51 protein-coding genes (2 of these 51 cut by a window edge) are annotated in these 57,671 nt (G+C 53.5%); 11 read left to right on the top strand and 40 right to left on the bottom strand.

Features of this window, described 5'->3' with window-relative positions; all coding sequences use genetic code 11:
* Positions 1-114, top strand: the end of a protein-coding gene (bioB, locus tag CRO08_RS04090; protein WP_097035156.1) for a biotin synthase BioB. The gene continues 837 nt to the left of window position 1, outside the view; only the last 114 of its 951 coding nucleotides appear in the window; its start codon lies off the left edge, out of view; it ends in the stop codon at positions 112-114.
* A gap of 64 nt (positions 115-178) precedes the next feature.
* Here bioB and metE read toward each other — a convergent pair whose 3' ends face one another.
* Positions 179-2,446, bottom strand: coding sequence for a 5-methyltetrahydropteroyltriglutamate--homocysteine S-methyltransferase (gene metE, locus CRO08_RS04085; RefSeq protein WP_097035155.1), 2,268 nt, complete (start codon positions 2,444-2,446; stop codon positions 179-181).
* Between the two features lie 157 nt (positions 2,447-2,603).
* On the opposite strand from metE, the gene CRO08_RS04080 reads away from it, so the two are divergent.
* Positions 2,604-3,509: a LysR family transcriptional regulator gene (locus CRO08_RS04080; protein ID WP_073116414.1), complete on the top strand. Its 906-nt coding sequence runs from the start codon at positions 2,604-2,606 to the stop codon at positions 3,507-3,509.
* 50 nt (positions 3,510-3,559) lie between these two features.
* On the opposite strand, the gene CRO08_RS04075 is transcribed toward CRO08_RS04080, so the two are convergent.
* The 18 genes from CRO08_RS04075 to CRO08_RS16640 all read right to left on the bottom strand — a co-directional run bounded on the left by CRO08_RS04075 (position 3,560) and on the right by CRO08_RS16640 (position 20,182).
* Positions 3,560-4,639 carry a hypothetical protein gene (locus CRO08_RS04075; protein ID WP_097035154.1) on the bottom strand — a complete coding sequence of 360 codons (1,080 nt, stop codon included), beginning with the start codon at positions 4,637-4,639 and terminating at the stop codon, positions 3,560-3,562.
* Positions 4,640-4,828: 189 nt separating this feature from the next.
* On the bottom strand, positions 4,829-5,005 hold the full coding sequence (locus CRO08_RS16920) for a hypothetical protein (RefSeq protein WP_176495053.1): 177 nt from the start codon (positions 5,003-5,005) through the stop codon (positions 4,829-4,831).
* Positions 5,006-5,086: 81 nt separating this feature from the next.
* Positions 5,087-5,725, bottom strand: a complete 639-nt coding sequence (locus tag CRO08_RS04065) for a hypothetical protein (protein ID WP_097035152.1) — start codon at positions 5,723-5,725, stop codon at positions 5,087-5,089.
* Between the two features lie 63 nt (positions 5,726-5,788).
* Entirely contained in the window at positions 5,789-6,283 is a 495-nt protein-coding gene (locus CRO08_RS16650) for a hypothetical protein (protein WP_141398228.1), read from the bottom strand.
* Complete coding sequence (locus CRO08_RS16645) at positions 6,268-6,528, bottom strand: hypothetical protein (protein WP_141398227.1); 261 nt, start codon at positions 6,526-6,528, stop codon at positions 6,268-6,270. Before CRO08_RS16645 ends, CRO08_RS16650 begins: the two co-directional genes overlap by 16 nt.
* Before the next feature lie 55 nt (positions 6,529-6,583).
* Positions 6,584-7,432 (bottom strand): IS3 family transposase, encoded by an 849-nt coding sequence (locus tag CRO08_RS04055; RefSeq protein ID WP_176495014.1) that lies wholly within the window; start codon positions 7,430-7,432, stop codon positions 6,584-6,586.
* Positions 7,433-7,449: 17 nt separating this feature from the next.
* Positions 7,450-7,779, bottom strand: coding sequence for a transposase (locus CRO08_RS04050; RefSeq protein WP_097034692.1), 330 nt, complete (start codon positions 7,777-7,779; stop codon positions 7,450-7,452).
* 39 nt (positions 7,780-7,818) lie between these two features.
* On the bottom strand, positions 7,819-8,745 hold the full coding sequence (locus CRO08_RS04045) for a hypothetical protein (protein WP_097035150.1): 927 nt from the start codon (positions 8,743-8,745) through the stop codon (positions 7,819-7,821).
* A gap of 56 nt (positions 8,746-8,801) precedes the next feature.
* Positions 8,802-9,650 carry an IS3 family transposase gene (locus tag CRO08_RS04040; RefSeq protein WP_176495013.1) on the bottom strand — a complete coding sequence of 283 codons (849 nt, stop codon included), beginning with the start codon at positions 9,648-9,650 and terminating at the stop codon, positions 8,802-8,804.
* Between the two features lie 17 nt (positions 9,651-9,667).
* Positions 9,668-9,997: a transposase gene (locus CRO08_RS04035; protein WP_097034692.1), complete on the bottom strand. Its 330-nt coding sequence runs from the start codon at positions 9,995-9,997 to the stop codon at positions 9,668-9,670.
* Positions 9,998-10,052: 55 nt separating this feature from the next.
* Positions 10,053-10,814 (bottom strand): hypothetical protein, encoded by a 762-nt coding sequence (locus CRO08_RS04030; protein WP_097035149.1) that lies wholly within the window; start codon positions 10,812-10,814, stop codon positions 10,053-10,055.
* A 232-nt stretch (positions 10,815-11,046) separates the two neighbouring features.
* Positions 11,047-12,732, bottom strand: coding sequence for a sulfate adenylyltransferase subunit 1 (locus CRO08_RS04025; RefSeq protein ID WP_097035148.1), 1,686 nt, complete (start codon positions 12,730-12,732; stop codon positions 11,047-11,049).
* A complete protein-coding gene (cysD, locus tag CRO08_RS04020; RefSeq protein ID WP_097035147.1) occupies positions 12,732-13,631 on the bottom strand; it encodes a sulfate adenylyltransferase subunit CysD in 900 nt (299 codons plus the stop codon). Before cysD ends, CRO08_RS04025 begins: the two co-directional genes overlap by 1 nt.
* A 58-nt stretch (positions 13,632-13,689) precedes the next feature.
* Positions 13,690-14,016, bottom strand: coding sequence for a ferredoxin family protein (locus CRO08_RS04015; RefSeq protein WP_097035146.1), 327 nt, complete (start codon positions 14,014-14,016; stop codon positions 13,690-13,692).
* Positions 14,000-15,757: an adenylyl-sulfate reductase subunit alpha gene (locus CRO08_RS04010; protein WP_097035718.1), complete on the bottom strand. Its 1,758-nt coding sequence runs from the start codon at positions 15,755-15,757 to the stop codon at positions 14,000-14,002. The genes CRO08_RS04015 and CRO08_RS04010 overlap by 17 nt, the downstream gene beginning before the upstream one ends.
* Positions 15,758-16,021: 264 nt before the next feature.
* Entirely contained in the window at positions 16,022-17,500 is a 1,479-nt protein-coding gene (gene ilvC, locus CRO08_RS04005; RefSeq protein WP_097035145.1) for a ketol-acid reductoisomerase, read from the bottom strand.
* Between the two features lie 390 nt (positions 17,501-17,890).
* The gene (locus CRO08_RS04000; protein WP_097035144.1) at positions 17,891-18,988 is read right to left on the bottom strand and encodes a fibrobacter succinogenes major paralogous domain-containing protein; all 1,098 of its coding nucleotides are present in this window, start codon (positions 18,986-18,988) and stop codon (positions 17,891-17,893) included.
* A 27-nt stretch (positions 18,989-19,015) separates the two neighbouring features.
* Positions 19,016-20,182 carry a fibrobacter succinogenes major paralogous domain-containing protein gene (locus tag CRO08_RS16640; protein WP_176495052.1) on the bottom strand — a complete coding sequence of 389 codons (1,167 nt, stop codon included), beginning with the start codon at positions 20,180-20,182 and terminating at the stop codon, positions 19,016-19,018.
* A gap of 140 nt (positions 20,183-20,322) precedes the next feature.
* On the opposite strand from CRO08_RS16640, the gene CRO08_RS03985 reads away from it, so the two are divergent.
* The gene (locus CRO08_RS03985; RefSeq protein WP_097034567.1) at positions 20,323-21,594 is read left to right on the top strand and encodes an IS256 family transposase; all 1,272 of its coding nucleotides are present in this window, start codon (positions 20,323-20,325) and stop codon (positions 21,592-21,594) included.
* A 278-nt stretch (positions 21,595-21,872) separates the two neighbouring features.
* On the opposite strand, the gene tenpIN is transcribed toward CRO08_RS03985, so the two are convergent.
* The 5 genes from tenpIN to CRO08_RS03955 all read right to left on the bottom strand — a co-directional run bounded on the left by tenpIN (position 21,873) and on the right by CRO08_RS03955 (position 26,721).
* A complete protein-coding gene (tenpIN, locus tag CRO08_RS03980; protein ID WP_141398225.1) occupies positions 21,873-22,328 on the bottom strand; it encodes a type III toxin-antitoxin system TenpIN family toxin in 456 nt (151 codons plus the stop codon).
* A gap of 311 nt (positions 22,329-22,639) precedes the next feature.
* Complete coding sequence (locus CRO08_RS03970) at positions 22,640-23,548, bottom strand: Fic family protein (RefSeq protein ID WP_097035139.1); 909 nt, start codon at positions 23,546-23,548, stop codon at positions 22,640-22,642.
* Positions 23,549-23,603: 55 nt separating this feature from the next.
* A complete protein-coding gene (locus tag CRO08_RS03965; RefSeq protein ID WP_097035138.1) occupies positions 23,604-25,367 on the bottom strand; it encodes a fibrobacter succinogenes major paralogous domain-containing protein in 1,764 nt (587 codons plus the stop codon).
* Between the two features lie 46 nt (positions 25,368-25,413).
* Complete coding sequence (locus tag CRO08_RS03960; RefSeq protein WP_097035137.1) at positions 25,414-26,007, bottom strand: carboxylesterase; 594 nt, start codon at positions 26,005-26,007, stop codon at positions 25,414-25,416.
* Positions 26,008-26,010: 3 nt separating this feature from the next.
* Positions 26,011-26,721 (bottom strand): SDR family NAD(P)-dependent oxidoreductase, encoded by a 711-nt coding sequence (locus CRO08_RS03955; protein WP_097035136.1) that lies wholly within the window; start codon positions 26,719-26,721, stop codon positions 26,011-26,013.
* A gap of 81 nt (positions 26,722-26,802) precedes the next feature.
* Between CRO08_RS03955 and CRO08_RS03950 the strand changes: the two genes are divergently transcribed.
* The gene (locus CRO08_RS03950) at positions 26,803-27,357 is read left to right on the top strand and encodes a GNAT family N-acetyltransferase (protein WP_097035135.1); all 555 of its coding nucleotides are present in this window, start codon (positions 26,803-26,805) and stop codon (positions 27,355-27,357) included.
* A gap of 92 nt (positions 27,358-27,449) precedes the next feature.
* Positions 27,450-28,067: a hypothetical protein gene (locus CRO08_RS03945; RefSeq protein ID WP_141398224.1), complete on the top strand. Its 618-nt coding sequence runs from the start codon at positions 27,450-27,452 to the stop codon at positions 28,065-28,067.
* Here the strand turns inward: CRO08_RS03945 and CRO08_RS03940 are convergent.
* On the bottom strand, positions 28,064-29,053 hold the full coding sequence (locus CRO08_RS03940) for a guanosine polyphosphate pyrophosphohydrolase (protein ID WP_097035133.1): 990 nt from the start codon (positions 29,051-29,053) through the stop codon (positions 28,064-28,066). The genes CRO08_RS03945 and CRO08_RS03940 overlap by 4 nt on opposite strands.
* A gap of 231 nt (positions 29,054-29,284) precedes the next feature.
* Between CRO08_RS03940 and CRO08_RS03935 the strand changes: the two genes are divergently transcribed.
* Together CRO08_RS03935 and ychF are read left to right on the top strand one after the other, a co-directional pair.
* On the top strand, positions 29,285-30,391 hold the full coding sequence (locus CRO08_RS03935; RefSeq protein ID WP_097035132.1) for an iron-containing alcohol dehydrogenase family protein: 1,107 nt from the start codon (positions 29,285-29,287) through the stop codon (positions 30,389-30,391).
* A 130-nt stretch (positions 30,392-30,521) separates the two neighbouring features.
* Positions 30,522-31,619 carry a redox-regulated ATPase YchF gene (gene ychF / locus CRO08_RS03930; protein WP_097035131.1) on the top strand — a complete coding sequence of 366 codons (1,098 nt, stop codon included), beginning with the start codon at positions 30,522-30,524 and terminating at the stop codon, positions 31,617-31,619.
* Between the two features lie 306 nt (positions 31,620-31,925).
* Here ychF and CRO08_RS03925 read toward each other — a convergent pair whose 3' ends face one another.
* The 4 genes from CRO08_RS03925 to mazG form a co-directional block, all read right to left on the bottom strand.
* Entirely contained in the window at positions 31,926-32,528 is a 603-nt protein-coding gene (locus CRO08_RS03925) for a hypothetical protein (protein ID WP_097035130.1), read from the bottom strand.
* Positions 32,528-34,804: an SUMF1/EgtB/PvdO family nonheme iron enzyme gene (locus CRO08_RS03920; RefSeq protein WP_097035129.1), complete on the bottom strand. Its 2,277-nt coding sequence runs from the start codon at positions 34,802-34,804 to the stop codon at positions 32,528-32,530. Before CRO08_RS03920 ends, CRO08_RS03925 begins: the two co-directional genes overlap by 1 nt.
* A 104-nt stretch (positions 34,805-34,908) precedes the next feature.
* Complete coding sequence (uvrA, locus tag CRO08_RS03915; RefSeq protein ID WP_097035128.1) at positions 34,909-40,224, bottom strand: excinuclease ABC subunit UvrA; 5,316 nt, start codon at positions 40,222-40,224, stop codon at positions 34,909-34,911.
* Positions 40,225-40,509: 285 nt separating this feature from the next.
* Positions 40,510-41,307, bottom strand: a complete 798-nt coding sequence (mazG, locus tag CRO08_RS03910; protein WP_097035127.1) for a nucleoside triphosphate pyrophosphohydrolase — start codon at positions 41,305-41,307, stop codon at positions 40,510-40,512.
* Positions 41,308-41,505: 198 nt separating this feature from the next.
* Between mazG and CRO08_RS03905 the strand changes: the two genes are divergently transcribed.
* Positions 41,506-42,420 (top strand): DNA-processing protein DprA, encoded by a 915-nt coding sequence (locus CRO08_RS03905; protein WP_097035126.1) that lies wholly within the window; start codon positions 41,506-41,508, stop codon positions 42,418-42,420.
* Entirely contained in the window at positions 42,420-42,701 is a 282-nt protein-coding gene (locus CRO08_RS03900; RefSeq protein ID WP_072810073.1) for a septum formation initiator family protein, read from the top strand. The genes CRO08_RS03905 and CRO08_RS03900 overlap by 1 nt, the downstream gene beginning before the upstream one ends.
* Positions 42,702-42,727: 26 nt before the next feature.
* Here CRO08_RS03900 and CRO08_RS03895 read toward each other — a convergent pair whose 3' ends face one another.
* From CRO08_RS03895 to CRO08_RS03855, 9 genes are all read right to left on the bottom strand, one after another.
* Positions 42,728-45,787, bottom strand: a complete 3,060-nt coding sequence (locus tag CRO08_RS03895; protein ID WP_097035125.1) for an efflux RND transporter permease subunit — start codon at positions 45,785-45,787, stop codon at positions 42,728-42,730.
* Between the two features lie 6 nt (positions 45,788-45,793).
* A complete protein-coding gene (locus tag CRO08_RS03890; RefSeq protein WP_255252233.1) occupies positions 45,794-46,909 on the bottom strand; it encodes an efflux RND transporter periplasmic adaptor subunit in 1,116 nt (371 codons plus the stop codon).
* 64 nt (positions 46,910-46,973) lie between these two features.
* Positions 46,974-48,116 carry an SGNH/GDSL hydrolase family protein gene (locus CRO08_RS03885; protein WP_141398223.1) on the bottom strand — a complete coding sequence of 381 codons (1,143 nt, stop codon included), beginning with the start codon at positions 48,114-48,116 and terminating at the stop codon, positions 46,974-46,976.
* Between the two features lie 22 nt (positions 48,117-48,138).
* Positions 48,139-48,849: a hypothetical protein gene (locus CRO08_RS03880; protein ID WP_097035122.1), complete on the bottom strand. Its 711-nt coding sequence runs from the start codon at positions 48,847-48,849 to the stop codon at positions 48,139-48,141.
* Positions 48,850-50,301, bottom strand: a complete 1,452-nt coding sequence (locus CRO08_RS03875; RefSeq protein WP_097035121.1) for a DUF5683 domain-containing protein — start codon at positions 50,299-50,301, stop codon at positions 48,850-48,852.
* Positions 50,302-50,371: 70 nt separating this feature from the next.
* Positions 50,372-50,818, bottom strand: a complete 447-nt coding sequence (gene rplI, locus CRO08_RS03870) for a 50S ribosomal protein L9 (RefSeq protein ID WP_097035120.1) — start codon at positions 50,816-50,818, stop codon at positions 50,372-50,374.
* Between the two features lie 14 nt (positions 50,819-50,832).
* A complete protein-coding gene (gene rpsR / locus CRO08_RS03865) occupies positions 50,833-51,084 on the bottom strand; it encodes a 30S ribosomal protein S18 (RefSeq protein WP_072810056.1) in 252 nt (83 codons plus the stop codon).
* On the bottom strand, positions 51,084-51,455 hold the full coding sequence (gene rpsF, locus CRO08_RS03860) for a 30S ribosomal protein S6 (RefSeq protein WP_097035119.1): 372 nt from the start codon (positions 51,453-51,455) through the stop codon (positions 51,084-51,086). The genes rpsR and rpsF overlap by 1 nt, the downstream gene beginning before the upstream one ends.
* 100 nt (positions 51,456-51,555) lie before the next feature.
* Positions 51,556-52,695 carry a hypothetical protein gene (locus tag CRO08_RS03855; protein ID WP_097035118.1) on the bottom strand — a complete coding sequence of 380 codons (1,140 nt, stop codon included), beginning with the start codon at positions 52,693-52,695 and terminating at the stop codon, positions 51,556-51,558.
* Between the two features lie 96 nt (positions 52,696-52,791).
* Between CRO08_RS03855 and CRO08_RS03850 the strand changes: the two genes are divergently transcribed.
* On the top strand, positions 52,792-53,811 hold the full coding sequence (locus CRO08_RS03850; RefSeq protein ID WP_097035117.1) for an MlaD family protein: 1,020 nt from the start codon (positions 52,792-52,794) through the stop codon (positions 53,809-53,811).
* 33 nt (positions 53,812-53,844) lie between these two features.
* A complete protein-coding gene (locus tag CRO08_RS03845; RefSeq protein WP_097035116.1) occupies positions 53,845-55,995 on the top strand; it encodes an ATP-dependent DNA helicase RecG in 2,151 nt (716 codons plus the stop codon).
* 47 nt (positions 55,996-56,042) lie between these two features.
* Here the strand turns inward: CRO08_RS03845 and CRO08_RS03840 are convergent, their stop codons facing one another.
* Together CRO08_RS03840 and CRO08_RS03835 are read right to left on the bottom strand one after the other, a co-directional pair.
* On the bottom strand, positions 56,043-56,372 hold the full coding sequence (locus CRO08_RS03840) for a hypothetical protein (RefSeq protein ID WP_097035115.1): 330 nt from the start codon (positions 56,370-56,372) through the stop codon (positions 56,043-56,045).
* 43 nt (positions 56,373-56,415) lie between these two features.
* Positions 56,416-57,671 carry the 3' portion of a hypothetical protein gene (locus CRO08_RS03835; RefSeq protein ID WP_255252232.1) on the bottom strand. The gene runs 538 nt beyond the window's last position, so 1,256 of the gene's 1,794 nt are visible here — the last part of the coding sequence; its start codon lies beyond the right edge, outside the window; it ends in the stop codon at positions 56,416-56,418.

Below are 57,671 nucleotides of genomic sequence, written 5' to 3'. Positions count from 1 at the left end.
TCCATATTCGCGTCGGGTTACCTCACCGAAGGCGGCCAGAGTCTCGAAGAAACCTTCCGCACCATCGAGGCTGCCGGCTTCTCCTGGCAAGTGGAAAGCGAAGCCTCTCATTAAAAGAACGCCCTTGGCGTTTAATAACGTCGAGGACGTGTTTTGCGAGTCGAGATGCAAAAGCGACTTACTTTTCGTTGCGCAATTTCTTTGCGGCAGCCACAAGATTCTTGAGGCTTGCCGTGGTTTCGGTTTCGCCGCGGGTCTTGAGGCCGCAATCAGGGTTCACCCACACGTTCTGCTGCGGGACCTTCGCGATGATCTTGTGGAGAGCGTCGACGATTTCCTGCTCCGAGGGCACGCGCGGAGAGTGAATATCGTACACGCCCGGCCCCACCTGCGTTTCGAACTTGGCTTCGTTCAGGGCGTCAAGCAGCTTGAGGTCGGAACGGCTTGCCTCGAAAGTGATCACGTCAGCATCCATGTTATCGATATCGCGCACGATGTCGTTGAATTCGCTGTAGCACATGTGCGTGTGAATCTGCGTTTCGGGCTTGACCTTCGCATGCACCAAGCGGAATGCGGGAATTGCCCAGTCGAGGTATTCCTTGTGCCAGTCGCTCTTGCGGAGCGGCAGCTTTTCGCGGAGGGCGGCTTCGTCAATCTGGATAATGCGAATGCCGTTCTTTTCGAGGTCAAGAACTTCGTCGCGGATGGCAAAGCCGATTTCCTGCGCCTGCACCTTCAGCGAAACATCTTCGCGCGGGAACGACCAGTTGAGAATCGTCACCGGGCCCGTGAGCATCCCCTTCACCGGTTTCTTGGTGCAGCTCTGGGCGTATACGGACCATTCGACGGTAATCGGAGCGCTGCGGCTCACGTCGCCCCAAACTACAGGCGGCTTCACGCAACGGGTGCCGTAGCTCTGCACCCAGGCATTCTGCGTAAACACGAATCCGTCAATCTTCGAGCCGAAATATTCCACCATGTCGTTGCGTTCGAATTCGCCGTGCACAATCACGTCGAGGCCGATTTCTTCTTGCAGCTTGATGCATTCGGCAATCTTCTTGCGGTTGAATTCCACGTACTGTTCGCGTGTGATTTCACCCTTGCGGAATGCGGCGCGGTTCGCGCGAACTTCAGCCGTCTGCGGGAAAGACCCGATGGTCGTCGTGGGGAATGCGGGCAGCTTGAATTCGGCCTTCTGCACTTCGCGGCGTTCGAGGCGGCTCGGCTTGCGTTCAAAATCAGCGGCGGTGAGGGCGGCAAGTTCGGCCTGCACCTTGGCGTTGGCTTGCACGCGCGGAGTGGCGAACAGAGCCTTGTTCTGTGCAAGAGCGGCAACGTCGCCACTTGCAATTTCAGAGAGTTCCGCAAGCTTTTCTTCGGCAAAGGCAAAGTGACGGAGTGTCTCGGCGGGGAGTTTCTGTTCGGCGGCAACCGTGTACGGCACATGCAACAGCGAGCATGAAGTTCCAACGACCACATTTTCGGCACCGACTGCCTTCTCGATTTCAGCCAGCAGGGCATTCTTCTTTGCGTAGTCAGCACGCCAGATATTCTTGCCGTTCACGATACCGGCGAGCAGGAGCGTATTCTTCGGGAAACCGGACTTTACAAGTTCCAGCGACTTGAGGCCTTCCACAAAATCGAGACCGATGGCATCGAAACCGAGGGCGACCACATCCTGGTACACATCGCGGATATCACCGAAGTAAGTCTGCAAGGCAACCTTGAGGCCTGCGGCACGCACCTTCTTGATGAGTTCCACATAAATAGACTTGAAAAGTTCCTTTTCTTCGGCGGTCACGTCGAACACCAAGGCGGGTTCGGCGAAGCTGATCCACTCGGCTCCGGCGGCGGCAAGCAGTTCGGCAACCTTTGCGTAAGCAGCGACTGCAGAGGCTACAAAATCCTTGGCCTTCTTTTGACCATTGTAGCGGGCCAAGCGGAGGAACGTGTAGGAGCCAATCAAAGTCGGCACGGTCTGAATTCCAGCAGCCTTCGCTTCGTTATATTCCTGCACCGGCTTGGAATCATTCACCTTGAATTCAGAAGCGTCATCGATTTCCGGAACAATGTAGTGGTAGTTCGTGTTGAACCACTTCTTCATGGGAAGCGCCTTCACGTCGCCCTTTTCGCCCTGATAACCGTGAGCGGCAGCGAAATACTTTTCGAGCGTGCTCAAGTTCAGGTTCTTGTAGCGTTCCGGAACAATGCCGAACAAGAACGCGGTATCGAGAACGTTGTCATAGAACGAAAAGTCGTTCGAAGGAATAAAGTCGATACCAGCGGTTTTCTGCTTCGCCCAACCGTACTGACGGATTTCGGCGGCGACGTTCTGGAGCTCCGCTTCGGAGATTTCGCCCTTGAAGAATTTTTCGCTTGCAAACTTGAGTTCGCGGGCCTTACCAATACGCGGAAAACCGATTACAGATGTTTTTTTATTGCTCATAGTGTTTTACCTACCTTTTTTGTTTGTTTTTCGATTACGCCGCCAAATATATCTCCTTTTTCACCATCGGTAAAATACTATTTTTTTCGCATTCACCATAGCTTAAAACTATGGTGCAAACAAAAGCAAACCAGATAACTAGCTATAAGAAAGGTCTATGACTTTACAACAACTTAAATATGCTATCGCCATCGCCGACACACGCAACATTACCGAAGCATCGAAGCGTGTATTCATATCGCAACCGAGCCTTACGGCAGCCATTCATGAGCTCGAAGAAGAAATGGGCGTTACCATCTTCAACCGCTCCAATAAAGGCGTCACGATCACTAACGAGGGCGACGAATTCCTCTCTTACGCAAGGCAAGTCTTGGAACAGGCAACCCTGATGGAAGACCGCTACAAGGGTGGCAAAGGCGGCAACACCATCTTCTCCGTGAGCTGCCAGCATTACTCTTTTGCCGTCAACGCATTTGTCGATGTCATCCGAAAATTCGGTGGTCCGAGTTACGATTTCACGCTCCGAGAGACACAAACTAACGAAATTATCGACGATATTGCCAAGCTAAAAAGCGAAATTGGCGTACTTTATTTGAGCGACAAGAACGAAAAAGTCATCAAAAAACTCATTCAAAAGAACAATTTGGTCTTTGAACCGCTCTTTGCAACCCCTCTGCATGTGTTTATGTCGTCCAGGAACCCTCTCGCTCGAAAAGAAAAAATCACGCTGGAGGACTTAAAACCATATCCGTACCTAACCTACGAACAGGGCGATTTTAACTCATTCTACTTCGCCGAAGAACCGCTTACGGCCATCGATTTCGACTGTCCGCGCAACATCAAGGTGCGCGACCGTGCCACACTTTTCAACCTGCTCATCGGCCTCAACGGTTACACCATCTGCTCGGGCGTCATCAGCCACAAGCTCAACGGCCGAAACATTATCGCGCGGCACCTTGACGTTCGCGACAAAATGACTATCGGCTACGTAATGCGAAAAGGCGTAACGCCATCACGCTACGCCAAAGCCTACATTACTGCCCTTTTAAGGCATTGCAAATAAAAAAAGACCCCCGGCGCGGGTTACGCCAGGGGAAGGTTTTGGAGATGTAATTACTGGATGCTTGCGGTAAAGCGGGCAGCAATGGCAACATCAGAGAGTTCCTTTTCGCTGTAGGCGCTCAACTGAATCTTGCTGTGCTTGCCGAATTTCTTGATGAGGCTCACCGTCCAGGCGAGTTCATCGGCATCGGCCTGGATTTCATCGCGATCGCCAACATATTCAAGTTCCGCATAGAGGCTATTCAAGATGCCCGCAGTCGGGATTTCCACACCCACGAAGAACGGAACGTAGTCGGTACCCTGGGCGTATTCAGACTTGATGCCGTTCGGAGCCGAGAGGTTTTCGACGTCACCCGTGGTGATGTAGGCAACTTCGCCGTAGAGGCCGAGATTCTTCGCGAAATAGTAGCTTGCTCGGCCTGCAATGCGGTGCGAGACTTCTGCCGTGTGCTGAATCGGGTCGAGAAGGTTTCCACGGTAGGCGGCGCTGATTTTCGCATCGCCGAGTTTCACGGTTTCTTCGGCGCGGAGGTAACCGGTATCAAACTTGTTGTCGTAAGTACCGAGCAACAGGCTGAAGCTCGAAATGCCCTTGTCGAAGCCGAAGCCGAGAGCGTCGTGCTGGTAATCGCGGGCAAGGAATCCGCGCTTGTTCAGGTGCACGTCCACGTAGGTACCGAAGTTACCGGCAACAGTCCAGTCCGTACGGAAGCGACCGAATTGCGCACTGAAATCGCCGAAATCGGTGTTCCACTTGTACTTGGCGTAGTAGGTATCGGCGCTGATCTTGTCGAAGCTGAAGTTCTTGCCGTCACCGTCCTTGACCTTGTTGCCAAAAGTCGGAGAGAAGATACGAATGTTGATTACCGCCTCGAAATCGCCGGAAGTGTATTTTCCGCCGATGTTTGCACGCAAGAAGGAATTGTCGAGCGTGTTGTCGGCATCGTTATCGTAAACGGCCTTGATGGCCTGCGCCTGCACGTTACCGGTGAGCTTGAAAGCGGGTTCTTCTTTCGCTTTTTCGGGCGCGGCAGCTTCTGCCTTCGGGGCTTCCTGGGCAAAGACGTTGGAGGCGAAAAGGGATGTAGTAATGACCGCAGCGGCGGCGAACTTTGCAAAATTCTGGTTCATTCTTAAACTCCTTGGTTATGGTTATTGTTTTTTTGTGCGCACAAATATAGAAGGCGTTTTTCGTATTGTCCAATACTTTAATTTTATGCGGAGTTATCGGTTTTTGTTATAAAAAAGGCCCCAACAAAGGGGGCATCTATCGACTCTTCTTAACGAGCGATGTAATCTACGAGCAACCCTTCAGGCAGGCTACTTTTTTGAATCTTTCTTTTTAAGGGATTTCTTATAATCTTCGCAGCGCTTCTTTTGCCGTTCAAGGATTTTCTTTTGGGATTCATCAGAATTGAAAGACGTATGATTGGGACCATTTAAGACCAATAAAGGATACGGATCTTCTGCAAAAGACTTGTATTCAGGATCGTCCATCTCCGGAATCTTTCCGAAGGAGCCGTCGTAGCGTCCCCCTTGCATCGCATCACAGCCCCATTCTCGATCTTCGGGAACAACCTATACCGGATCGCAAGGGCTTTTGTAGATAAATTCATATGTGCCGTTCAATCCATATGGATTGCCCAATTCCCAAAGAATCTTCTGTTTCAAACGACCTTTTTCATCCCAAACATACCTAATTTGGTTTGTCAAAAATAAACCTAGACTATCCGGTTTCATGCTATCGCCTCGTTCTTCATAAAGCGAACGACAAAGTGGATTTTTCTGTGCACTAATTGTATCGCACCAATCTTCGTGAGAAACCAATCTCCCAGATTCATACCGATCTATGGACGTTAAATACCATTCAACAAAACGAGAATAGAACTCACGCCCTTCTGCATCGTAGACCGTTTCAAATAATCGGTAGTCCCCTTGATTGTGTATAATAGAATCAATCGAAGACTTATTCTCATTAACAATCAGGCGACATCTTTTTAGAGAATCTATTTCACCACCAGGGTACGTCGTTTCGAACCACTTGCTACAATAGATCTCAAACTCTAGAGTCTTTGCGTTGTCATAAGTCCTTGTTCGTTTTCCCTCAAACGAGTAATTTGATTTTATAAGATTTTCCCGAACGTTCTCATATAATGGCATGCCGTTTGCCCATAATGAAACAGAGAAAGCGAATGCAAAAAAAATTATTTTGAACATGGAATTTCTCTACCTTTTCTGTTGTTGTTTGACATGGGCTTTGGACTAGGAAGGAAACAACTGCTAGTTCCAGAATCCGCCATTCAAAAGCCTTGTTTCAAGGAAAACCGTATCTCCGCGGACGCTTTCATAATAAGGAAGCAAATTTCCCTCTTCATCGTACAATTTGGTATTTTCTTCCATATTAATGATATATGATTTTATGATTTTGCCTTCGTTGTCATATTGACTATAATGTTCCTCACCCGATTTATAGCGGAATTTTGTCAAAGAGCCATTTTTTTCCGCAATTTCATAAGTTCCATCGAGATAAACCACGGAATCCTTAAAATACAGATCTTTTTCAATACTTTCATAGGAATACTCAAGACGCACTCCTTCAAATGTCAAATCATTTCGCACGGTTCTATTCACTTTAATCGTGTCGCCATTAAAGGCTACAATGTTTTCGACTACAGGCTTCTCGCATTCCGCTTCTTTTGATGCGCTTTTTTCAGACGCAGTAGCAAGTGTAAAGAATGAAAATAAAGAAAAAATGTAAATCATCTTTGAGAACATGATATAGCCTCCCGGTTCCGACTTGTCGGAGTTGGACTTGGAGAAATTTTGAATTCGCCCGTAGATTTACCCTTATAACTATGTCGCAATTCGCTAGAACTCCAGTCTTCATAAATAAATTTTATTTTTTTCATCCGGTTTTCGGCTTTTTCTATGCATTTTTCTTCACTTGAGAACTTATACATACCATCCCTATCTGGATTTGTAGTTTTTTTAATAGTGGGTTCATGAACAACCATATTCATTACCGGTTAAGTTAAATATATCCTTTTTTCTTGTTAAGTGGTATACCCTTGTGGTCTAGGCAGCCTGTTTTGACAGCCTATATTCAACCGGAGTCATGTATCCCAGCGAACTATGGAGCCGTTTCCGGTTGTAGAACAGCTCGATATACCTGAAAGCGGCCTCCCGCACGTCTTCGATGTCCTTGAAGTCACGCCTGTAGGCCATCTCCTTCTTGAAGCTTGCGAAGAAGCTTTCCATGCAGGCGTTGTCGTAGGGGCAGCCCGGTGCGCTCATCGAGGGCGTTATCCCGTTCTCCGAGAGCATCGTGCGGTAACCCATGCTACTGTACTGCACGCCGCGGTCGGAATGGAAGATGAGCCCGTCGTGATGGCCGCGTTGCATGATGGCATTGGACAACGCGCGCTTGACAAGTTCCGTGTCGATGTTCTTGCTTACGGCGTAGCCCACCGCCTCCTTGTTACACAGGTCCAACACCACGGCAAGGTACACCCAGCCAAGCGTAGTCTTGACGTAGGTGATGTCGCCGGCCCAGACGGCGTTCAGGCTGTCGGGATCGAACTTACGCTGCACCAGGTTCTCGCTGTACATGGCGTCGCATTTGCCCTTGCGGTAGGGTTTCCACTTCCTGAGTGTGACTGGATAGAGCCCGTTCTCGCGCATGATGCGGCGCAGTTTCCACACCTTTACCTCGACACCCTTGTCTTGGAGTGCCGCCAGCATCTTCGGGCAACCGTACACGCGGTGGTTTTCTTCGAAGGTGTCGCGGACCTTCTGGACAAGCCGTTCTTCGCGGGCCTTCTTCTCGGCACGTTTTTCCTGCTGGCGCGACCACTGGTAGTAGGAACACTGCGGTATTCCTAGGGCTCTGCACATCTTCCTGACTGAGTATTTCTTGCGGTTCACGTGTATCGCCTCGCATTTCAGTCGTGTGGTCGCATAAAGATGTGCAGGGATTTTTTTAGGATCTCTACCGTCTCCTTCTCGTCCGCAAGCTCCTTTTCACGCTTCTTCAGGAGTTTTTCCAGTTCCCTGTTCTTGGCGGCGAGTTCCTCGACGGACACCTTGCGGATTCGCCGTTCCTCGCGGTAGCTCGGCAGGTTGTGTTCCTTGCGGTACTCGTTTACCCACCGACCGACTGTATTGGGCCCGATTCCGAGTTCCTTGGCTATTTGGTTTGCTGACTTTTCGCCTTTCAGGACCAGCTTGATGACCTGTTCCCTTGTCTCGGAGCTATAGTTGATTTTTGCCATTGTTTTACCTTTTGGGGGTTGCGCAATGAATATAGTAGCTTATGCTACCCTCTTATTAAACTCCTGCATGGTCCAATCCTTTGTTATCATATGATGATGAAAAAGAAATTCAAGCATAGCTCTCGCATTGCGTATGTGCTGGGCTTCATGATCATATGTTGCCTGCATGTCTTTTGTCTTCCAGCACAATTCTTCCCACTCGTCCGTCTGCACGTTTTTCTTCCAGTTGGACGCCATCACAATTATGTATTCATCCAACAGAAGATTTGTTGGTGAATGATAAAACACTTTTTGCCCGCTATTATCGCATTCAGATTCACAAGTAAAACCATTTTCATTAAATCGGCCATAAGAGAATCCAAAAGTCGCATTCACACCTATTCCGGGAAAATAAATATTTTCTGATTTAGCGTCAGAAATTTCACTTCGCTCATATCTTATACATTGAGCATTTGGCATCGTCGGATCTTCGCGTAGCCCCGAACATCCCTGTATTCTTTTTGCCAAAATGACGTTTTCAAATTTCCTTCTTGATGTATACTTTGCATCGCTGAAAGGGACTGAATTGTTTAACAAAGAAACATCAAAGAATACCGTATCATGAACGACATTTGTAAAATACGGTTTTATGAGCCCATTTTCTTCATAGACTTCTTCATTTTTCAGCCCAAGGAAAAACACTTTTTTTAATAGACCATCCTCTTCATATTGTGCAAAATATTCAACCTTGGAAGAATCAACATGCCTATAATTATTTTCAATGAAATTTAATTCTATGACATCGTATAATCCATTCTCATAAATAGAGGAGTCTATTTCAATTGTACTGTCTTTATTAAATTTTCTATACGATACAACATTCTCTCCGTCAAGAAATTCATTCTTTTTCCATACATCCAATTCTTCACCGACTTCCACTGGATTTGTAGTTTTTTTAATAGTGGGTTCATGAACAACCATATTCATTACCGGTTAAGTTAAAATATATCCTTTTTTCTTGTTAAGTGGTATACCCTTGTGGTCTAGGCAGCCTGTTTTGACAGCCTATATTCCACCGGTGTCATGTAACCGAGCGAACTATGGAGCCGTTTCCGGTTGTAGAACAGCTCGATGTACCTGAAAACGGCCTCCCGCACGTCTTCGATGTCCTTGAAGTCTCGCCTGTAGGCCATCTCCTTCTTGAAGCTTGCGAAGAAGCTTTCCATGCAGGCGTTGTCGTAGGGGCAGCCCGGGGCGCTCATCGAGGGCGTTATCCCATTCTCCGAGAGCATCGTGCGGTAGCCCATGCTGCTGTACTGCACGCCACGGTCGGAATGGAAGATTAGTCCGTCGTGATGGCCGCGTTGCATGATGGCATTGGACAACGCGCGCTTGACAAGTTCCGTGTCGATGTTCTTGCTCACGGCATAACCCACCGCCTCCTTGTTGCATAGGTCAAGTACCACGGCAAGGTACACCCAGCCAAGCGTAGTCTTGACGTAGGTGATGTCGCCGGCCCAGACGGCGTTCAGACTGTCGGGATCGAACTTCCGCTGCACCAGGTTCTCGCTGTACATGGAGTCACATTTGCCCTTGCGGTAGGGTTTCCATTTCTTGAGCGTGACCGGATAGAGACCGTTCTCGCGCATGATGCGGCGCAGTTTCCACACCTTTACCTCGTCACCCTTGTCATGGAGTGCCGCCTGCATCTTCGGGCAACCGTACACGCGGTGGTTTTCTTCGAAGGTGTCGCGGACCTTCTGGACAAGCCGTTCTTCGCGGGCCTTCTTCTCGGCACGTTTTTCCTGCTGGCGCGACCACTGGTAGTAGGAACACTGCGGTATTCCTAGGGCTCTGCACATCTTCCTGACTGAGTATTTCTTGCGGTTCACGTGTATCGCCTCGCATTTCAGTCGTGTGGTCGCATAAAGATGTGCAGGGATTTTTTTAGGATCTCTACCGTCTCCTTCTCGTCCGCAAGCTCCTTTTCACGCTTCTTCAGGAGTTTTTCCAGTTCCCTGTTCTTGGCGGCGAGTTCCTCGACGGACACCTTGCGGATTCGCCGTTCCTCGCGGTAGCTCGGCAGGTTGTGTTCCTTGCGGTACTCGTTTACCCACCGACCGACTGTATTGGGCCCGATTCCGAGTTCCTTGGCTATTTGGTTTGCTGACTTTTCGCCTTTCAGGACCAGCTTGATGACCTGTTCCCTTGTCTCGGAGCTATAGTTGATTTTTGCCATTGTTTTACCTTTTGGGGGTTGCGCAATGAATATAGTAGCTTATGCTACCCTCTTATTAAACTCCTGCATGGTCCATAAAATCGAAACCGAAGGCTGTCTGAATTTTTTCATAGACAATCTTAGGCAGGACAGTTGTTATTTGCGCGTAATCGAGAGAACCTTCTCGCTTTATTCCGCTAAAGAGGAATCCCTTAAACTTGGCATCATGCACATTCAACGTGAAGTCTGTTTTTTCCGGCAGGGAATCAAATGCGAAGAAACCGTTGGAATCAACCTTGACAGGACCATACTTCTTTTGAAGAAAGATACAATCACCAGAATCCTTGACAACGAGAGTCACTTTCGCCCCCGCGGCAGGCAAAATATCTAACTGCATCGGATTCTCGGGGTTCTGGTAATAGATACTTCCCCTAAGACTGGACGCCAGCTTGTTCAGTCCAACATTCAAAGTGGTGTTGTCGACAAAACTCATGCTGGGACTGGATACATTCTCTGAAAACCTTATTGAAGCGTTGCAAACTACGGGTGCATAATTTTCCGCGGATGCGTAAATCGCGTAGTTTTCGCCGACAGGCAAATCGGGAAAACACGCGCCCTTGTCTCCATAAACAATTCGGAGAGAATCATCCACAGCAGGGGTGCTGAATTCCGCGTCAGGGATCGGTTTTCCGGAAACTGCATCTACAGCGAAAACATATAAGTCGCCACTTGTCTCGGACTCCACAGTAGAAACGTTAGTTGTCGTGGATGTATTGTTTACCGTATCGCTACAGGAAACCAGGAAATAGAGAAGTAAGAAAAAAAGAAGCCTAATCATCGTTAATTCCTATTGAACACAAATAAATATAATCTAATTTCAGATAAAGAGAAAATAAATTTTATCAGCTTTCCGCCCTGAAAGGCAATAAAAGTATTAAAATACTTAACTTTATAGGATTACATTCGTTTATCTGCTCCATAATAAAAGGCCCCGGCCATACTTCGACTTCGCTCAGTAAAGGTGCCGGGGACAACTATTTGGATGACAACGGGAAAAACGATGATGAATATTACTTTATCACAACTTTTCGATACGTGTCAAAAACTGTCCACTTCTTGAAGAATTCCTCGCGGCCAATTTCACCCGCTTCGGCGTATTCGCGAAGCAAGCGGGACACGTCCTCGTCGGAGTAGACCTTGATTTCAAAGCCTCGTCCGTTGATGACCGGGAAGCCGTCGTAAAGGTATGCGCCCGCTTCCGTGATTTCGGAAATGCGCCTATCGCGCACCTTCACGGCCACACTGTCACGCAAGATGATGATGTCGAAATCGTCGGGATAGCGGTAACTCTCCCCCACTGTCGGGATTTCATCGCCTATGGTGTAGTGTTGCTTTACGGGCTGTTGCTTCACCACGGAGAGTGTCGTCGTATCGTAGAAAAACTCTTCAAAAATTTCTCCGCGACCGTGGCGTTCGCCCTGCACGAATTCAGCCTTTTCACCTGCGGCAATCTGCCTTTCGAATAGGCCTTCTACCACGCCACAAGCCGATGTCGCATGGGTCACGCGGTCAATCAGAATGAGTTCACCCAAAGTCTTGTGCTTCTCGAAAAGGTCAACGACAATGGCTTCAGCAAACACAATCTCGACTACGGCAATGCCGTTCTTTTCAAGCGCATCGGAATTGATATGTTTTCCGCTATTAATATCGACGGAATAATCAATTCTATTTATGATTCCGGGAATCGTCTTCGTCCCGAGTTTTACAAGGAAGTCCTTGCCAAGCGAAAGCGGTTCGTCGTCCATCCACAGGAGCGACGCCCTGATTTTCTTGTAGCTGCCGATGTCGGCATCTTTCGCAAGGACGCAACCTCTGGAAACATCCACTTCGCGATCCAGCGAAATGGTGACAGGTTCACCGGCGTGAGCCTCTTCCACATTCCTGTCGCCGCGCAAGATTCCCTTGACAGTCGCCTTCTCGTTGCTCGGAAGGCTTGTAACCGTATCGCCCACGCGAATTGCACCAGCTTCAACCTGTCCCTGGAACCCGCGGAAAGTGCGATCCGGACGGCACACGCGCTGCACGGGCAGATAAAAACCCGCTTCGGTTTGTGCGTCGTCGATATCAATGGTTTCGAGATAATCCAGGAGGGCCTTGCCCGAGTACCAAGCGATATTCTTGGATTTTACGGTCACGTTGTCGCCTTCGGTAGCCGAAAGCGGAATCACGTAAACGCTATGGAGCGAAAGTTCTGCCGCAAGTTCGTTGATTTGCGCGAGAATCTCTTCGAAACGTTCCTTGCTGTAGCCCACAAGATCCATCTTGTTGACCGCAAAGACAAAGTAACGGATGCCCATGAGCTTGCAGATGCGGGCATGCCTGCGGGTCTGTACCAGCACTCCCTGCGAGGCGTCTACGAGAATCACGGAGAGGTCTGCAAACGAGGCGCCCACCGCCATGTTGCGGGTGTATTCCTCGTGCCCCGGGGTGTCAGCCACAATAAAGCTGCGGCGATCCGTCGTAAAATAGCGATACGCCACGTCAATGGTAATGCCCTGTTCGCGTTCGGCCATCAAGCCGTCCAGCAAAAGGGAATAGTCAATCTTTCCGCTGCGGCTACCCACCTTGCTATCGAGTTCCAGAGCCTTTTCCTGGTCGGCGTAAAGCAACTTGGAATCGTAAAGGATATGCCCGATGAGCGTCGACTTTCCGTCGTCCACGCTGCCGCATGTAATAAACTTCAACAAGCCTTTCATTAGAAATATCCCTCCCTCTTGCGGCGTTCCATGCTGCCCGCGGCTTCGTTGTCAATCACGCGGGAAGTGCGTTCCGAAGATACCGCGCTCAAGGTTTCGTCAATGATTTCGTCAAGCGTCGTGGCGGTCGATTCGATGCCGCCCGTAAGCGGGTAGCAACCGAGCGTGCGGAAACGCACCGACTTGATTTCGGGCGTTTCGCCTTCGCGAAGTGGGAATCGGTCATCGTCCACCATGATGATGTTGCCGTCGCGCACCACAACCGGGCGCGGAGCCGCAAAGTACAGCGGGACAATGTCAATCTTTTCGCGCTTGATATACTGCCAGATATCTTTTTCGGTCCAGTTCGATATCGGGAAAACGCGGATGCTTTCGCCCTTGTTGATCTTGGTGTTGTAAAGCTTCCACATTTCCGGGCGCTGGTTTTTCGGGTCCCAGGCGTGTGCGGAATTGCGGAACGAGAAAATTCTCTCCTTCGCGCGGGACTTTTCCTCGTCACGGCGCCCGCCACCAAATGCCGCAGTGAAGCCGTACTTGTTCAAAGCCTGCTTCAAGGCCTGCGTCTTCATGATGTCGGTGTATGCCGCGCCGTGGTCAAACGGGTTGATGCCCTGCTTGACGCCGTCCTGGTTGATGTATTCCAGCATCTCGATGCCGAGTTTTTGCGCCGTGCGGTCGCGGAACTCAATCATCTCGCGAAACTTCCACGTGGTGTTCACGTGCAAGAACGGGAAAGGCGGCTTTTCGGGGTAGAAGGCCTTCATGGCCAAATGCAACATGACGGAACTGTCCTTGCCTATTGAGTACAGCATCACGGGCTTTTCGCATTCGGCAGCGACTTCGCGGATGATGTAGATGGCTTCGGCTTCCAGCTCGTCGAGGTGTGAAAATTCGCTCAAATTAAATCTCCATTAAGATTCCGGGCCAAGCCCGGAATGACGATTGTTGTGAATTCTTTTAATACTTATTTGATTCCTTGGGGTCGATATCGATAGTCTTGACGCATCCGTCGTTCAGTTCAAAAAACCAGCGCACGATATCGTTCTTTTCGCCCTTGACTTTTTCGGTGTGCACCTTGCAGCCCTTGCCGCCGATGTCTTCACCGAGGAAGAAACTGATAGCGTGAACCGGGCATTCCTTGATGCACGAGGTGCAACCCCAGCAGTCCTTGGGGTACTTGATAAACGCCTTTTTGCTTTCGCTTATCTTGATTAGCGTGCCGGGGCAAACGTCGTGGCAGCGCCCGCAACCGATGCACTTGCCTTGATCAATGCTGATGCTCATAGTTCCTTTGCCCTTCTGCGGTGAGTTCGCGCAAGATGATTTTGATTTCGCCGTTTTCGAGGCGGGAATTCACGTACTTGCGGAAGTTTGCGTTGTCTTTTTCGGGATAGTCAGTGTTTTCGGCGAAACTGTGCCAACGCGTCTCGTGACGCGCAGCCAGGTGCGCAATTACGCTCTTGCAGACCGTCAGGCGTTCCTTCAGTTCGTAGATATACATGACTTCTTGCAGGTCGGCGGCATGCAAGTCGCCCACGCGGGCCTCGATCTTCTCGATTTCCTGGAGGGCAACCGCTAGTTGATTTTCGCTATAACGATAGCCCGTCTTGATACCGCCTGCATAAGTATCCATAGCCGCTTGCATCTCTTCTTCAAGGCGCTCGACAGATTCGTTGCGGGCTTCTGCGGTATTGCCCCGCTTGCCAAGGAACTTCTCGATTTCTGCGACATGTTCTGCAACCTCCTCTTCCAAAATTTTCCCCAGCGGGTTCACGCCCGACGCGCCAGTTCCCTGAGCTTGCCGAAGGGCCGACAAACTCTCTACATATTCCACCGCACTTTTCGCTGCAATCTCGCCTTCGGCAAGTGCTCCCGTCACGTACTTTTGCGGGGCACCACCGGCAACGTCACCAGCGGCATAGAGCCCGTCGATGGTCGTTGCGCGCTTGGTATCGACCCAGTAACCGCTTGCGGTGTGGCCGCCCACGATGTAAGGCTCCGTACCCTCGATTTCGACATTTGCTTTCGACGGCGTGTCGTTTTCAATCCAGCGAATCGTCTGCGACGGAGCCATGTTCAGGTAAGCCTTCAAAAGCGATTCTTCCTGTTCGGGCGTAATCCCGACGGTGCGCAAATAGCACGGCCCGCGGCCTTCCAGATTTTCAGCCACCGTACCGTACACGCGTTCGGAGGTGGAAATCCCGTACTTCGTCTCGTAAACTTCTCCGAGCGCATTCACCTGCTTCGCACCCACGCCCTGCGCAAGCGTGCCCGTCGGGGCAATCGTATCCTTGCAACGCAGCGCTATGAACCGCATTTCGAACGTGGTCATCTCGGCACCGTGACGGATTCCCATGGCGTAACCCGCCCCCGTATTGAACGGCGGGTACCACATTTTATGTCTAGAAAACCCCGGATTGTTCGGGCGGTAAAGCCCAGCTGCACCACCCGTCGCAACAATCACCGCACCCGCCTCGATGGCATAGAAAGTATCGTTCTCTATTCCGAAACCGAACGCACCGTCAATCCTGTTGTCGTGAACGGAAAAATCGAAAATGTTCACGTGGTTCAGCACCTGAACGTTCGGCGCCTTCGCGACTGCCGCAGCCAGAATCGGCTTAATGTTCTCGCCGTTGATTTTGATGTTTCGGTTCCCGCGGGTCACATACTTGCCGTCCTTGTCCTTCAAGATGACAAGCCCGAGTTTTTCCAAGTGCGCGGTGACCTCGTTAAACCTCTCGGAGATGGAATAGAGCAAATCCTCGCGCACGATTCCGTCGGCGTCCTTCTTCGCGTATTCCACGTAATCCCTGGGCGTGCGTCCTTCGGTAATGTAGGCGTTCAGCGCGTTTACGCCAGCGGCAAGACAACCGCTCCGCTTGATGTTCGCCTTTTCGACGACTAGAATTTTGAGGCCAGAGCCTTTATTTTCCGCGGCATTTGACGCGGCAGTAATAGCCGCATAACAGCCGGCCGTCCCGCCGCCTATAATCAACAAATCCGTTTTAAGCCGTTCTATCTTCACAGCATCTCCGTACAACTTTTGGTGCTGCCAAATATAGAACGCGATTTTCACCCCGTCCAATACAATGTTTTTATGCGGAGTTATCGATTTTTTCTATAAGAAAAGCCCATCGGGCGCATACCCGACAGGCTTGAAAATGTTCATCCGCGACAATCACATATACTCTTTTTCCGAAAGCTTGGATAAGCGAGTATAGCGAGGCCGCAGACCCCGAAGCTGTACAACTAGTACAGCGAGAGGGTCGAGAACGAAGCTAGACGAAGCTTAGACAACTTTCGTCATGCCGCTCATGCGTTCACGCAGCCAAGCACCGACCTCTTCCACCGGATGCTGACGGATGTTCTTGTTCACCTTGATCAGTTCTTCGTTATCAACGGCGGTGGTCTTGCCTTCGCCGTAGATAGCGCCGATGTCGTCCTTCTTCACTTCGTTCTTCATGAAGTCGGCGAGCAGAGGCACGCACTTGTTGGCGAACAGGTAGCAACCGTATTCGGCGGTGTCGCTGATCACGCGGTTCATTTCGTACAACTTCTTACGAGCGATGAGGTTGGCGATGAGCGGAGTCTCGTGGAGAGATTCGTAGTAGGCGCTCATCGGCTTGATGCCCACGGAGCACATGGTTTCGAAAGCGAGTTCCACACCGGCCTTGATCATGGCGGTCATGAGAACGCCGCGGTCGAAGTATTCCTGTTCGGTGATGACCTTGTCGGTAGCTTCGACCTTTTCGAATTCGAGTTCGCCCGTTTCGCCACGCCACTTGAGCAAATCCTTGTCGCCGGCTTCCCAGTCCACCATCATGGTGCTGGAGAACTTGCCGGAGATGATGTTGTCCTGGTGTTCGCAGTAGAGCGGCTTCATGATCTTCTTCATCTTCTCGGCGAGTTCCGTGGCGCGGATCTTGGCCGGGTTGGAGAGACGGTCCATCATGTTGGTGATGCCGCCGTGCTTCAGGGCTTCGGAAATGGTTTCCCAGCCGTACTGGAGCAGCTTGACCGCGTAAGCCGGTTCAACGCCGAATTCCTTCACCATCTTGTCGTAGCAGAGGATCGTGCCGGTCTGGAGCATACCGCAAAGGATGGTCTGTTCGCCCATGAGGTCAGACTTCACTTCGGCAACGAAAGAGCTTTCGAGAACGCCCGGACGGTCGGCATGGAGGCCAGCGGCGTAAGCCTTGGCGTAGTCCCAACCCTTACCTTCGGGGTCGTTTTCCGGGTGCACAGCGATAAGGCAGGGCATACCGAAACCGCGAACGTATTCGCTACGGACTTCGGAACCCGGGCCCTTCGGGGCGACCATGATCACCGTGATGTCCTTGCGGATTTCCTGGCCTTCTTCAACGATGTTGAAGCCGTGGCTGTAAGAGAGGGCGGCGCCCTTCTTCATGAGCTTCATGATGGCCGGAATCACGTTGTGGTGCTGCTTGTCCGGTGTGAGGTTGCAAACGAGGTCTGCATCCGGAATCATTTCTTCGTAGGTACCGACCTTGAAGCCGTTTTCAGTAGCGTTCTTCCAGGACTGGCGCTTCTGTTCGATGGCTTCCTTGCGGAGCGTGTAAGAGACGTCGAGGCCGCTGTCGCGCAGGTCAAGACCCTGATGGAGACCCTGGGCACCGCAACCAACGAACACGATCTTCTTGCCCTTGAGGGCTTCAACACCACGGCTGAATTCAGAATGTTCCATGAAACGGCAGTGGCCAATTTCTTCGAGTTGGCGACGCATAGGGATAGAATTGAAATAATTCATTTTTTGAACCTCTGTTAAATAAAATTGTTCCGGCGGAAAATGTAGTTAAAAACGCGGCCGCAAAGAGCCCCGATTTAACAGAAAATGTAAGCAAAAATGCCCCAAAAACGTCATTCTGGGCCCCCGCAACTCGTGCGGGGTAGACTCTGGCGATAGAATCCACTACAAAAGGGGGAAGCCTCCCCCTGATTGCAGCCGCGGCACGCCGCGTCTTCCATCACCCCCTCTGCGGGGACACCCCGCAACGCCCCAACTTCGCAGAGGTTAGTAAACAGTGGTTGGTAGTTAGGAACGCAAAAAACGTCATTCCGGCCCGCGAGCCGGAATCTCCTTTTATACTCAAACAAATTAAAGAATGATCAAGGCAGTGGCCTCAAAAATGGGTAAAAATCAGTCCTTGAGACAACGAACCGACTTTGCGTAGTACTTGAAGTTATGGTTCATGCCCGCAAACTTGCAGTCGTAGCGCAAGTACATGTAGTACGCGTTGCTGGCAGGGCCAGAAGAACTCCAGAAGTACGCGTAGTCGCCTTGGTGTTTGAAGGTGCCATTGTAGTACCTTACGCCAGTAGGCAGTGCGGAAAAACCGAAAGCATCCGTACCATTGCCGCGACTTCTCCAGCCGCTCTGCGACTTGAGAGCCTTGCCCGCAGCGTTGGTGTTGCTGAATTCCGTAATGTTTGCGTCCACAGCCACAACCAGAGACCACCATTCCTCCTCGCTGGGCAGGTGCCAGCCGTTCGGACAAATCCCCTGGACTGAGCCCGTAAAGCCGCATTCCGTGCCGTAACCGCAGTCCTGCGGGTTGTCCACATCATTCGCTAACTTCACCGAGTCTATTGCTGCAGCCCACGTATAATAACGGCCTACCACATCGCAGTTCTTGGGTTCATTATCGTAGCACCAAGACCAGTCATATTTATCTTCACCTGAACCGCCCTGACCAGGGTCAAAATTCAGGTTTTCAGCCATCCATACCTGGTCACCGATTTTCACAGTCCTGTAAACCTTACCATCACGTTCATCGGTCATAGTGCCATAGTCAATATCAGGATTGAAACGGCATTCCTTCGGTACATCCCAGCTCCAATCCGTTTCTCCTTCCAGAAGTGCCGAACAATTTACCTTGACCGCAGAACTGCTGGAAGACGCATCGCCCGCACTGCTGCTGGACGACTGCAAATTCTCATCAGAAGACGAAGATTCCGACTTTACCGAACTCGACGAAGCATCATCCGTACTACTGCTAGACTTTCCTGTCTTTTCGCTGCTACTAGATTGTTTCACTTCGCTCTGGGTGTCGCTTGACGAAGACTTCGCCTTTTCACTACTCGACGAAGTCACTTCGGCTGGCTCAGTGATCTTGCCACTGCTAGAAGACGATTCAACACCCGATTCATCATTCGGCCCGGTGGAAGACGAGGAATCATCCCCGCAAGCGGCAAACAACATCGCCGCCGCACCCATCGAAACAAGAAACTTTTTCATAGATTCTCCGGCATCATAACACTCCGACTAGTTCTTTAAGCAACGGACTGAAAAAATAACTTCCGTTTCCGTGTAACTTGAGCGTGTTTCGTCGAGATTGTAGGAAAAGCGCAAGAGGTATGCGTTGTAGATATTGAAATCAGTGGAAGTCCAGAAGAACGCGTATTTGCCATCGTTGTCGAAATACCCATTGATGTTCCCGTAGCCGGCAGGAAGCGCCGAGAACCCGAAAGAGTCAGTACCGTTACCGCTTTCGCCATCATAGTCATCCCAGCCGCTTGTGGACTTGAGTTCCTTGCCTGATATCGACGTGCCAACCGCAATTCTCAACAGGTCGAACTCATAGCTTGTAGGCAGGTGCCAGCCCTCAGGGCATATGCCGCGCACAGGGGCTGTCGACGAACAAGGCCTATTGTAGCCACAGCCCTTGCCGTTGGTACTCCACACACCAGCACTGTCCATTGCGGCAGCCCAAGTGTAAAGGCGACCGGCCACATCGCAGGTTGAGCTATCCCCATTATCCTTCTTTCCATAGCACCAACTCTTTTTCTTCACACTTAAATCCGTGGAGTCATAGTAATTCAGGTTTTCGGCCATCCAGGTCTGTTTATCAATCGTCACCGTCCTGTAAACCTTGCCATCACGTTCATCAGTCATGGTGCCGTAGTCGATATCAGGGTTAAATCGGCATTCCTTCGGCACATCCCAGCTCCAGCCCGTTTCGCCCTCTAAAAGTGCCGAACAATTTACCTCGCTACTACTAGAACTTGACTCAGTTTCGCTAGAAATCGGCGGCTCCTCTACAGAACTGCTACTAGACACGCTTATCAAACTGGAGCTCGACTGCGGCGTGACGCTGGACGAAGACTTCACCGAACTGCTACTGGATTCTTCGCTTGCGCTCAGAATGACGGATGAAGAACTACTTGACTTCGCCGAACTGCTGCTGGAACTAGATGAGGGACTGGATTCTTCGCTTGCGCTCAGAATGACGGATGAAGAACTACTCGACTCCGCCGAACTGCTGCTGGGCACACTTGATGAAGAGGACTTTGCCTTTTCACTGCTAGACGAAGTCTCTTCGGCTGGCTCAGTGACCTTGCCACTGCTCGAAGACGATTCAACACCCGGTTCATCATTCGGCCCTGCAGATGCCGACGAACTGTCATCGCACCCGACAACAGCAAACGCCATAATAAGCATGGATCCTATCGCCGCCTTGCGGCGAAGATGCCCCAAAGTTAGTTGAAATTTCTGCAACCAAAAAGAAAAAGGTGGTCTCCAACTTGTAAATTTGGTTCAGCAAAAAAACACCAAGCAAGAGGATAACCACCATGATGAAAAGTACAAAAAGAACCCCCAAACTGTCAATCGTCCGCCGCGAAGAAATCGACATTTCGACCAGTGTCGGGGTGGTTCTGGCCGACCTTGCCGAACAGGGGAAAAGCTGCCTTGACGCGCTGTCGAGGGAGATGGGCGCAAGGCTCGTGGAGGCGATACTCCTGGCCGAAAGGGAACAGCTCGGCGGTGCAGCATACCACCCCAGGAAGGGCTTCAAGAAGTGGTCCAGCCAGGGTGGTTCCGTGTACATCGCGGGTGGCAAGGCGAAGGTGCGCGTACCCAGGCTCAGGGACGAAAACGGCGAGGTCAAATCGCGTATCTACGCCCGTCTGAAAGACCCCGACGCGTTCTCCGAGCACCTGCTGCACGCATGCCTCTCAGGCCTGTCCGGGAGGCGTTACGAGGATGTGTTCTCGACTGCCGGGGAGGCGTTCGGCGTAAGCAAGTCGTCGGTGTCGCGCAAGGTCGTTGCCGCATGCACAAGGAAACTGAAGGAACTGAACGAGCGCAGGCTGGAGGACTTCGAGGCGGTTGCCGTCTTCATGGACGCAATGCATCGCTGCGGCGAGGTCGTGATGGCCGCCATAGGCGTTGACGCGGAAGGCTACAAGCGCGTGCTTGGCCTCTGGCAGGGCAGTTCGGAAAACACCGAAATGTGCCGTTCGTTCCTTTCCGACATGGAGAGCAGGGGCCTCGCCCTGCACCCCGACATCATCTTCGTGACCGACGGCGGGACGGGCCTCAACCGCGCCCTCAAGGACCGCTTCGGCAAGGACCTCAAGCACCAGCGCTGCGTGATCCACAAGAGGCGCAACGTCGAGTCCCATCTGCCCGAGATGTACCGGGCCGAGTTCGACAGGCGCTACAACAACGCCATCGGGATGGTGGGCTACGAGGACGCGAGAAGGGAACTTCTCAAGGTCCACGAGTGGCTCGAAGGCATAAACACGAGTGCCGCCAAATCGCTTTCCGAGGGCGGCGAGAGGCTGCTTACGGTCCACCGGCTGGGCATCCCCGCGCTCCTGCGCAAGTCGCTCATAACGACCAACATAATCGAGTCCACCTTCAACGGTCTCGACGCCATCGAGAAGAACGTGAAGCGCTACAGGGACATTGGAATGTTCAAACGCTGGATGGCCGCTGAGGTCCTCCACCGCGAAAAGAACTGGAGACGGTTGGACGGCTATGCGGAAATCCCCGAACTTGTCGAAAAACTTCGGGAAAAGAGCATGAAATTACTTGACAATGAAGCGCTAATAGCCTAGATTTACACCAGTTGGAGACCTGGATTTTCAACTAAAAAAGGGACAAATTCCCTTGCGGCTCCCACCTTGGTGGCCATGCGCACTAGGCAACAAGTTGCCAAGTGCTGTCCGCCAGGATGACAGATCAAGAAACTTCTTCATAAACGCCTCCAAGCGTTGTTTATCTAAAGAAAATGTAATTTATTTTCACCCTAAAAAAGCGAAACAAGCCCAAAGCATCAACACAAAAGCCGCTCGTACATCACGGACGGCAAAAATTTTAGGGGTCATTGCGACTTTCAGGATTTAACTGAATTCAACAGGACCTCTTTATAATATGTTAATGACGAGAAATTGTATTTCGGCGGCAACGGTTCCTGCTTCAGCCCTTCAATAAAATCATCTATGTACTTTTGAAACTTTTCAACAATAAAATCATACCTTTTGGCTAGTTCAGTGTGTTCTTTGGAATCAATGTGTGCAGGCATGCCGATTTCATCTTCATTGAATATGACAACGCTTTTGCTAAAGTCAAGTCCTGAGGACCGTCTTTTCGATGATTCTCCTTGAAATTTGTAAGCATGCGAATGCTGAATATTTGACCTGAACGGGATAGCAAATTTAAGACCGCGGTATTCAACCAGCAATACAAGATAGGGACGGTTTTGTTTTGATAAAATTTCCCGATTATCAGAGTTCCGTTCATAAAAGAGCGGAGACAGAAGTCTTACTTGCGGAACTTTTGGCTTACTCATGGTTATCCTTTTTTTACAGCAAAAAAAAGACCGTTTTTTATATTAAATAAAAAACGATCTCATCTAATGAGCTTTCTTTTTTATCTCAGGTGGTCGCTCTACCACCCTGTCATCAATTTGGGCCTTCTTTTTTTCTCAGGTGGGTACCCTGCCACCCTATCTGAAAAGAAATATATGAAATTTCTCAAGAAAAAGCAAGTCTTTTTCAAAAAAAGGCTATTCCCTCACCCACTTGTCCAGAAAGGCCATTTGTTCGGCGGTGTGGAACCAGTGTTCGCCGCCGTCCATTATGGCCAAGGGCGCACCGTTTTTCAGTACTTTATCTTGAAGTAATCCAGCAGGGCCTTATAGTTGTCCTGCGCCGTAAGGCAAGTGTCCTGCATGAATTCGTTCACGCGGCCCCACTTCTGGATTCCGCGGTAATAGAACAGCCGCAGTTCCTCGCTAATGATGAACGGGACAATCCTGTTTTGCAGGCATTGCCAGAGCATAAGCAGTCGACCAACGCGGCCATTGCCATCCTGGAACGGGTGAATCCGTTCGAACTTCACATGGAAATCGATCACGTCGTCCAAAGAAATCGTGCCTTTCGAATTGAAGTCCGAAATCAATTTTGCCATGTGCTTGTGCACGGCCTTGGGCTCCACGGTCTTTTCCTCGCCCACTTCGTTGGGTAATTTCTTGTAATCCCCCACCACAAACCAGTCTTTCTGGCTATCCGAAGTATTCGCTTTCAGAATCCGATGGAGTTGCTTGACGTGCGCCTCAGTCACCTTGTCCGTCGCATGGTCAATGACATAGTCAATACAGCGGAAATGGTTGACAGTTTCCATGATGTCGTCGATGCGCGTGTTCTCGGAAGTCGCCCCCAGCGTATTCGTCTCGAAAATGAACCGCGTCTGTTCCTTGGTCAAGCGGCTCCCTTCGATATGGTTCGAATTGTAGGTCAAGTCTATCTGCGTGCGATGATAAATGCCCCCCTTGAGCCGGCCCTGCTTTTCCTGGCGCAGGCGCTCCAGCAGAGGCGACAGTTTCGCCTTTCCCTTCTTGGGTAGGACTGTATCGGCAGGAATATTCCAAGTCTTGCCGGTAAGGAAAGCCCCCTCAATCTTGCCCGTAGCACAATAGTTACGGGCCGTACGCTCGCTAACTCCGTACTTCTCCGCAAAGCGGGTGACGGAAATATAAATTGCATCTATCGGCAAATTTTGGTCTTTCATACACCAAAATATACATAAAACTTTCCGATATCGGCAAATTTTAGACCAAAAAGTTTCAGTCCTTTACGCAACGGATAGAGAACGCATAGTTCTTGGCGTAATCCATAACGCCCGAATACTCGTTTTCATAACTGGCGTACAGAGAGAACGCCTGCTCCAGATCGGACTCGGTGACGCTCCAGAAATCGGTGCCATCACCAAGGCCATCAAAAGACCCATCATCAAACCTGATGCCGGCAGGCAGGACATTAAAACCGAAAGCATCTGTTCCGTTTCCGCCTTCATTCCAGCCGCTCTGCGACTTAAGAACCGAGCCCGCGATAGAATACCCGCCAACGTGGACGAGCATGTTCGAGAAATCGCGATAGTCCGGCAAATGCCACCCGTCAGGGCAAATACCATGCACCACATCGGGCAAGATATTCTTGCTACTCCTCATATAGCCGCAATCCTGCGGATTCTCGCTATCCGTCGCGAGCGCTACAGAATCGATTGCCGCGGCCCAGGTATAAAGGCGTCCATACTTGGCGCAGTTATCGGGCTCATCGCCATAGCACCAGCTTTTGCCCTTGAGACTCGGAGTCTTCGCGCTATCCGCGTAATTCAGGTTCTCGGCCATCCACCACTGGTCATCAATTTTTACCGTCTTATATGTTTGATCATCACGATCATCAAGCAAAGTCCCATATTCGCAGTTGTCTTCGGTTTCTGATTTGCAAGGTGCCGCCAAAATTTCAGAACTAGACGAAGACCCTTCAACAAGTTCCGAGCCGTCACTACTGCTAGAACTTACTACTGTTTCGCTAGAACTAGACTCCATCTCATCCGCAGAGCAGCTACTTGTCTCGGATAATTTAGGCTCAGGGTCCTTACTGCTGCTGGACACGCTTGTCGCGCTAGAACTTGACAAGGGCGTGTCGCTTGAAGAGGAAACCGGCACAACCGAAGAATTCTTTACGCAACGAACAGATGCAGCGAAATACTTATAGAGCGTGGTCCGTTTTGTTTTCTTATCACTTATGGATATGATTCGTGCTTCGTATATATCGTAGTCATTGGCACACCAAAACATAGTCTCGTTACCAGCAGATTTAAAATTGCCAACACGGTCCTTGTAGCCGGCGGGCAATGCGGAGAAGCCGAAATCGTCCGTGCCGTTACCATTATCATTCCACCCCGTCCGCGACTTGAGGAACTTGTCCCCACCACCCACAGCATCAAACAAAGCATTCCATTCATCCATCGAAGGCAAATGCCAACCCGACGGACAAATTCCGTACACCGTATCGGGCAAGGTGCAAGTAGTGGTATTGCCGCAAATAATTGATTTTTCGCTATTGAGGAGACCGACCGAGTCAATGGCGGCAGACCAGTTGTAAAGGCGGCCAGTCACATCGCATCTAGTATCGACATGTTCATCAGGAAATCGATAGCACCAACTATGACCAATCAAGCCACGGACACTTTTATCGTAGTTCAGATTTTGAGCCATCCATACCTGGTCACCAATCTTAACAGTCTTATAAACCTGGCCATCACGAGAGTCCGTAATTGAATCATACTCTATTTCCGGGTTCAGGCGAGCCTCCTTCGGCACTCTCCAATCCCAGGAATCAGGAGAACTTGACGATGACCTACTCACACTGCTGCTAGAATTTTTAACAGAGACGCTGGACGAAGACTTCGCTTTTTCACTACTGGACGAAGTCTCTTCGGAGGAATCATCATTCGCCCTAACAGAAGGCGACCACGACTCGTCATCACCGCACCCGACAATAGCGAACGCCACCATGCATAGCGCCATAAAAATCTTTTTCATAAAACTCCTTCACCCCAATAGTTTAACTTATCCGATGGAAATATAATTATTCCCTTACCCACTTGTCCAGAAAGGCCATTTGTTCATCAGTGTGGAACCAGTGTTCGCCACCGTCCATTACGGTCAAGGGGGCTCCGATTTTCTGGGCGAATTCGCGCAGCGTTTCTAGCGAAGTCAGGTAGTCATTCGATCCATACAGAATCTTCGTCGGGATGCGCCACTCTATCGGATTTTCACGCACGTAGCACAGGTATTCCCACGAGAGCGTTTCACCGAAATCCGTCGGCACGGTTTTCTTTTCGCGAAGTTCCTCTTCGGAGACACCCGCCCATATCATCATGTTGCGAATCAGCTTTTCCAAGTTGACCATCGGCGAAATAAAGTAGGCCCGTTTGACGGGCTTATCGGCCAGCGCATTCATCGAGAAGAACGCCCCGATGCTATTCGCTATAAGAATCACTTCACCGTAGCCCGCCGCGACGGAATCAAAATATACCGGAAATTCCTTCTTGGCATCCCACGGCGTTTCGGCCTTGTAATCAAACCCGAGTACATCGGCATCCGGAAACAAGCTCTTGTAATGCAGAGCCTCGTCGGCGTTTCCGCCCTTCCCGTGCACATAAATGACAAGGGGTTTCATTCGCTACCCTTCCAATTTCCAGCCGCAATCGTTGTGGTAAACCATCTGGCGGGTCATGCCGCCGTCGATGCAGATGTTTTCGCCGGTGATGAAGCCGGCCTTGTCGCTGGCAAGGTAAAGCACCATGTTCGCGATGTCCAAGGGGTTGCCGACGCGACCCGCGGGCTGCTGTGTGGCATCGGGGCCTTCGTAGGTTTTGAAATCCGTATCAATCCAGCCCGGCGAAATGGAATTCACGCGCACGCGGCCTGCAAAACTCACGGCAAGTGCGTGAGTGAGGGCCGCAATCCCGCCCTTCGCCGCCGTATAGCTTTCTGTTTGCGGTTGGCTCATGCGGTCGCGACTCGAGGAAATGTTTATAATGCTCGCGCCCACCCCGAAATGCGGTGCGAAAAGTTTCGCGAGATAGAACGGGGCCGTCACGCCGACCGCCAGCGCGTAGCTGAATTCCTCGTAGCTGCACTCGTCAACACCCTTCATCAGCGGAAGCGCGTTGTTTACCAGCACATCCACGCGCCCGTGCTTTTCGATAACGAACTGCGCGAATTTTTCGAGGACTTCCTTCTTGGAGAGGTCACCCACAAAGCAGGGATTCTCGCGGATGTCGATGTAGGCGACCTTCGCCCCCTCTTTCTCGAATTCACTCACGACGGTCGCACCTATCCCGTGTGCCCCGCCCGTCACCACGACAACTTTATTTTCAAACGATTTCATGTAGGTAAATATACACTAAAAGACTCCGAAGTACACTCCCTAACTTGACGCACATGCCGCATTATCCTATTCTTTCCGCAAATGCTCCAGTTTTTCGATGTTACAAGAGATGCCCCCTGGTTTCCGCAGGTCAAAGCGCTGTACGAATCGGCGTTCCCGGCGAACGAACGCATCCCGATAAAGCATTTGCTTGACGACAAAATCAAGCGGGAATTTTGGGCGTTTTTCGACAAGGAGGAAGGCGGGGATGCCGCGGCCCCCAAGTTCTGCGGGTTCTCGAACTCCATCACGCACGGGAGCATCACGAACATCGTCTATTTCGCCGTCGTGCCAGAACTGCGCAGCCGCGGGTACGGTTCGCAAATTTTGCAGGCCATCCGCAGGCAACACCCCGACACGCGCATCGTTGTCGATATTGAAGTCGAAGAAGATTCCAAGGACGCCGAAGAACTCGAACGTAGGAACCGCCGCCGCGAATTTTACCAGCGCAACGGCTTTGACGCCTCCCCCGTCGATTACGTCTGGCAAGGCGAACACTACCGTCTACTTTCCGCCGGCGGCACCGTCACCGAAAAGGAATTCCGCGACTTCTGGAAAGAAATCCTGAAGGATATTCCCGGCGCGAAGTACCCGTAATTATATTTTTTTCAATGCCGTCGTTGCAACCAAAACATAAAAGTTCAGATAGCAGGCGCCTGGAAGACAATTCCCGGCGAGGCGCCCGCACCATGTTCTTCTTGAAACTTTGGCTTATCCTTATTGTTGTATGCATGGTGCTATGCATTATCGCCATGGAGATTGGACGCTATATGGCGAACGCGGACGGGAATGATGCGGATACCGCTCGGCTTCTCTACAATCTCTACTATTTGTTAATAGCGAATATTGTTCTAATAATCGCTTCTTTGGTCGTAAGCGCACTTATGGGGGTGCTGTTTTCCATTTACTGGCCATCATGGCTCGACCGTGCCTTGACGAACCTGCGTTGTCTCACCAAGACAACTTTTTCCCCGGGCGTTGCAACCGTATGCGCGGCTATACCTGATATCGGGTATCTTATTGGCATCTTTATTTTGTGGGATATCGCGCGGCGGCAGCAGAAGCTGCTAGACGTGCTCGGCATTCAATACACTCCCGTGGCCAGGCGCGACTTGGTTCTTTTCGTCATCTTCCTTCTCCTCGCCAACATTGTGGCATATGAAGGGATTGTAGCCACCAGGCCCGGCTGTTTTGCAGCATGTGCCTCGATTATCGGGATCATGGTAACCTGGTTGCGCGTATTACGCCCCTGCGTGGAGCAGGGGAATAAGCTCTACCAGCTACAGCAAGAAGTAATTAAGCCTTAGTCAATCAAATCGTTCTGGAACCGTGACAGGTGTTCGAACGGCAAGATTTGACGGCCTCTGAACAGCCCGCAGCCATCGTTGATTAGCTGGTTGTTGATGGCCTTGAACATGTTCACGTCGATTTTCGCAAGGTCAATCCCCTGCAATTTCACCAGGCGTTCATACGCCTCGTCAAAGTAGACGCACTCGCCGCTCGGAATCTGGTCGTGCTTGGAGCGCCGTTCCTCTTGCGATTTTTCGTAGCCAAAGTGGTTCGCCTCGCCTATCTCGGCATAATCGTCCATGTCCTTAGTACGCAATTGCACTTCCGTATAGCAGCGCGCAAGGTTATCGTAGAACGTGATGTGCAAAGACTGGTAACCCGAACTCCTGGGAGTCGCCACCGAATCATGGTAATACGGCCGCACGGAATCCTTGAGCAATTCAGAATGCCCGCTGTCATCCAGGTGCTTGAAAATCTCTGCAGAAAAGCCACGCTCTTCGAGGAACTCGGGCAATGCATTCGCAATCTCGTACAGGTATTTCCGTTCCACCTCGCTCCGGTCATCGCCCTTTTTGATATGGCAAACCGGCATCGAGATGACGATGCGGTAGGCAATCAGGTCGCGGAAATTCAGCTTGCTCTTGATTTCGGCTTCCGACGGGAACGCGCCATTCTTCTTGTAATAGTTGTAGATAAATTCAAGGATATAGCCGTTGAACTTTTCTTCGGCACGGATCAGGGACTTGATGCGTCCCTTGAACGTGAACGCAAGGAAGGGATACTCCCTTGTCATGAACTTGTAGAACTCTTTAATCCTTTGAGACTGCGAGGTCAAGAAGTCATTGTGTTCCAGCAGTTCGATAATCTGTATCAGGAAATTCGAGTGTGCAAGGTCAATGCTGTTGCGCGATTCCTTCGCACCATTCCTGAGGTCGTTCGAATACTGGTGCAGAATCTTCAGCACCGTGTTTCCAGAGAACAGATAGTCGTTCAAACAAATCATCTTTTACCTCGTAAATCCGAGCTTCATATTGGGGTTCACAAGGCGAAATATAAAAACGTTTTTCGCCCGTCACATCGGATAAAACATCTTCAAAAAATTTATTACAAAACGCTTTACACGGGGTGAAAAGCACAACAAACGCTTTTACATTTTATTCATAAAAATGCATGCAGGTCTGCGAAATAATGTATATTCAAGACAGGACTTCGCCGATGCGAAAAGGATCTTTCTATGCGTTTCTATGTACCCACGGATATCTACGTTGAAAAAGACTGCGTGAAGAACCACGCGCAAAACTTGCTTGCGATGGGGAAGCGCGCATTCATCATGACGGGCAGAACTTCTGCCAAGAAAAACGGTTCGTTGAACGATGTCACCGCCGTCCTGGATGCAGGCCATGTGCCGTACCAGGTTTTTGATCAAGTTGAAGAAAATCCGTCAACAGATACCGTGGGGAACGCCGCACAGCAGGCCCGCAATTTCGGCGCCAATTACATCATCGGTATCGGAGGCGGTTCTGCCATCGACGCGGCAAAGGCAGCAGCATTGCTCCTTGCAAACCCGAATCTTATCGCGGACAACTTGCACAAGGCTCCCGAAAAGCCGCTCGGCCACGTGCCTGTCGTCGCCGTACCGACCACCTGCGGAACGGGTTCCGAGGCAACACCGGTCGCCATCATCACGAACCACAAGATTCACCTGAAGAAGAGCATTCCGCACCGCATTTTCCCGGCACTCGCACTTGTCGACGGCAAGTACCTCGCCTCGGCCAAGAAAGCGCTAATCGTGAACACAGCTGTCGACGCGCTCGCCCACATGGTCGAAAGCATCCTGAACGTCTATTCCAACGCGTTCAACCGCATGTGCCCGGAATACGGTCTCGGGCTCTGGGGCGAATTCAAGGACGCGCTTCTTTCCGACGCGCCCGTAAGCGAAAACCTTTACGAAAAGCTCATGCTCACCTCGACTATCGCGGGCATGTCCATCGCTCACACAAGCACCGCTGTACCACATGGCATGAGCTACGACCTCACGCTCAATCAAGGCACGCCGCACGGCCCCGCCGTCGGATACTTCCTTGCCGCCTACGTGGAAGTCTGCGAAAAGAAGGTTCCCGAAGATGTTCAGAAGATTCTCGCACTTTTAGGTCTCAAAAGCACCGCCGATTTCACCGCAATGCTGGAGAAACTCATCGGCAAATGCAAGGTTTCTCGCGAAATGCGCGACAAGTTCGCCGCCGCCATGAAGGTGAACCGTTCCAAACTTGACCTCGTTCCCGGTGGAATCACGCCCGAAGAAGTCGACTACATTTACGAGAAGTCGCTGATCGTGGAATAGCGCCCGCAAAGCAGCCTTATTTTACACCCGCATTTGCAACAAATCACTCGCCCTGGCATAGGTTTTCTTTCTAAATTTACCCGCGTTCAAAGAGTGCGGTTTTTCCGCGCAAATCAAACCGGAGATTATCATGGGTTTCAAATGCGGTATCGTAGGCCTCCCGAACGTAGGCAAGTCCACCATCTTTAACGCAATCACCAACGCCGGAGCCGAGGCCGCGAACTACCCGTTCTGCACTATCGAGCCGAACGTGGGCATGGTGAGCGTACCGGATAGCCGCCTCGACGAACTCGTGAAGGTCTACAACCCGAAGTCCATCGTCCCCGCCGTTACGGAATTCGTTGACATCGCCGGCCTCGTGAAGGGCGCCGCCCAGGGCGAAGGCCTCGGCAACCAGTTCCTCACCCACATCCGCGAATGCGAAGCCATCATGGAAGTCATCCGCTGCTTCGACGACGAGAACATCGTGCACGTGAGCGGCTCCGTGGACCCGGTGCGTGACGTGGAAGTCATCGAGACCGAGCTCATCCTGAAGGACCTCGACACCGTCGAGAAGCGACTTTCCACCGAAGCAAAGAGCGCCCGCACCGGCAACGCCGAAGCAAAGGCACGCCTTGCCGCCTGCGAACTCCTGAAGAAAACCATGGAAGAGGGCAAAGCCGCCCGCTCCGTGATGCACGACAGCGAAGAAATGGAAGGCATCGTGAAGGACCTCGGGCTCCTTACCGCAAAGCCGCTGTTCTACTGCGCGAACGTGAAGGAAGACGACATCCTCACCGGCAACGCCTATGTGGACCAGCTCAAGGATTACGCCGCAAAGAACGGCCACGAAGTCATCGTGATCAGCGGCAAGATCGAGGAAGAACTCTCCGCGATGGAACCTGCCGACAAGGTTGAATTCCTCAAGGAACTCGGCATGAAGGAATCGGGCCTCGACGCCGTGGTGCGTAAGGGCTACGAAATTCTCGGGCTCCGCACGTTCTTCACCGCAGGCGAAAAGGAATGCCGTGCCTGGACGTTCCACGCGGGCTACAAGGCCCCGCAGTGCGCAGGCGTCATCCACACCGACTTCGAACGCGGCTTCATCCGCGCAGAAACCTTGAGCTACGCCGACTTTTTGAAGCACGGCAGCTGGAACGCCGCGAAGGAAGCGGGCCTCGTCCGCACCGAAGGCAAGGACTACCTGGTACAGGATGGCGACATCATGTACTTCCTGTTTAACGTGTAATTTGGCGCCGGCAGGCGCCCACGCAAATAATCCGCTCAAACCACAAGTCACAACTTGAGTGGAGCGGATTATTAAGTGTCAGGAGGGTCTTAGGGAGGGCGGAGCCTTCCCTAGTCTCATAACGCCAGAAAGTTTAAAACCGCGGGCAACACGCTCGCGGTTTTTCTTTTTGCAAATAGTTTATCACGACATAGTCGCAGCACCGAAGGTGCGCATGCTCTAACACGCAGATTTGATGTTTAATATGTGCTAGGCGTGTTTGAGCATGACGGGAGGGTCTTAGGGAGGGCGGAGCCTTCCCTAGTCTCATTTCTTCGCCGCGCGCTTCGCCTTCACTTCCACCACAATCGGGCGGATTATCACCGCGAGATTCATCGCGGTTCCAATCAGGATTAGCACGGATGCTGCATAGATGCCATGACCAGGTTCAACCTGCAACACCTGCATTCCGATATTCGCGCATATCGAACCCATCTGGGCAAGCAAAGCCCACAAGGCGCACATCGCAAGTATCCCGAGGGTAAGTGACCCGAGCGGAGTGAACCAAGCAAACGCAGCAGCAAGCACGAGAGCGGCAACAATCCCGAACAGCACCGGCATCGGCTGGAGCTTCGGGAATTCGGGCATCGAAGTGCGGAAGCGGTCTAGCGCCTTCGGGTTATCTTTCTCCATCTTCAGGAGGTAACCCTTCGCAGGTTCCTTCAAGGTTTCGCGCAAGTCGGCGCCTGTCGCAATCTCATAGAACGAGGGTTCGGCAATCACCTTCTCGGCGCAAGAAACATTCATCAGGGGCAGCAAGAGCCCGAGCAATGCCAGCAAGTACGGGGCAGAAATAATCCGGCGGAAAAACTTGAATCGCGTATCGTTCTTGAGTTCTTCCGTAGCGGATACGGATGTTTTTTCAGGCATTAACGACCCTCGAACAGCTTGCGCGGGAACACGCAACGGAATCCGATTGCATCGGACCAGTATCTCGGGTCTTCGTCATCGCTCTTCGTGAGGTTGAGCGCAGATTCGCCGTCCTTCCAGGAACCGCCCTTGTACACCTTCGAGAAGCCCATCATGGCGCCAGTCGGGTTAGAGGATTCCACCCAGAACGAGAACATGAAGTACTTGTCGCGGGTCCATTCTGCAACGTTACCGGACATGTCGTAAATGCCCCAGGCATTCGGCTTCTTGGAAGCAACCATCTGCGGGCCGTAGGCTTCGCTCTTCTTGCCGCGCTTGTAGGAGTTCTCGCGATAGATGGCGTAATCACCCACATCTGCAGTCTCGTCGATTGTCCAGAGGGCGCCTTCGTTGTTGTCGGCGCGGCCGGCAAATTCCCACTGCGCTTCGGTCGGCAGGTCGCCGCCCAAAAGCTTACAGGCAGCGCGAGCATCGTCCCACGTGATGTTGTGGACCGGCTTGGACGGATTCTTGAACGACGAGCGATCCTTGATGCGTTTGGTGGTATCCTGCTGGCGGAGCATCGTCTGGTCGAAAAGTTTCTGCGTCATCTCGGTCGTCATGATGGCGAACGGAGACAGGCGAACAACGCTACCGCGGTAACGGAACATACCCGAATCGATGAGGGCCACAGCACCGAACGTATTGTCACGGATAATGCGCGGGATGCTCATCTTGGTGAATTCCGGCATGTAGGCGTCCTTCGCATACACGGTGTCGTTCTTCGCGGATTCCTTAGCGGCAGCGGCCTTGGCCTTAGCCTCGGCGGCAGCACCCTGCTGGAGAGCGATATCTTCGGCATCGTAGTGGTTCAGCCATTCCTGCACCTCCGGTTCGTCCACGATGTAGCCGGGAAGAGAGAAGTCACCCAGGCCAACCATGTTCTTGCCCTGGTATTCAAACTCGATACGGGTGTAGCGGTAGTGGTGGCGTCCGGTAATCACGCCATCCTTACGAATCCACACGGGCTTGTTCTGCTTGATGGTAATATAGACAGTCACCTCGCTTGCATGTTCGGTGAACAACTTGTAGAGTTCTTCGGCGGTCAGGCCCTTGGCAGTACCTTCCCAAGCAACATCGAAACGTTCCTTGTCCTTGCCAAACTTGAACCTGACGGCCTTCATCTTCGCGGCTGTAGAATCCTCGCCCTCGACAACCTTGTCGGTCACCGGCTCGAACGACGTGGGAGCCATAGAACCGCGCAGCGGGAGTGCCTGCAGGCTATCGAGCTTCTTCTTGAACGCAGTATTGAGTTCGGGCACGCCCTTCATGTTAGAATTCAGCCAGTCGGACTTGGCCTTCATGCGAGAGCCTTCATATGCGGACCTGTAGGTTTCGTAATTCGGTTCGCCGGAGTAGAGCCCCACGGATTCAGCGGACTTCATCTTCGGATACAGCTTCACAAACTCGTTCGTGTCGACAAGGTCGACCACCTTCTGCAGTTCGGCAATAAACTGGTCAAACAGGATTTCGGTTTCTTCGAGATTCTTGGTCTTCTTCACGTCAGAAATACCGACAGAAAGATCAGGAGCCTTGCTGGCATCTGCATCGATAGCCACCAGCTGGGGTTTCATCACCAACACTTCGCCAGACTTGACAACACCGATATCGGCCACCGGAAGCGTACCGGGAGCAGAGAACATAAACACGTAAGTATCGGGCTGCAGGGGGTAAACCGCCTTGGGCAGTTTCTTGGTCGGAGCATCTTCAAATGCGGCATAGACATCCTTGCGGTCGCTCTTGATGACGGCTACGCCCGGAAGATCCGTTTCATTCAGGATTTGCCACTTTCCGTTCTTGATAAAGAACAGCTTGGGCACACGCGGGGAGTAAATGAAGTACTTGTCGAAGTAGAGGTCGTCTTCGTCCTGGAACGCCTTCTTGTTCTGGGAGGCGTAGAAGCGCATCTGGGCGACTTCGAAGGAGTTCAGGTGCGCCTGTCCGAGACTGAAGGCATGGAGTTTCTTGAAATTCGTGAAGTTCACCTGGCCCTGCACCCACTGGTATTCCTTGGGGCCTTTCTTGTGACGCCAGTAGAGGTTATTGCTCTTGAGCGGGAAGACCGGCTTCTGGGAAACCATCGCGGCACCCTTGGCCTCGACGGCCATGTTGGCGACAGGTTCGACCACGCTTCCGGTCGAGAACTGATTCGGTGCAACCTTGAAATTCTTGTCGGCATCGGCAAAAGAGAGGGCCGGGACCAACAGCAAAAGAGGTAGCAAACGGGCAAAAGACATAACATCTCCTGTTGATAAACCTATAGGCACCGGACAAGTCCGGGCGCCAGTTCGTTACATAAAGATAATATCTTAATAATGACGTTGTACGTGATTATGGTCATTTAGCGGGCATTTTCGCCCATTTCGAGCAAATATCCGCCCTTTTCGCCACCGACGGGCCCGAGTTCCACTTTCCAGTCGGCGAGGCGGATGATATCGGGGTGGTGTTCGATGACAATCACGGTATCGCCACGGGCCGAAAGCTTGCGCAACATGTTCCAGAGAATCTGGATATCCCTGAGGTGGAGGCCGGTGGTCGGCTCATCGAGCAGGTAGACCATTTCCTGGGCGGGTTTGCGGGCAAGTTCCGCTGCCAACTTGAGGCGCTGGGATTCGCCACCGCTGAGCGTGGTCACAGACTGGCCGAGTTTTACGTACGGGAGGCCCACATCGCGCAGGCATTCCAGTTTCGGGAGGATTTTCGGCTGGTCCTTGAAGAATTCGCAGGCTTCGGCCACGCGCATGTCGAGCACGTCGGCGATGTTCTTGCCCTTGAAGGTGACGGAGAGCGTTTCCTGATTGTAGCGCTTGCCGCCGCAAACATCGCAGACTTCCCACACGTCGGAGAGGAAGTGCATTTCCACCGAGATGGCGCCGCGGCCCTCGCAGGCCTCGCAGCGGCCGCGAGCCAAGTTGTAACTGAAACGCCCGTAGTCGAAGCCTTTCAACTTGGCTTGCGGCAGTTTGGCGAAGAGCTTGCGGATATCGTCAAACACGCCCGTGAAACTCGCGGGCGTGCTGCGAGGCGTACCCGAAATCGGGCTCTGGTCCACCAGCAACACTTCGCCGCTCTGCTTCTTGCGGCCGCGTGCCTGGAATTTCTTTTTCAGGCGCGGGTAAATTTCGTCCATGACCATGGAACTCTTGCCCGAGCCCGATACACCGCAGACCACGCTAATCGCGCCCTTCGGGAACTTTACAGATAAATTCTTCAAGTTATTGTGCTTGAGCTTTTCGAACTCGTAGAATTCCGTAGAATCCGTGATGGGCCTTGCCGCAATCTCGTTCGCCATCGGGATTGTATGCGTGAGGTACTTGACAGTCTCGCTACGCGGGAACTGCTGCAAGGCATACGGCTTGGAGAGTTGCTCCGGAGAGCCCTCGGCGACGACCTCGCCACCAAACTCGCCCGCCGCCGGGCCCATATCGATAATGTGGTCGGCGGCCTGCATCATCTTCATGTCATGCTCCACCACGACAAGCGTATTGCCGAGGTCGCGCAGGCGGTAAAGCGTATCGAGGAGCATCGCGGTATCGCTTTCGTGCAGGCCCACCGTGGGTTCATCAAGCACATAAAGCACGCCTTCAAGGCCGCTACCAATCTGGCTAGCCAAGCGGATTCGCTGGGATTCACCACCGCTGAGCGTGTCGCCCGCACGGTCGAGGCCGATATAGCCGAGGCCCACGCCCTTCAAGAAGTTGAGGCGCCCGACAATTTCGCGGAGCAGGGGTTCGGCGACCGTCATCTTGCCGTCGGCATTCTTGTCGCCCTTGAAATTATCGCGCTTGAAATTCTCGTTGCTGAACCATTCGTAAGCCTGGGCGATGCTCATGTGGTTCACGTCCATGATGTTCTTGTCGCCGATGCGCACCGCAAGATATTCGGGCTTCAAACGTTCGCCGTGGCAGTCCGGGCAGACATGTCCATCGTAATCGTGACCGAGGCCAAGGCAGGTTTCGCAAGCGCCCCAGTGCGTATTGAAACTGAAGTGTTTCGGGTTCAGCGCCGAATCCATGTACCAACCGCAATCGGGGCAGCCCGGCTTTTCGGAGCATGCCAAGCGACCGCCCTTCTCGTCTTCCACGTAAAGGATTCCGTTGCCGTCGCGGTAGCCACGTTCAAAAGCTTCTACCAAGCGGGCGCGGTTTTCTTCCTTGACCACCACCGTATCAACGACGGCGAATAGTTGCTTTTCGCGGGTCGGAATTTTCGGTAGCGGGAGTTCCACCAGCTTATTACCGAGGTAAACTTTGCGGTAGCCTTTTTCCGTGAGAATCTTGGAAAGTTTCAGCACGTCCTTGATTTCGAACGGGGCAAGCACCGTGACTTTCTTGTTCAAATCGCGGTCGAAGGCATATTGCATCAGGTCGCCCGCGCTGTACGAAGCCACGGGCTTCCCGCATTTCAAGCAATGCGGGGTGCCGACCCTCGCCCAGAAAATGCGGAAGTAGTCATAGATTTCGGTGAGGGTCGCCACCGTACTGCGCGGGCTCTTGCTCGCACTCTTCTGGTCAATCGCAATCGCCGGCGCGAGGCCCGAAATGGAATCGATGCTCCCGTGGTCGGGGCGACCGAGGAAGCGGCGTGCATACGTGCTCAACGTTTCGACAAAGCGGCGTTGGCCTTCGCTAAAAAGCGTATGGAACGCAAGGCTCGACTTGCCGGAACCCGAAACACCCGTGACCACTGTGAGCTTGTGGCGCGGAATCGTCACGTCAATATTCTTGAGGTTATGCTTGCGCGCGCCATGCACCTCGATATCGAGCGACAAATCTTCGCCGCCCTTGAGCGTGCGGTCAAAATGATGGTTCTCGCCATGCTTTTTCGCAAGCACCGGCGCGAGATAGCGGCCCGTTTCGGACTTCTTGCTCTTCGCAATCTGTTCGGGAGTTCCCGTCGCAATCACGCGACCACCGTGAACGCCCGCATCCGGGCCCAAATCGATAATCCAGTCAGCGCACTTGATCACGTCCAGATTGTGTTCGATAATCACGACGCTGTTGCCGAGGCTGCGCAAGCGATTCAGGCAATCCATGAGCTTGCGGATATCTTCAAAGTGCAGGCCAGTCGTCGGTTCATCAAGCAAATAAAGCGTCTTTCCCGTACCCGGGCGGCGCAGTTCAGAGGCAATCTTGATTCTCTGCGCCTCTCCCCCGCTCAACGTTGTCGAAGGTTGGCCCAGAGTGAGGTAACCGAGGCCCACTTCCACGAGCAAGTTCAGCGGTTCGGCAATCTTCGGGATGTCCTTGAAGAATTCCGCTGCATCGGCGATGCTCATATCGAGAATTTCGGAGACGTTCTTGCCCTTGAAATAAACTTCACGCGTCGCATCGTTAAAGCGCTTGCCGCCGCACACTTCGCAAGTCACCTGCACGCTCGGCAGAATGTGCATGTCCACGATTTTCACGCCCGCACCTTCGCACGCATCGCAGCGGCCGCCCTTCACGTTGAAGCTGAAACGGCTCTTGCTGTAACCGCGAATCTTGCTTTCTTCCATGCTCGCGAAAAGGTCGCGCACGTCGTCCCAAATCTTGGTATACGTCGCCGGATTGCTTCGCGGCGTGCGGCCAATCGGCGTCTGGTCAATTTCAATCACCTTGTCGATATTCTCGAGGCCTTCCAGGTGATCAAACTTGCCGACCGGTTCTTCAGCGTTATAAAACACGCGGGCCAATTCGCGACGCAGAATCTGGTTTATCAGCGTGCTCTTGCCGGAACCAGAAACACCTGTCACCACCGTCAACGCGCCATCGAGCGGAATTTCCACATCAATGTTTTTCAGGTTGTTTTCCGCCGCACCGCAAATCTTGAGTTTCGGCGTATTCTTGTCAATCTTCTTGCGCTTTTCGGGAATCTCGATCGCCTTGCGACCGCTCAAGTACGCGCCCGTCAGCGAAGCCTTGTTCTTCTCGAGTTCTTCGACAGTCCCTGCCGCAATCACGCGACCGCCTTCCACACCGGCACCCGGCCCCACGTCAATCACGCAGTCCGCATGACGCATGGTATCTTCGTCGTGTTCCACAATAATCAGGGAGTTGCCCTGCGCACGCAAATGCTCCAGCATCCCGAGCAGTTTATCGTTATCGCGGGGGTGGAGCCCAATGCTCGGCTCGTCAAGTACGTAAAGCACGCCTTGCAGGCCGGCGCCCACGGCGCTAGCAAGCCTTATGCGCTGAGCCTCGCCACCGCTCAAAGTAGAAGCCTTGCGGTTGATAGTCAGGTACCCCAGCCCCACCGCATTGAGGAACGAAAGTCGCCCGCGGATTTCTTTCAGAATTTCCTTGCCAATTCGCTTTTCCTTTTCGGACAAGTCAATCTTGTTGAAAAATTCCACCGACTTCTCAACGGACCATTCCGTCATCTCGGTCAGGTTGTGCCCGTGGAAAGTGACCGCATTCGCCGTGCGGTTGATGCGCGTGCCGTGGCATTCGGGGCAAACGCCAATCTGCATGTACTTGCGGAAGTGGTAAATGTGCCACATGTCCCACAGTTCCTGCATAATCGGGATAATCCCGCGTTCCGATTCGCTCGGTGTGCCGTACAGCACGGCATCCTGTTGCGCCTTCTTGAGCTTGTTCCACGGCGTATCGAGCGAAAAATGCATTTCGTTCGCGATGTTCCTTAAGTTGCGGCGCCCGAAATCGCTAAAAATCAGCGTGCCGTCGTCCTTCTTGATCGTCGCGATGCAGCCTTCCTTGATGGACTTCGTCTTGTCCGGAATAATCAAGTCCAAGTCGAACTTGTAGCTTTCGCCCATGCCCTTACAGGCGGGGCAACGGCCCTTCGGGTCGTTGAAACTGAAGAATCGCGGTTCCAGTTCCGGAATAGAGATGCCGCACTTGGGGCAAGCGAGCAGCGTTCCCTGCAGGCGGTATTCTTCCTTCGCCGGCGCATTCCCAGCACCAACATCTCCGGCGCCATCCTTGCCAGAACCGCCCGCCGATAGCAAGAAGCTCACCAACTTCCCGTCGGTCAATTTCAGCGCACCTTCCAGCGCCTCGCGCAGGCGGCTCATGTTCTTGCGTTCCAGCGTCAAGCGGTCGATCACCGCTTCAATCGTGTGTTTCTCGTAACGCACGAGTGCAGGAACATCTTCCAGGCGGTAAATCGTCCCGTCCACACGGGCACGCACAAAACCGTTTTCCTTGAGTTCGGCCAGTTCCTTGCGGTATTCGCCCTTGCGCTCCTGCACAATCGGGGCCATCACCGTAATCTGCTTGCCTTCGTCACTCACGTACAAATTATCGACAATCTGGTCCACCGTCTGCGCCTGGATCACGCGCCCGCAATCAGGGCAATGCGGCACGCCCAAGCGCGCAAACAGCAAGCGGTAATGGTCCAGAATCTCGACCACCGTACCCACCGTCGAACGCGGGTTACGGTTCACTGTCTTCTGGTCAATCGAAATCGTCGGCGAAATGCCGCGGACGCTCTCCACCTCGGGGTGCTTCATGCGGCCGATGAACTGGCGCGCATACGCCGAAAGCGATTCCACAAAACGGCGCTGGCCTTCCTGGAACACCGTATCGAAAGCGAGGCTCGACTTGCCCGAACCGGAAACGCCGGTTACCACCACGATGGAATCGCGGGGAATAGAAAGGTTCACATGGCGGAGGTTGTGTTCGTGCGCGTCGCGTATCTCGATGGACTTTGTCATGCCCCAAATATACTAAACATTTGAGCAAGTTTCAATATCCAAAACGCACATAAAGTGCGGGTTTACACCACAAAAAAACACCCGGCCCGAAGACCGAGTGCTTTTTTGGAATAGAAAGCGTACACCCAATGAGTCCTACCCCGCGATTCGATCCGGCATCCCTTCTCTAGAACCAGGACTGACTGGAAGCACATCCATAATATACCCCATAAAACGCCCTTGTGAACAAAGTTTTTCACAAGAAGCAGTTCCCGCAAGGAACATTCCAACGTGGAATACGTCACATCAGGTTTTCTGCTTAGCCTGCTTCCACAGCTGCTGCAGGCCTTCCAGACCAAATTCGGGTAGGGCCTTCCCCTGCTCGCGGGCAAGGCGTTCCACCTCGCGGAAACGCTTCTCGAACTTCGCATTTGCGCGGCGGAGTGCCACGTCGGCATTGAACCCGCTATGGCGCGCCACGTTCACGAGACAGAACATGATATCGCCGAACTCGTCTTCCAGGCGGTCGGTATTCGCATTTTCGGAAGTGACCTTCTCCATCTCGGCACGAAATTCCGCGAATTCCTCCTGAGCCTTGTCGAATACGGGAGCGGATTCGCCCCAGTCAAAACCCACTTTCGCCACCCTGCGGATGATATCCTGCGTGCGGGCGAGCGTCGGCATGCTCTTGCTTACCTTATCCATAACGGACTTGCCGGCATCCTTCTGGTGCAGCGCTTCCTGGGCCTTGATCTTTTCCCAGCGTCGGCTGACTTCACCTGCCGTATCCACCTGCGCGTCGCCAAAAACATGCGGATGCCTGCGAATCATCTTCTCGCAGATTCCCTGAACAACATCATCGATGTTGAAGTCGCCACTCTCCTTCATGACCTGCGCATGGAAAACCACCTGCAGCAGCACGTCACCCAGTTCCTCGCACATGTGAGCCTTGTCGCCTTCCATCGCGGCATCGATAAACTCGCTGCTTTCTTCTACCAGGTACGGCAAGAGCGTGTGCGTATCCTGAGCGCGGTCCCACGGGCATCCATCTTCGGCACGGAGACGCTTGAGAATGTTGACCAAATCATCGAACGTGTACTTCATGGCTATAAAGATAGAAATGTGCGCGGCCACCCCGCAGAATTATCAATCATCCATCATCAATCATCAATTATTTTAACTATATTATTCGCGGGCCTAGGCTAAATACAGGTACCGGACTTTCCGGACCCGGGCGATTGCCACAAACGTTTATCAAAAAACGCGCGGCATGTTCCTTATAGCGCTTTCACTGGATAAGCCATGAAAGACACAAGTATTTACCGCATCGAGGCAGGGGATTTTCCGCTCCTGCTCGACAGTTCCACACACAAACCCGAATTCATCTACGCAAGGGGAACGCTCCCTCCCCCGACATCGCCGGAAAGTGACGCCAGCAAGACTCCCGTGGGGATTGCGATGGTCGGCACCCGCAGGCCAGGCAACAACGCTCGCGAACTCTGCAAGCGGCTCGTATTCTCGCTCAAGGGGACGCATGCCATCGTCATCTCGGGACTCGCGCAGGGCATCGACAGCCTGTGCCACGAAGCGGCACTCGAAGCGGGCATCCCGACTATCGCAGTCCTCGCGCAGGGACTGGACACGAGGATCGAGGGAAGCCGCGGGGACCTCGCCAAGCGCATCTTGGATGCAGGCGGAGCACTCGTAAGCCAGTTCGAACCCGACGTAGTCGCATACAAGAGCAATTTCCCTGCAAGGAACAGGATTATCGCAGGCCTCAGCAGGGCAACCGTCATTGTCCAGAGCAAGAAAAAAGGAGGGGCACTGCTTACTGCGGAATTCGCGCGCAAGGATTCGCGGGATCTGTTCGCCGTTCCCGGAGATTTCGACAGCGAAGTGGCGAGCGGCGCGAACGACTTGCTCGACAGGGGCATCGCCAAGCCGATATTCCGGCCCGAAAGTTTATGTACCGCACTCGGGCTCCCCAAGAGCGGGGGCATCAGTTTCGAGGAACTCTCGCTTGCAGGCTGCAACCTGAGCGACGAAACCAAAAAGTTCTTTTTGAAGGTTAACGGATTCCGCAAAACATTTTCTGAACTTCAATCGGAATCTGGCCTTGACGTGAATCAACTTTTAACTATATTGACGGAACTAGAAATGGCTGGACTTGCCTACACCGAAGACAACTTCAGTTTCCATTTCAACGGAGCCACCTGATGCACAAGAGAATCTACATCTTTATACTCGCCTTCCTGTTCTTCATAGGCGTTCTTGTGCTGCAGTTGTTCTTCAGCAAGGGCAACCTCTTCGAGCAAAAAAAGATTGAGCACCTGATAACGGAATACGAGTACAAGGTAGATTCGCTCAAGGGCATCATCGATGACTACAAGTCCGAAATTGAACGCCTCCAGAACGACTCGCTCTACAAGGAAGAAATACTCCGCACCAAGTACGGCATGAGCCGCGAAGGCGAGAAAGTTTTCCAGATGGTAAAATAGGCGCGCAGGGTATCTAGCGCGAACGGCTACGCCATCTTCGATGCGTCGGTGGTATTGGTCGCATCGACCTTGCCCGCAAAGAAGCTGTAGGCCGCAGGAACCACAAACAGAGAAAGGAACGTGGCAAACGTGAGGCCACCCGCAATGGCGATGCCCATCGCGATGCGGCTCGGGGTGCCGGTCATGATGAGCGGCACCGCGCCCAATACTGTGGAAAGGCTCGTCATGAGGATTGGGCGGAAGCGGCGTTCTGCCGCTAGCCGAGCCGCCTCAAGCTTGCTGCACCCGGTATTCGCCGCAATCTGGTTTGCAAATTCCACAATCAATATGCCGTTCTTCGTCACGAGCGCGATAAGCAATATAAGCGCAATCTCGCTAAAGATATTGAGCGTCTGGCCGGTAATGAACAGGCAGGCGAGCGCGCCCGCAAGTGCGAGAGGCACCGTAAAGAATATCACAAAGGGAGCGCGGAAACTTTCGAACTGCCCCGCAAGTACGAGGAACACAAGCGCAAGCGCCAGCAGGAACACGATGTAGAGCCCGCTGGAACTTTCCTCGAACTCCTTCGACGACCCGCTCAATGCGGTACTCACGCTCGGGTAATCCTTCAGGAGGTGCTTCGCAATCCGGCGCATCTCCTCCACGCCGTCGCCAATCGTCTTCCCGGGAACAAGGCCCGCCTGGATGGTGGCGGCAGAGAATCGGTTGAATCGCGGGAGCGACGGCGATGCGGACTGCTCGCTGAACGTAATGAAGTTATCGAGACTCACGAGTTCGCCCTTCGCGTTCTTGACCGTGAGCATCGCGATGTTTTCAGGCATGCTCCTGTACTGGTAACCCACCGCACCGATGATATCGTACTGGCGACCGTCCTTGTAGAACTCGCCATAGCTCTGGTCGCTTATCGCAAGTTGCACCGCCTGCGCGATGTCGTTCACCGAAACTCCTTCCTCGTTCGCCTTGTCGCGCAGAATCTCGATATGCAGTTCGGGCTTCGTGAACCTCAGGTTCGTATTCACCACGCTGAACACCGGGCTCTTGCTCGCCTCTTCCTCGAACTTGGGCACGAGCGTGCGCAAGATTTCAATATTCGGGGCCTGCAACACGAACTGCACCGGAAGTCCACCGCGCTGCGTGCTGATGCTCTGCGGTTCAAAAACCATCACGCGCAAATCGGGGTATTCGTTACCGAGCACCTGAATGCTGCGGGCGATTTCGCTCTGCGGGCGGCGCGCCTTCTTGTCGTCGTTCAGGAATATGCGCATTCTGGAGTTGCCCGCGTTCCACGCGCCCGCCTGGATTTCGGTGTACTCGTTAGAATCCATGAGCGCAATCACCTCTTCGGCAAAGGCGTCGGCCATGCGCTTGGTGCGCGTGAGCGTCACACCTTCGGGCATGTTCAGGTTCACCATGACCGCGTTGGAGTCTTCCGTCGGGGCCATCTCGCTACTCATGTTGTTGAAGCAGAGGTACGCAATAGCCAGGAGCCCCGCCACTACTGGGAAAAGCAAGAATCGCAACTTGAGAAACAGCCCAAGAAGCACGGCATAAATGCGGTTGAGCCCGTCGAAGAACGGCTCGGTAACGCGGAAGAACCAGCCCTGCTTTTGGCGGCTCAGGAACTTGGAGCAGAGCATCGGCGAGAGTGTAAGCGCACAGAGCGTCGAGAGGAACACCGTACCGATCATCACCGCCACGAACTCGCGGAAAAGGAGACCCGTAGTACCGCCCAGCGCAAGCACCGGCACAAACACCGCCATCAAGACGACCGAGGTCGCAATCACCGCGAAGAAAATTTCGTTTGTACCCGCGACCGCCGCCTGCTTGGGAGTCATACCGCGTTCAATCTTGTGGTAGATGTTTTCCACAATCACGATGGCATCGTCCACCACGAGGCCAATCGCCAAGACCATCGCAAGCAGGGTCAGCACGTTGATACTGAACCCGCACAGGTACAGCACGAAGAAGCTTCCGATAACGGCCACCGGCACCACCACCATCGGAATGAGCGTCGTGCGGGCCTGGCGCAGGAAGGCAAAGATAATCGCAATCACCAGCAGGAACGCGATGAAGATGGTCTCCACCACTTCCTTGATGGAAGCGCGAATGTTGATGGAGGTATCGCGCCCGTAAAGCACCTGCACGCCCTCGGGAATCTCGCGGCGGATATCCTCCACACGCTTGTAGAACTCGTTCGCGATTTCCACGTGGTTAGAGCCCGGCTGTGCCATCAGGGCGAGCGTGATGGAGTTCTTGCCGTTACGGCGGAAACCAGTACGCGTGTCCTTCGGTTCGTAATGGATATCCGCCACATCGGAAATGCGGATGACCGTGCCGTCGGCAGCCGTCTTTACCGCAATGTTCTCGAACGCTTTCGGGTCCAGAATGCGACCCAGCGTGCGGATAGAAAGCGTCGTCTCGCTACCCTCGATAGAACCGGAGGGCAGTTCCAGGTTGCCGCGTTTGAGCGCTGCCGACATCTCGGCTCCCGAAACGCCAAGTGCCTGCAGGCGCACCGGATCAATCCACAGGCGCACCGTCGGGCGCTTTTCGCCCCAGATGGCAACTTCAGACACCCCGTTGATGGTCTGCAGGCGTTCCTTCACAAAGTTGTTCGCGATTTCGGAAACTTCCATCGGGTCGAGTTTTTCGCTAACGAGGCTCACCATCAAAATCGGGTCGTTGTCGCTATCGGACTTGTAGACCGTCGGCTCGTCCACATCGTCGGGGAGTCTGCGGCGCACGCGGCTCACGCGGTCGCGGATTTCGTTCGCGGCCGCCTCCAAGTCCATTCCCGTTTCAAACTCGATGTTGATGAACGAGAATCCGTCTCGGCTCGTGGAGGTAAGCGCCTTGATGCCCGACGCACTGTTGATGGACGCTTCCAAGATTTCGGTGACTTCGGCCTCCACCACCGCGGCGTTAGCGCCCGGGTACGAGGTACGCACCTGAATCAAGGGATAGTCGACGTTCGGGTATTCGCGCACGCCCAAGTTGCTTGCACCAAAAGCACCGAGCAAGATGATGACAAGCGCCATCACCGTCATGAGTACCGGACGACGTACGGAAAGGTTCGCGACACTCATCCGCGTTTACTCCACTTCGTAATCGGTGTTGTGGCGGATTTCACGGATGCGCACAGAGATGCCTTCGCGCAGGCTAATGAGGCCCGAAGTAATCACGGTATCGCCCTCGTCGAGCCCTCCGGTCACATCGACCGTAATCGGCGTGCGGAGCCCGGTCTGTACGTGCTTGATTTTCGCCTTCCCGCCCGTAGCCACGAACACGTAGGCGCCATCCTTGTCCAGCGTGAACGCCTCGGCCGGAATCGGGATGCTCTTTGCGACTCCCGCCTGCATAGTCACATTCACCTTCGCGTAAGAACCCGCAAGGAGTTCGCCCCCTGCGTTATTGACTTCCACCAGCACCTGGCGGGTACGGCTACTTTCCGAAAGTCCCGCTTCCAGGGCCTTCACCTTGCCGCTTGCAGAAATATTGCGTTCCTCGTCCTTGAGTTCCACGGCATCGCCCGGCTTGAGGGCCGATGCATAGCGCTGCGGGAGGGCGAATTTCGCCTTCAACTTCTTCACTTCGCTGAGAGTCGCGACCGAGGTCCCGGTCGTGAGCCACGCGCCCACCGAAACGTTCACGAAACCGAGCTTGCCAGCGAACGGGGCACGAACTTCGGTCTTCGCAATCTGCGCCCTGATGAGTTCCACCGACGCTTCCGCAGACTTGAGCGACGCTTCCGCCGCTTCCATGTCGGCCTTCGTCGCACCATCCTTCTCGTAGAGCCCCTTCGCGCGGTCGTACTTCTGCTGGGCGAGCTGCTTGTTCGATTCCGCCTGCTTGAGCTGCGCCCTGAGTTCGGAATCGTCAATCTTTGCAAGGAGCGTGCCCTTCTGCACCTGGGCGCCGTCCTTCGCATAAAGGTTCATGAGCCTGCCAGACGTTGCAGCAGTGAGTTCAACACTGTTGAGAGGTTCGAGCGTCGCCATCGCAGAGAACGTCTTGCCGCCCTCGTGGGCTTCGGCAATATAGCCTTCCACGGCAATCTCGCGTGCAGGCCTGCCTCCCGGTCCGCCTTTCCCGCTCGGGCCACCCTTGCCCGGAGCACCGGCACCCTTCGCACCGCTCGCAGCGGAATCTTCGCCACCGCAGGCGGCAAGGAAAAGGGCTACAAAAACGAATACAATAAACTTTTTCACGCCATTTAGATGCATAGAGGGTATCAATTGGTTGCAAAATCTAGAAAAAAACAAAACCTCGCCCCTAATTCCACCCGAATTCCGAGCGTATCCACGCGGTCAGGCTTTGGGCATCCGCAGCGGCCTCTTCCCTTGTCGGGTGATAGTAAACGTTATACGCAGACTCTCCATGCGGGTCAAACGAGAACCTGTACAATTCATCAACACCCTCGCCTTCGAGAATCGCCTTCGCGGTGTCCAGGTACTGGCGGCATTTCACCATGTAATCCCCGGTAAGCATCGGGCCATCCAGCAAGACAATCCTTGCCTCCGGATGGTAAGAACGTATCTTTCGGATAAAGTTTACGGTCGCGTTCACAAATCGGGTAGAATCAATCATCCTGCTTGCAAAATCGTTCGTGCCCAGGTTTACCACGACAATATCGGGATGCCACAAGCTATGGTCCCATGCAACCGCATCGAGCGACAGCGTCGCCGTCCTGTTATACACAACCGGAAGAGCAAGGGCCGTAGAACCATCGTAATTGAGATAGACCCCGTGACCGCCGCTACAGATGTTATGTTCCTCCGCATGTAGCATCTTTGCCGTCTGCCCTGCATAACTGTAGTATGAGCTTTCAAAATACAGATCAAATTCCTGCCCCGGCACAGGCATCAGCACATCGCAACCGCAGGCAATAGAATTCCCGACAAACTCAATCCGGCGCTCCGGCCTAGCGGGCAACAAATCCTTCTCCGCACGGCCCAGCACCCGCATTCCATACACGCGCCAGTCACCAAAGTTGCTGCCAGTCCTTTTATACAAAGTAACGACATGTTCGCCATAGGGCAGGTCCGAAACTACAGGTACAGATACAGGCTCGTTCAGCGAATCTTCCTCGGAATAGGTAAGCTTTATCAGGGAGGATGGGTCTTCTTCCCCATCCACAAAGACATCGAGATAGACGATATTGTTTGTCCAGCCCTTCATCTCCAGGGCGGTTCCGCGAAAGGCAATCGTAACGGAAGACGCCGACCACGAAAGAATCAGGAAGTCGCCTTTTTCGTAATTGGTGCGCCCGGAAATCTGCAATACGTCCGAATCATAAGGGACCCAAGTCCATTCCAGCACGGGAACATCGGTAGAATCTTCTGAATAGGAAACACTGTTGCTGCAAGAAGCTAGGCAAAGGGAACAGAGCAACGCCATGACGAGAATATTCTTCACCGCGATACCCCGCAACCACAGCCTAGAACTTCACGTTCATCAGGATTCCGCCGCCGTCTTCCAGAAACTCGGGCGCAAATTCCATCCGCTGCGAAAAGGACCTGGACGATGTCGCCCGGTAGACGCGCATCACGTCAAGAATCGAGACCACGCGGTTGAGCACCAGCGCGCCGACAGAAACCTGGAACACGATACGACTCACGCGGAAATGGCGCAGGCGGCTCTTGTACTCCTCGATACGCTCGGTCGATTCGGGATTGTCGCTCGAGCCCCAGTCCCACTGGATGCTCTCGCTATATTCGTCGTCAATCGCCTTGCCCGCACGGATCATCGCCTGGTTGTAGTCCTCGTCCATATCGGGAGAGGAGTTCTGGCCGGCGACTCCCCCGCGGCTGCGGTAGTCGCCCACCGTATTGAGGAGAGAAACATCCTTGCTATCCGTAGTGAGCCCCGCATGGCGCACCGCGTAGCCGTGCGCCGACGTGATGTAGCGCTCGCCAATGAAATACGACCCGATTGCCGTAAGCCAGAGGGCGGCATCAGTCCACACGAACGGCTTGACCAGCGTGCGCTCGTCCAAGTAAAGTTCGCCCATACCGGGTAGCAAGGCCGACGCCCCGAGCGCAAGCCAGAGGCTCTTGTCCTGGTTCTTGCTCACGTTCTCGTCGACGGTAATAACTACCTGCGAAAAGGCTGAGACCGCAACCAGAAGAATGACCATCAAAAGGCGCATCTAGAATCCCCAACTAGCCTGCACGCCCACGTCGAGCCCGTTAAAGATGCTCACGTAGCTATCGAAGTGAAGGCGGTCATACCACGAAAGTTCCTCGGAGTAGAGCGTCTTGTTGTGAGCATTCGCCGTAAACGCGGCGTCGATGGCCGAAACAATGTGGTTGAGGATAAGCCCGCCGAAGAACCACACCTGCAAATCGGCGTAGTCGTTCGCCTTGCTGCGCATGGAGCGGTACTCGTCCATGTTCGAGGATTTCGCGAGCGGCACAATTCCGTCGGAAGGCTCGTCGTCCTCGAGTTCGAGGTTCATGGCAACCGCCGGTTCTTCCACATCGTCCCAACCGAGCACGTAAGCCCTGTCCGCAATCTGCTGGTAGACCGCAGAACCATCATAGAACGAACCGACCGACTCGATTTCGTTCTCGAGCGACGTGGGGTTGCCCACAGAGAAGCGGTCGTAATGGCTCTTGTCGTTGTAGAAAAGCCTGTTCGCCGTATAGCAACCCGCCGAAGACGCGTTGCCGTAGATGGCCTCGCAGAAACTTTCACGACTATTCATGTAGCGGGTCTCGAAGCGGGATTCTTCCGTCTCGTCAGAAAGCTGGCCCACAAGTTCACGCATGCCCGCCTCGTAACGGCCAATGGAATAGTGTTCCCTGGCAAACTTCTTGTACTTCTTGACCTGGTCGTTGTACTTGTACACCGAGAAATAGGCCCAACTGCCCCACAGGGCTGCTTCGAGCGCAAGGTAAGCACCACCGCGCACATACGTGAACGTAGAACCGCCCACATACAGCTGGCCGGAACCCGGCACCACAAGCGACATGAACAGCGCCTTGCGCGGGCTCTTGTAACGGCCCTTCATATCGTCGATGCCATAGACCTTCGAAACCTTCACCGGGCCAAGCAGGTCGCGGCGGCTCATAGAACTAGAAGAGATATCCGGTGCGGGCTGTTCGGAACTGCTGGAGCTGAGGGCTGCAAGCGAGTCGCGGATGCGGTTCTCTTCGGAAAGCCGCCTCATCTCGGCAGCATAGGCCTCTTCGGGAGTCATCGGCTTCGCGGAATCAGCAATAGCGGAATCGCCGGCAGCGGAATCGGCAACAGTGGTGTCGGCCGGAGCAGTCGTATCCGCGACGGCAGGGGCGGCAGTATCGGCAACAGCGGGGGCTGCGGTATCAGCCGGAGCCACAGAACTTGAAGAAGCAACTACAGAAGAACTGCTCGCCACGCTCGAACTGGAGGGCGCCACAGAACTCGAAGACAGCGCTGCACTAGAAGCAGGTGCGACGCTACTGCTGGAAACAGCCGCCGAACTGGACGAAACAACCGTCTCGCTCGACTGGGCAGCCTCGGCTTCCGCCTCGAACTCCGCAAAAAGGTCACGCGGCTGCGCAAAGGACTGCACCGCCAGAAGACCGGCAAAACATGCCACTAAATGAAACTTATGCATACGGTTATTAAAATAGCAAAAATCGCCCCCGCAGAGGGGGCGACTTTCTAAAGTTCAGTTGTAGCCGGAATTACTTCGCGGCGACCACCCAAACCTTGACCTGTGCTTCGACATCGCCGAACACCTTGATGGTGACGGTGAACACGCCGACCTGCTTGATAGGTTCAGCAAGTTCGACCTGAGCACGGGTAACCTTGACACCGGCCTTAGTGATGGCGTCGGCAATGTCACCAGCGGTCACAGAACCGTAGAGACGATCGCCTTCGACAACGCGGCGTTCGAGGTTGACAGAAATCTGAGAAAGCTTGGCAGCGACGTCACCAGCGGCGGCGAGTTCCTTCTGGAACTGAGCTTCGAGAGCAGCGCGGTTGGTTTCAATCTGGAGCTTGGCTTCCTTGGTTGCACGGACAGCGAGCTTGCGCGGGAAGAGGAAGTTACGAGCGTAACCGTCCTTAACCTTCACGACGTCGAGCATCTTGCCCAAGTGAGGAACGTTGGCCTTAAGAATAATTTCCATAGTCTAGTTCCTCCTTAGCGCAGACTGTCCGAAACGAACGGGAGAATGGCCATCTGACGGGCACGCTTGATAGCCTCGTTCAGCATACGCTGGTACTTGGCAGAGGTGCCGGAGATGCGGCGCGGGATGATCTTGCCACGTTCAGAGATGAAGCGACGGAGAGTCTTCTCGTCCTTGTAGTCAATGAACTTGACGTTGTTTTCCGTGAACCAGCAAGTCTTCTTGCGGCGGACACGGGTAGCCTGCTTCTTATCTTCAAAAGCCATTATTCAGCCTCCCCTTCTTCTGCGTCAACCGGGATGATTTCCTCGGTAGACTGAGCCATGTCCTTGTTGTAGACAATTTCGCTCATCGGATAATCAGCGAGAGTCATCCAGCGGAGGACGTTTTCGTTAAGCTTGAGAGCGGCTTCCACAGCGGCGACCACAGCGGCTTCTGCCTTGTAGTAGAAGATCACGTAGTAACCGTGCTGGCGCTTGTTGATGGTGTAAGCGAGCTTGCGCTTGCCCCAGTCGTCACGGCGGAGAATTTCGCCGTTGCCGTCGGTGATGCTCTTGCCAATCGTCTCGACTTCGGCATTGATAGCGTCGTCAGAGATCATAGCGTCGATGATCACCATCGTTTCGTATTGTCTCATAATGAGTCCCTTTGGTCTATCGCCCGGGTACCGACATTGGCTCCGGGAGGGTTCCGATTATAAAATCGGTGTGCCAAATATAGAAAAAGGGGCTTTTTTGTCAATTCCTGCGGAAAAGATACATGCCAGGAGCGGCATTTTGGGGCACGGACCGCCCATTGAGGTCGAACTTTGCCGGTTTCGAGGGGAAAACACCCCTGTACGTGTAGGGGGAACGGCGGATGCCGGTCGTACCGCCCGCAAACGAGCCATACGGGTCGATTTCGCGGATACTTACATACTTGTATTCGCCCTGGACCACGTTGTTCGTGCTGCCGTCGGTACGCATCAGGGCAATTCCCCCGCCCTTGATGATAGGCGCGAAGGCATCCTCGAGCCCGTTGTAGTCCTTGCAGCCATCGATGGTCGCTGCCCCGCCAGAAGCCCCCGACCAGTCCTTCCCCCCGTCGAGCGCCTCGCCTACCTTCTCCCACTTGGCGTTTGCAGGCTCGCCGTTCGAGGTCGAGTCAATGTAGAGTTCCAGACGGACAGATGTCCTAGATTCGTCGGGACTACCATTGTCCGGGTACGCACTGTTGTACACTATAAACTTCATGCCTATCCAGCGGTCGGTCGGGAGTTTCGCGCCACCCCAAAGAGGCGTCTGCTTGCCCACAACGCCCTCGCTCTGGTAGTAGCTGCCGGGGTGCTTCCATTCCTTCTCGAAATCCCACTTGCCATCGTGCCTAAAGCGCGCATAGTATGTATTTGCATCGCAGTTGTTGCCCCCGCCACTTGCATGCCCGAGCGCACCGCTCCGTACGCCCATCACCATGCCGCCGTAGTCGGGGCCGTTTGCAGATGCCTCGCCCCTGCGGTAGTAGGCGGTAAATTCCACATCGCGGTAGAACTGCTTCTTTGCCGCCCATTCCGTCTGGCTATTGATATGGAAGCGCGGGCCGGAGCTCATCATCTGCATCACGCCGTTGCCATCTATCTTAAAAAAGGGAGACGCATCACCCGCGCTTCGGTTGTCCGTCCACTCCAGCGCATCATCAGGGTCGCCGTCCCAGTCAATGCCGCGGGCATGCCCATTGTTCCAGTGGGCAGAATTCCACTCGACCGAGCCCTCCTTCGTGGGGTAGAACTTCTCGATGCCGAAGGTATCCTGCGGAACCTCGTCGTAGAGGGTTACCGCAAAAGCGAGTTGGCCTAGAAGGCCTACCGTAAACAGAAACGATTTCTTTCCAGCAAACACCATACCTTAAACACTCCTTTACGAGGAATATATCTTTTTTAGTTTCAAAACGGACCCACCCTAGAAGGCCAAGATTGCTTTTTTGTTAAATTTCCGCACATGATTAAGTCCGACAGGGTTATTGGCTACATTTCGCTCCTCGCGCTTATCGCCCTTTTTGCAGGCATCGCCTACGGCATGTTCGAGGCGCACGAGCACGTGACCTACAAGGCATACGTCGATTTTGACGAACTGGGCTCGCTGCAGCCCGAAGACCCAGTGGTCATCCGCGGCTATAACGTGGGCACTATCGGCAAGGTAACATGGCTGGGCGACCGTGCCCGCGTGGAAATCAAGTTCGACGAGCCCCGCACCATCCGCGAGGGAACGCAGTTCAACAACGTGAACTACGCCATCATGGGCCAGCGCAGGCTCGAGATTGTCCCGAACAAGCACGGCAAGGTGCTCCCGCAGGACTTTATCCACCAGGGAACGTTCGAGCCGGGTATCGCCGAGGCGCTCCGCTACATGGAAGACGTGAACGCGCAGATTACACGCGTCCGCGAGGTGATAATGCTTATCGCGAACGGGGATTCCACCCACCAGTCCGCGCAGGAACTCTACGAGAACGTGATGGGCACCATCGAGGGAATCCTCGAGAACGCCGACAAGACCATCGACAAGCTGAACCCCGCCATAAACGGCCTCGTGAAGCAGATAAACGAGGCGGGCAACACGGTAGCAACCATGGCAGACCAGGTCGATACCACGGTGAAAACGACGACTGACGCCCTGAACACCAAGATAGGCGAAGCCGAGAACGTCATCAAGTCCATCGCCGAGGGTACGGAAAAGGCCGAGAAGATGATTACCGACATCGAGAACTCCCCCGCCATGAACAAGCTCATCAATTCCACCGAAATCGTGGACAAGGTCGCAGACCTCACCAAAAAGATGAACGAACTCATCGCGGCCATCGACACGAAGGGAATCAAGATGTACGACGACCAGGGCAAGGAAGTGAAACTCTTTACCTGGAAGAACACGAACCTTATCGGCAAGACGGCCCGCGAGAAGGCGAAACTCCGCGCCGAGAAGGGCGAAGCACTGCCGGGTTCGGAAGAAGTCGAGGGCGAATAGCCCGAAAGCGCAAACCAACGGAAGCGCACCCAGATGGAAATTTCGCAACTACCGGGGCTCGGGCCCAAACGCGCAGAAGCGCTCCGCAAGGCGGGGCTCGGTTCCGTTGCCGACCTGCTGTACAACATTCCGCGCACCTACCTCGACCACACGAAGGTCACGCCCATCGGGCAGTGCCGCGCCGGCGACAAGGTGGTGCTTATCGGCACAATAAAGCGGGCGGGAATCGTTCGCGGGCGCAGGTCGCGCTTCATGGCGACGCTCACCGACGGCACAGGCGAGATACAACTGCTGTTTTTCCAGGGCACGAGTTACTGGGCAAGGCGCATCAAGAACGATACGCGCTGGTGCGTCTCGGGTGCGGTCGGTGAATACCGCGGCCTCCAGATGACACACCCCGACATGCAGCCATTCGATGACGACGAAGAATTTACCGGTGCGATTCTCCCGGTGTACCCCATCAGCGAGGCATGCCGCGAAGCCCGCATGGAGCAGAAGTTCTTCCGCAAGCTATACAAGACCATTTTCGGGTTCCCAGGACTCACGCTGCCCGGGCTATGCCCGAGGGTGCTCACGGACTACCTCCGTTTTGCACCGGTCATGCAGAACCTGCGCACGCTCCACCTGCCCAAGGAATTCCCCGCGATATACAAGGCGAAGCGCGAACTGAAGGTCCTTGAACTGTTGCCGTTCTGCCTGCGCATGGTCAAGCGGCGCGAGAACCAGAAATTGCGCGGGCACGAGCGGCAGATTGACCTCGGAACGGTGATGGCGGCGAAGGCAAGCCTCCCGTTCACGCTGACCCGCGGGCAAGAAGAAGCTCTCAACACGATTGTAGCAGGCCTTAACGGCAAGAAGCAGTTCCACGCGCTTTTGCAGGGCGACGTCGGTTGCGGAAAGACAGTCGTCGCAATGCTCGCGATGATGGCCGTTTGCGGAGGCGGATCTGTTGCTAGTTCTGATATGCCCGCCGGTAACGGGATGCGCGAACAGTGCGCGCTGATGGTGCCGACAGACATCCTCGCGCGACAGCACTACAAGAGTCTCAAGCCGTTCTTCGATGCCGCGGGCCTGAACGTGCGCCTGCTGGTTGGCGCCACACCCGCCGCCGAGAAGAAGGTGATTCTCGGGGAAATCCAGATGGGGCTCGCCGACATCGTGATAGGCACGCACGCCCTGTTCAGCAAGGACGTTATTTTCTCGCGCCTCGGGTTCGTTGTCATCGACGAACAGCACCGCTTTGGCGTGGGCCAGCGCGAGGCCCTGCTCGCTAAGGGAGACTACCCCGACATGCTCGTGATGAGCGCGACGCCGATTCCGCGAAGCCTCGCGATGACGCTCTACGGCGACCTGAAGGTCATCAGCATCAAGGAAAAACCCGCGGGCCGCAAGCCCATCAAGACGCGCCTCGTGAACGCCAGCAAGCGCGAGGACATGAAGAAGTTTATCTGCAAGGAAGCCGCCACCGGGAACCTGTGCTACTGGATTGCAAGCCGCGTCGGGAGTGACGATGAGGGCGGAGCGCGGAGCGTCGATGAGATTGTGGAGGAACTGCGTTCGTATGTCGCAGGGCCGGGCGCAGTTTTAAACAGTGCCACTTCGGGCTCAACGGCGGCATTAAACGGCGCCGCGCTGAAGGTCGCGGGCGTGCACGGCCAGATGGACGAAAACGAGCGGGATGCGATTATCGCGCAGTTCGCCGCCGGAAAGATACACATCCTTGTGGCAACGACCGTAATAGAGGTGGGCGTGAACGTGCCCGCGGCAAACCTGATGGTCATCGATCAGCCCGACAGGTTCGGGCTCGCGCAACTGCACCAGTTGCGCGGCCGCGTGGGCCGCGGCGATCGAGAAGCGTGGTGCTTCTTGATGATACCCGAGGGCGACACCGCCGATACCAGCATGGAGCGGCTCTCCCAATTCTCGCAGACCGAGGACGGCTTCGAGATTGCGGAACTCGACCTGCAGACGCGCGGCGCAGGCAACCTCGAAGGCTACGAACAGAGCGGCGCGTGGGTGTTCCGCTGGTTCGACTGGATAGCCGACCAGGAACTCATCAGCCAGACGCTCGAAACCGCCGAGCACATACTGCACGACAAGGAATCTTTCGACGACACCGCACGCGAACAGATACAGGCGTGGTACGGCGAGAAGGAATTCACGAACGAAGACGGCGTGCACTAGGCCCGCGCAATTCTATACGCGATTTAAACAGCGCGATAATTCCGCAACTAAATTAAATTGGTAAACGTGCCGAGCACGAGCGCCAACAGCGCAATATTCAGGAAGAACATCGCCCTGCGCACAATCATGAAGAACACCGCCTGCCAATGGAGCAGGTGGTCGGTCGGGGCAACAAGTTCCTTGAACGCAAGGTAAATGTTGAGGATACCGGTCAGCACCATCATCAATGCGCCCGCAAAGTAGCCTTCACTCCAGACCATCACGGTGACGATGATTCCCGCCACTATCGCAAAGAACCCGATGATGAGTTCAACGCGCAGAATCATGTTCTTTATCTGGCGCAACTTGGCGCGGGTCGTATTTTGCTGTTCTTCCATATTCTCAAATATATAAAAGGTGCTTATCCTGTTTTAACAATCCCTATAGCGAGTACGCCGTCGTGATGGAGAAATGCGGGTCTCCCTTGCGCGAACCATTCAGCGGAATGCTCACGTCGAGCTTGTTTATCAGCTTGCTTATTGACTTTGTCTGTACAAAACGCGCGCCAAAGCCAAGCACGTAAATCAGGTCCTTGCGGCGGATATCGCCAATTTCCCACGCGGTCTCGCCCACGCTCGCATAGCCCACGAACACGGGAACGAGTGTCGCGATTTCGAAATCCGGGAACCAGCGCTGTTCCAGGCTTCCGTAGACGCGTGCCTGCCCCGTGTAGAACCCAGTCGGGAACCCGACAAAGCCATCCGTACCGCCAAGAGAAAGCTGGTAGCCGTAACGCGCCTCGTCATAGAAGTCGACAAGCCCGGTAAGCGCCGTAGAGAACCTGTTGTTCGGGTGGAAAATATATTCGCCCTTCACGCGGGTGTACATGTCGCGCATTTCGCCGTGGTCCAGGTAGAAGTTGCTGTACGAAAGCAGCGTCAGGTAGTGCATTCCCGCGCCCAGGTAAAGGTTCAGCCAGAAGTCGAGCCGTATATCGTTGTCGTGCGCGCCTATCTGTTCGTAGTTTTTCGAAAGTTGCACCTTCGCGGTCCAGCCCTTGTCCACATCCTCGTTCCACTTCACGTTGTGGAAGTTGCGGAGTTTCTCGTAGCGCAAGTCCGAATACATGATATAGGCGCCCAGGCGGGAATCCTTGCGTTCCGGAAGCCACTCGTTCCAGGCAGACGCGGAATCAATCGCGTACGAATTTTCGCCGTCGGTAAACCTGTAGCGCAACAGTTCGCCCTTGCTTGCAGTGAGCCTGCGGTAGTCGTATGTCGCCCCGAGGTAGAACTTGCGCTGCGTGCCCCCGAAGGAGCGGCTCACCCTAAAGCTCAGCGAGTCGCTGATAAAGCCCTTCACCTTCATGAGTTCCACCGCCTCGTCGCCGTTATAGAGCTGGAGCGAATCAAGAGGCTTGTCGGTAGCATAGGGAGATGCGCCCGGAGGCAAGTCGCCACTGCCATAAACGTAATAGTAACTCTCGTTCTTGAGACCAGCAAGCGTGTAGGCCCACTGGTTCACGCTCCTGCTGAGGAACGGCACGTACATGGTCCAGCTGGCGAGATAACCGTCGGTATTGTAACTGTAGAGAAAATCCAAGTGGTTGTAGCGGAATATAAAGTGCGGCGCACCGTATTCCACCTGCCACATGTCGCGGAACTCGTTGTGCCCGAAATAGAACCCGAGCAGTTGCC

Source organism: Fibrobacter sp. UWT3, from assembly GCF_900230125.1.
Taxonomy (GTDB): domain Bacteria; phylum Fibrobacterota; class Fibrobacteria; order Fibrobacterales; family Fibrobacteraceae; genus Fibrobacter.
Note: the sequence above shows the minus strand (reverse complement) of the source record. Positions and strands in the feature narration are given on the sequence as shown.

Coding starts and splice junctions, on each gene's coding strand:
- rpsR (WP_072810056.1), bottom strand. CDS start 51,084: ATGGCTTTTGAAGATAAGAAGCAGGCTACCCGTGTCCGCCGCAAGAAG.
- CRO08_RS03965 (WP_097035138.1), bottom strand. CDS start 25,367: ATGAAAAAGATTTTTATGGCGCTATGCATGGTGGCGTTCGCTATTGTC.
- CRO08_RS03875 (WP_097035121.1), bottom strand. CDS start 50,301: ATGCATAAGTTTCATTTAGTGGCATGTTTTGCCGGTCTTCTGGCGGTG.
- CRO08_RS03955 (WP_097035136.1), bottom strand. CDS start 26,721: ATGAAATCGTTTGAAAATAAAGTTGTCGTGGTGACGGGCGGGGCACAC.
- rpsF (WP_097035119.1), bottom strand. CDS start 51,455: ATGAGACAATACGAAACGATGGTGATCATCGACGCTATGATCTCTGAC.
- CRO08_RS03905 (WP_097035126.1), top strand. CDS start 41,506: ATGAAAGACACAAGTATTTACCGCATCGAGGCAGGGGATTTTCCGCTC.
- mazG (WP_097035127.1), bottom strand. CDS start 41,307: ATGAAGTACACGTTCGATGATTTGGTCAACATTCTCAAGCGTCTCCGT.
- CRO08_RS16640 (WP_176495052.1), bottom strand. CDS start 20,182: ATGGCGTTTGCTGTTGTCGGGTGCGATGACAGTTCGTCGGCATCTGCA.
- CRO08_RS04030 (WP_097035149.1), bottom strand. CDS start 10,814: ATGATTAGGCTTCTTTTTTTCTTACTTCTCTATTTCCTGGTTTCCTGT.
- CRO08_RS04015 (WP_097035146.1), bottom strand. CDS start 14,016: ATGAGCATCAGCATTGATCAAGGCAAGTGCATCGGTTGCGGGCGCTGC.
- CRO08_RS16920 (WP_176495053.1), bottom strand. CDS start 5,005: ATGGACGATCCTGAATACAAGTCTTTTGCAGAAGATCCGTATCCTTTA.
- CRO08_RS03925 (WP_097035130.1), bottom strand. CDS start 32,528: ATGCCTGAAAAAACATCCGTATCCGCTACGGAAGAACTCAAGAACGAT.
- CRO08_RS16645 (WP_141398227.1), bottom strand. CDS start 6,528: ATGAATATGGTTGTTCATGAACCCACTATTAAAAAAACTACAAATCCA.
- CRO08_RS03970 (WP_097035139.1), bottom strand. CDS start 23,548: ATGAAAGACCAAAATTTGCCGATAGATGCAATTTATATTTCCGTCACC.
- CRO08_RS04080 (WP_073116414.1), top strand. CDS start 2,604: ATGACTTTACAACAACTTAAATATGCTATCGCCATCGCCGACACACGC.
- CRO08_RS04025 (WP_097035148.1), bottom strand. CDS start 12,732: ATGAAAGGCTTGTTGAAGTTTATTACATGCGGCAGCGTGGACGACGGA.
- CRO08_RS03855 (WP_097035118.1), bottom strand. CDS start 52,695: ATGGTGTTTGCTGGAAAGAAATCGTTTCTGTTTACGGTAGGCCTTCTA.
- ychF (WP_097035131.1), top strand. CDS start 30,522: ATGGGTTTCAAATGCGGTATCGTAGGCCTCCCGAACGTAGGCAAGTCC.
- CRO08_RS03900 (WP_072810073.1), top strand. CDS start 42,420: ATGCACAAGAGAATCTACATCTTTATACTCGCCTTCCTGTTCTTCATA.
- CRO08_RS04000 (WP_097035144.1), bottom strand. CDS start 18,988: ATGAAAAAGTTTCTTGTTTCGATGGGTGCGGCGGCGATGTTGTTTGCC.
- CRO08_RS03880 (WP_097035122.1), bottom strand. CDS start 48,849: ATGCGCCTTTTGATGGTCATTCTTCTGGTTGCGGTCTCAGCCTTTTCG.
- CRO08_RS03945 (WP_141398224.1), top strand. CDS start 27,450: ATGTTCTTCTTGAAACTTTGGCTTATCCTTATTGTTGTATGCATGGTG.
- CRO08_RS04065 (WP_097035152.1), bottom strand. CDS start 5,725: ATGTTCAAAATAATTTTTTTTGCATTCGCTTTCTCTGTTTCATTATGG.
- tenpIN (WP_141398225.1), bottom strand. CDS start 22,328: ATGAGTAAGCCAAAAGTTCCGCAAGTAAGACTTCTGTCTCCGCTCTTT.
- CRO08_RS03895 (WP_097035125.1), bottom strand. CDS start 45,787: ATGAGTGTCGCGAACCTTTCCGTACGTCGTCCGGTACTCATGACGGTG.
- uvrA (WP_097035128.1), bottom strand. CDS start 40,224: ATGACAAAGTCCATCGAGATACGCGACGCGCACGAACACAACCTCCGC.
- CRO08_RS03950 (WP_097035135.1), top strand. CDS start 26,803: ATGCTCCAGTTTTTCGATGTTACAAGAGATGCCCCCTGGTTTCCGCAG.
- CRO08_RS03935 (WP_097035132.1), top strand. CDS start 29,285: ATGCGTTTCTATGTACCCACGGATATCTACGTTGAAAAAGACTGCGTG.
- rplI (WP_097035120.1), bottom strand. CDS start 50,818: ATGGAAATTATTCTTAAGGCCAACGTTCCTCACTTGGGCAAGATGCTC.
- CRO08_RS03985 (WP_097034567.1), top strand. CDS start 20,323: ATGATGAAAAGTACAAAAAGAACCCCCAAACTGTCAATCGTCCGCCGC.
- CRO08_RS04075 (WP_097035154.1), bottom strand. CDS start 4,639: ATGAACCAGAATTTTGCAAAGTTCGCCGCCGCTGCGGTCATTACTACA.
- CRO08_RS16650 (WP_141398228.1), bottom strand. CDS start 6,283: ATGTTCTCAAAGATGATTTACATTTTTTCTTTATTTTCATTCTTTACA.
- CRO08_RS03940 (WP_097035133.1), bottom strand. CDS start 29,053: ATGATTTGTTTGAACGACTATCTGTTCTCTGGAAACACGGTGCTGAAG.
- CRO08_RS03845 (WP_097035116.1), top strand. CDS start 53,845: ATGGAAATTTCGCAACTACCGGGGCTCGGGCCCAAACGCGCAGAAGCG.
- ilvC (WP_097035145.1), bottom strand. CDS start 17,500: ATGAATTATTTCAATTCTATCCCTATGCGTCGCCAACTCGAAGAAATT.
- CRO08_RS04035 (WP_097034692.1), bottom strand. CDS start 9,997: ATGGCAAAAATCAACTATAGCTCCGAGACAAGGGAACAGGTCATCAAG.
- CRO08_RS03850 (WP_097035117.1), top strand. CDS start 52,792: ATGATTAAGTCCGACAGGGTTATTGGCTACATTTCGCTCCTCGCGCTT.
- CRO08_RS04050 (WP_097034692.1), bottom strand. CDS start 7,779: ATGGCAAAAATCAACTATAGCTCCGAGACAAGGGAACAGGTCATCAAG.
- metE (WP_097035155.1), bottom strand. CDS start 2,446: ATGAGCAATAAAAAAACATCTGTAATCGGTTTTCCGCGTATTGGTAAG.
- CRO08_RS03960 (WP_097035137.1), bottom strand. CDS start 26,007: ATGAAACCCCTTGTCATTTATGTGCACGGGAAGGGCGGAAACGCCGAC.
- CRO08_RS03920 (WP_097035129.1), bottom strand. CDS start 34,804: ATGTCTTTTGCCCGTTTGCTACCTCTTTTGCTGTTGGTCCCGGCCCTC.
- CRO08_RS04045 (WP_097035150.1), bottom strand. CDS start 8,745: ATGAATATGGTTGTTCATGAACCCACTATTAAAAAAACTACAAATCCA.
- CRO08_RS03840 (WP_097035115.1), bottom strand. CDS start 56,372: ATGGAAGAACAGCAAAATACGACCCGCGCCAAGTTGCGCCAGATAAAG.